Here is a 53,928-nt window from a genome sequence, read left to right as displayed (position 1 = left end):
CGTAGCCCTTGCGGAAGCGGTAGTGGCTCAGCGCGATGCCCAGCCAGGCGATGAAGCCGGTCATGCCCGAGGCGTTGAGCAGCCAGATGTAGACCTTCTGCGGGCTGAACACGAAGCTGAAGAAGCACAGGCCCGCCACCACCGCCGTGGCCCACAGCGCCATGCGCGGCACGCCGTTGGCCGTGACGCGCGCGAAGATGCGCGGCGCCTTGCCTTCGACCGCCAGCGTGTAGAGCATGCGGGTGGAGGCGTACATGCCCGAGTTGCCCGCCGACAGCACCGAGGTCAGCACCACCGCGTTCATCAGCGCCGCGGCCGACAGCAGGCCGGCGCGCTCGAACACCAGCGTGAAGGGGCTCAGGCTGATGTCGCCCACCTCGTTCTTGAGCAGCTTCGGATCGGTGTAGGGGATCAGCAGGCTGATGACGCCAATGGCGAGCACGTAGAACAGCAGGATGCGCCAGAACACCTGCCGCACCGCGCGCGGGATGTTGCGTGCCGGGTCTTCCGATTCGCCGGCCGCGATGCCGATGAGCTCGGTGCCCTGGAAGGAGAAGCCGACGATCATGGCCACGCCGATCAGCGCCGCGAAACCGCCGACGAAGGGCGCGTCGCCGAGGCCCCAGTTGGCGAGGTTGCCCATGAAGCCCTGGGGCGAGCCGCCGCGCAGGATGCCGAAGATCATCAGCGTGCCCAGGCCGATGAAGACGATCACGGTCAGGACCTTGATCGCCGCGAACCAATACTCGGCCTCGGCAAAGCCGCGCACCGAGATCGCGTTGAGCCCGAACATCAGCGCCAGGAACAGCGCGCTCCAGAGCACGCCCGGCACGTCGGGAAACCAGTAGGCCATCACCAGCTGCGCGGCCACCAGGTCGACCGCGATGGTCACGGCCCAGTTGTACCAGTAGTTCCAGCCGATCGCGAAGCCGAAGCCCTCGTCGACATAGCGCGCGCCATAGGTGGCGAAGGAGCCCGACACGGGCATGAACGCGGCCAGCTCGCCGAGGCTGGTCATGAGGAAATAGACCATCAGGCCGACCACCGCATAGGCCAGCAGCGCGCCGCCCGGGCCGGCCTGCGAGATGGTCGCGCCCGAGGCGACGAAGAGGCCGGTGCCGATCGATCCGCCCACGGCGATCATCGACAGGTGCCGGGCCTTGAGCACGCGATGCAGCCCCCGGTTCCCGGGCGGTGTGTCTTGCCCGTCGGCGGTCGTCCCTGCCTGCAGTTCCATGGTTCTCTCTTTGTTGTCTTGACGAAGGGACGCCACTGTAGCCGGGTGGACCGCCCTCCTTTGGCCGGCCGCTAGCGGCGCGCGCGCGAGACCCGGCGCCTGGGCGCCTTGCCCGGCATCGGCAGGCGCTGCGCGAGGCAGGCGATCAGTTCCTGCGCCACCACGTTGCGCGTGGGCCCCGGCTGGTAGACCAGCACCACGCGCCGCTCGATGCGCGGCTTCGCGAGCGACAGCACCACCAGTTCGGGGTCGCGCAGCGAGGAGGTGTAGAGCTGCGGCATCAGGCCCAGCGCGAGCCCGCCGCGCACCAGCGCGTAGAGCGTCTCGGAATAGCTGACGCGGTAGGGCTCGGCGCCCTGCGCGAACTGGGCGCGCGCCGGGTCGCCCAGGGCCGGCATGCTGCCGCTCTCGAACAGCACCAGCCGCTCGCGGCCGATGGCCTCCCAGTTCACCTCGCCCGCCTGCGCGAGCGGATGGTCGTGGCGCACCACCAGCACCAGCGGGTCGCGGAACAGATCGACGCAGGCCAGGCCGCCGGGCGGCTCGGTGATGGCGACCACCGCCATGTCGAGCTGGCCGCCGCGCACCTCGGTCACCAGCGTGGTCGACGGCGCATCGCGCCAGGCGAACTCGACCGCCTGCGGCGCGTCGCGCACGAAATCCGCCACCGCGGCCGCGACCCTGGCACTGGCCGAGGGGATGACGCCCACGCGCACATAGGCCCGGCCGCGCTGCACCGTGCTCTCGATGTCGTGCAGCACCACCTCCAGCGTGTTGACCAGGAAGTCGGTGCGCGCCAGCACCTCGGCGCCGACCGGTGTGAGTTCCAGCCGGTGCGTGGAGCGGGTCAGCAGTTCGGCGCCGAGCAGCTTCTCCATCTGCTTGATGGCATTGCTCAGCGCGGGCTGGGTGATCGACAGCCGGCGCGCGGCGCGCCCGAACTGACCCTCCTGCACCAGCACCGAGAAGAACTGGAGCTGACGCAGGGTCAGCGCGCGCAGGGCCGAAGAAGTCATGGCTGGTTATTCATTGGCTGAATCAAATTATAGATATTTGAAATTTTTCTTATCCCCCCTTCTTCCCTAGACTGCGCCGCATGCGCTCCACCTCCCCTCTTCCGCCTGCGCTCGAATCCTTCCTGCACGCGATCCCGAAGGTCGAGCTGCACTGCCATCTGTTCGGCACGGTGCGGCACGCCACCTTCGCGGCGCTCAACCGCCAGGCCGGCATGCCGCTGGCCGAGGACGAGGTCGAAGCCTTCTACACGCGCGGCGAAAAGCCGGTCGGTGTGCTGCGCGTGCTGCGCGCGCTCGACGCCCAGCTGATCCGCAGCGCCGAGGACCTGTACCGGATCACGCGCGAGTACCTCGAGGACGCGGCCGCCCACAACGTGCGCTACAGCGAGTTCTGCTGGAACCCCACCGGCACCGTGCATGCCTCGGGCATCGGCTACGCCGCGGCCCAGCAGGCGATCGTGCGCGCCATCCACGATGCCCAGCGCCAGTTCGGCATCGTCGGGCGCCTGATCGCGGCGATCGACCGCGAGGCCACGCCCGAGGCCGCGGTCGAGATGGTGGACTGGGTCACGGCGCAGCGCTGCGAGGAGGTGATCGGCATCGGCATCGACTACCGCGAGAACGACCGGCCGCCCGAGCTCTTCGTGCAGGCGTATCGAAACGCGCGCCGCGCCGGCCTGCGGACCACCGCCCACGCGGGCGAGTTCGGCACGCCCTGGACCAACGTGCGCACCGCGCTGGACCTGCTCCAGGTGGACCGCATCGACCACGGCTACACGGTGGTCGACCAGCCGGACTTCGCCCGCGAATGCGCGGAACGCGGCGTGCTGTTCACCGTGGTGCCGACCAACTCCTACTACCTGCGCACGCTGCCGCCCGAGCGCTGGGCGCTCGACCACCCGATCCGGCGCATGCCCGGCCTGGGCCTGCGCATCCACCCGAACACCGACGACCCGACGCTGCACCAGGTCACGCCCACCCAGGCCTGGGCCATGATGGTCCGCGACTTCGGCTTCGGCCTGGACGACCTGCGCGGCTTCATGCACAACGGCCTCGACGGCGCCTGGATCGACGACACGACGCGGCGCGCCTGGCGCACCCAATGGAGCGCCGAGTTCGACGCGCTGCGCGCGCGGCTGCAGCAAGACACCCCCACCCTCTCCGGAACCTGAACATGCCCACGCTCAAGCCCCTGCTCCTCGCATCGATGGCCCTGGCGGCCATCGGCGGCAACGCCTTCGCCCAGTCGCCCGCCTGGCCGGGCGGCCGGCCGATCACGCTGATCGTTCCCTATTCGGCCGGCGGCAGCGTGGACTTCAACACCCGCCTGGTGGCCACCAGGCTGGGCGAACGGCTCAAGCAGTCGGTGGTGATCGAGAACGTGAGCGGTGCCGGCGGCGCCATCGGCGTGGCCAAGGCGGTGAACGCGGCGCCCGACGGCTACACGCTGGTCGTCGGGCCCGACAGCGCGATCGCCATCGGCAGGCTGATCAACCCCGCGGCCTTCAAGTTCGATCCGCTCAAGGACCTCGCGCCGGTGGGCATGCTCAACACCGCGCCCATGGTGCTGGTCGCGCGGCCGGGCCTGCCGGTGCAGAGCTACGCCGACTTCGTCAAGCTGGCCAAGGCCGCGCCGGGCCAGTACAGCTACGCGACCTCGGGCGTGGGCACGGTGCTGCAGCTGGCGATGGAACTGCTCAAGCAGACCGGCGGCATCTTCGTGACCCATGTGCCCTACCGCGGCGGCGCGCAGATCGCCACCGACGTGATCGGCAACCAGGTCGACCTGGCCATGCTGGTCAGCACCAGCGCCATCCCGCACGTCAACGGCCACCGCCTGAAGGCGCTGGGCGTGACCGGCAGCCAGCGGCTCGACGCGCTGCCCAACGTGCCGACCTTCGGCGAGATGCCGGGCCTGAAGGGCTACTCGATGGTCAGCTGGACCGGCATCTTCGCGCCGGCCGCCACGCCGCCGGCGATCGTCGCGCGCATCAACCAGGAACTCAACGCGGTACTCCAGGACCCCGAGGTGCGCGCCAAGCTGCAGGAACAGGGCGCGCTGCCCGGCGGCGGCTCGGCCGCGGAACTCGGCGCCTTCGTCAAGGCCGAGTACGCGCGCAACCAGAAGATCGTGCAGGCCGCCAACATCAAGGAGTGAGCCGCCGCACGGCGCGCACCTTTACCGCGGCCCCCGGGGCATGCTGGAATGCGAAAGCATCCCGCACTGCCCCATGGACCTTCTGCACCACCCCCTCGTCCGCAGCGTGCTCGTGCCCGCGCTGCTGGCATTTCTGCTGTGCGGCCTGCTGCGCCGGGCGGCCGGCGCGCGCTGGGCCGCCGCGGGCACCGCCGTCGCGCTGGTCGTGGCCTGCGCCTGGGTGGTCGGCTGGCCGTCGAACCCCGGCAGCCTGATCGGCAAGCTGCCATGGGCGATGCTGGGCGCGGCGGTGCTGGGCGCCGCGCTGGAAGCCCTGCGCGCGGGCCTGCGCACCCAATGGCTGGTCGCCGCCGCAGCCTGGGCGCTGATGCTCTTCGTGCTGGGCGCAGCCACACCGCTCGCGGGCGTGGGGGCCTGGGCGGTGGGCACTGCGGTATTGGGTGCCGTGCTGCAGCCGCGTGACGACACCGCCGATGCCCCTGCGCTGCTGGCGGTCGCCGGGCTGGGGCTGGCGGGCGTGGCGATGCTGTCCGCGTCGCTGCTGCTGTTCGAACTGGCACTGGGCGCGGGCGTGGCGGTCGCCGCCACGGCGCTGTGGCTCTGGCCCCGCGCGCGCATCGCCTTCGGGCCGGCCGGCCGCATCGCGGCGGCGCTGGGCTGGCTGGCGCTGGCCCATGCCACCCTGCGCCTCACGCAGGCCCCGGCCGCCGCGCTGGGGCTGCTGGCGCTCGGCTTCGCGGCCGGGCCGCTGCTGGACCGCTGGCCGCGCGCCGCGCAGCCGCCCTGGGCGCGGCCCCTGTGGCGCGCCGCCGGCGCGGCCGTCTGCGCGGCGGCGGCGATCGCGGTCGTGCTGCTGGCGGGCACGGCTGCCGCGCCCGGCACCGTGCCGCCGGGCGAAGGGGACGGGTATCCGTACTACACGCCGCGCTGGTAGCGCTGCTAGCATGCCTTCGACCGACCGCATCCGTGGGTGCCGCCGCTGGCGGCCGGGGCGGCAAGACCATCACAGGAGTCCATCTTCTGAGCGCCCTGCCCGTTCCCTCCCTTCCTTCGGCTGCGCCCGGCGACGTCGCCGCGCTGTGGCCGCTGTGCCTGGCCATCGCCGAGCGCCGGCGCCGGGGTGAGGCCGCGCCCGACGGGCCCGCGCCGCTGGCCTGGTCCGACGGCCACGGCTACGCGCTGCAGGGCGACTGGGATGCGCCCGCGCAGGCGCTGTTCGCGCTGCTCAAGCCGCTGCTCGACCGCCGCGGTGCCCATGCCCGATGGGTCATCGGCCAGCTGGGCCAGAGCCTGGACGGCTGCATCGCCACCCACAACGGCGACTCCTGCTTCGTCAACGGCCCCGAGGGCCTGGTGCACGTGCACCGCCTGCGCGCGCTGTGCGATGCGGTGATCGTGGGGGCCGGCACCGCCTGCCTGGACAACCCGCAACTCACGACCCGCCGCGTCGAGGGGCCGCACCCGACGCGGGTGCTGATCGATCCCGGCCTGCGCGTGCTGGCCGATGCGCGCGTGTTCACCGACGCTCAGGCGCCCACGCTGCTGGTGTGCGCGCCCGAGCATCGGGCCCGCGCCGAGGCGCGGCTGGGCACGCAGCAGGTGATCCCCGTGCCGCGCAGCGCCGCGCTGGACGGCCAGCTGCCACTGGCGGACGTGGTGGCCGCCCTGCACGCGCGCGGCCTGAACCTGCTGTTCGTCGAGGGAGGTGGCGTGACCGTGTCGCAGTTCGTGCGCCAGGGCTGCCTCGACCGGCTGCACCTGATCGTCGCGCCCGTGATGATCGGTGCCGGGTACCCGGGCCTGCAGGTGCGCCGATCGAATGCGATGGGCGAGGCGCTGCGCCCCGCAGCCCGCACCTTCGCGCTGGGCGGCGACCTGCTCTGGGACCTGGACCTGCGCGCCGCGGCACGCTGAACGCTAGAGCCAGGCCAGCAGGTCGGTGTGGCCGACCTGCAATCGCGTCGACGCGAGCCGCGCCTGGCGACGCTGCCGCCAGGCCTGCACCGCCGACGCCGCCTCGGGCGCCTGCTCGACCGCGGCGGCGGCCATGCCCTCGACCATCTCGCGCAGCATCGCGAGGTCCGCCCGCGAACGTTCGCCATCGACCTGCCAGTCGCTGGGTGCAGTAACGACCCGATAGCCCGCACGCTGCAGAAACCGGGCGGCTTCCGCGACGGCGCCGCCACCCAGGGCCGGACCGAAGCCCTTGTCGCGCCGCTGGTGGGCGCGGAAATGCGCATGCACGAGCGCGTCCGCACCGTCGGCCAGTTGCCACTGCAGGCGGTCGTCCACGCTGAGCGACCAGCCCACCGCCGCACCGGCCGCGCGGCAACGCGCGACCAGCGCCTCGAGCCATGCGGTCGACACCAGGTCCAGCAGGGCCGAGGCCGTGACGAGTTGTGCACCGTCGATCGCCGCGACACCGGCCAGGTCCGCCAGGTCCGCGCGCTGCCATGCGACCGTGAGTTGCAGGTGCTCGCCGTCGATCGCCATGCCTTCGCCCCCGGTGGCCACACAGCAGCCCTGCGCCACCGCCCACGACGACAGCGCCTGCGGCAGCGCGGCCAGCAGCGCCGGGTCGTGGTCCAGCAGCCGCCAGTGCTGGCGCCCGCCCAGCCGGGGCGCGAGCGCACGCAGGCTGGCGCCGGTACCGCAGCCCAGGTCCAACACATGCAGCGCGGCGCCGGCATCGAGGCCGCTGCGCAGGCGCGCGGCCAGCGCGGGCCAGTCCAGCAGCGGCGCCGATGCCGCGCGCGCCGCGAGGTCGAAGGGCTCGCGCAGCGCCAGCCAGCCGGCGTCGAAGCCGCTCATGGCTGCGCGGGCCCGATCGACTGCAGCGCGGCCGCGAAGCGCTGGCCGGCATCGGACCAGCGTGGCAACCGTGCCGCAGCGGCACGCGCGCCCGCGGCCAGCGTGCGGCGTGCGGCCGGCTCGTCCATCAGGCGCCGCAGCGCTTCACGCAGCGCGCCGACGTCGCCCGGCGGCACCAGGACGCCGGCGTCCGCGGGCACGGTGTCCACGATCGCGCCGGCCGCGCAGCTGACGACCGGCAGGCCGCGCGCCAGCGCCTCGGCCAGCGCCATGCCGTAGCCTTCGTGCCAGGACGGCAGCACGAACAGGTCGGCCTGGGCATAGAGCGCAGCGAGCGGCCCGGCATCGACTTCGCCGTGCCAGCGCACACGCCCGGCCAGCCCGAGCCGCTCGGCCGCCGCCTGCGACCTGCGCCCCTCCTCCGCATCGCGCACCAGGCTGCCGGCGCAATGCAGGTGCCAGCGCCGCTCGCGCAGGCCTGCCAGCGCCTCGAGCAGCACGACGTGACCCTTGCGCGGCGTGATGGTGGCCACGCACAGCAGCGACAGCGCCTGCGGGCCGGCGCCGCCGCCCGCAGCCGGGGGCGCCAAATCGGTGCCGGGCTCCACCACGCTGATGCGATCGGGCGCCACGCCGTAAGCTGCCAGCGCGCGTGCGGTCGACGGGCTGGTCACGATCACGTGCCGCGCATGCGCGAGTGCGCGGCGCTCGCTGTCGAACAGCCGGGCCCGCTGCGCTTCGCTCAACCCGGACTCGAGCGCCAGCGGGTGATGCACCAGCGCCACCCAGCGCAACCGTGCCGCATGCGCCGCGACCAGTTCGGGCAGCACGCCGAAGCCCAGGCCGTCGGCCACCACCAGCGCGCCGTCGGGCAAGGCCGCCACCACCTCCTGCGCGCGCCGGTGCGCCGCGGCGTCGGGCCAGGGGAAGCCCTCGCCCGGCGAGACCACGTCCACCTGCCATCCCGCGGCGCGCATCTGGCCGACGATCCGCCGGTCGTAGAGATAGCCGCCGGTGCGGCTGTCCCAGTCGCCCGGGACGAGGAAGGTGCAGGACGGCTGCATCAGCCGCCGGCCACCGGCCGCGGCAGCGCCGCCTCGTAGGCGGCCCAGGCGACGTGCGACTCGTTGAGGCGCACGCCCAGGTGCTCGATGCCGCCGGCATGGGAGCCCAGCTCGCCGGTCACGATGCGGTCGGCGATGCGCTCGAAGATCACGCGCGCCAGGAACTCGGTGGTGGTGTTCTGGCCGGCGAAGGCGCCGTCGTCGTCGAGGTTGCGCAGGTTGAGCTCGCCCAGCACCTCGCGCAGCACCGTGGTGGCGCGCGCGATGTCGACCACCATGCCGTCGGCGTCGAGCGCGCGGCGGTGGAAGGTCGCATCCACCACGTAGGTGGCGCCGTGCAGCCGCTGCGCGGGGCCGAAGGCCTCGCCGTGGAAGCTGTGGGCAATCATGAAATGGTCGCGGACGTTGACGCTGTACATGGTGGTGTGTCTTCAGGAGGGTTTCAGGGATAGTCGATGCGCTGGCACAGCGTGTCAGGCGCACCGGCCGCGAGTCGCGCCAGCACGGCGGGCAGTTCCTGCAGTGGTGCGTTGTCGGTGATCAGGGCGTCCAGCACGCAAGCCGCCGGCTGCGCCAGCAGCGCCAGCGCCAGCCCCATGCGGCGGCCATGGCTCCAGCGGCCGCGCTGGGCCGTGGCCACCTGGCCGACCTGGGAGCTGCGCAGCGTCAGGCGCTGCGCATGGAAGGCCTCGCCCAGCGGCAGCGGTACGGCGCGCTGGCCGTACCAGCTGAGCTCGAGCACCGTGGCCTCGAAGCCCGCGAGGCCCAGCGCGCTCGCCAGGCCGGCGGGCTGGCCGCTGGCGTGCACCACCAGGTCGGCCGCGCGCGCCGCCGCCTCCGGCAGCGCGAAGTCCAGGCCCAGGTGCGCCGCCACCGCGGCCCGTTCGGCGCGCACGTCGACCAGCTGCACCGCGCAGCCGGGGATGCGCGAGGCGAGCCAGGCCACCAAGAGCCCGACCACGCCGCCGCCTACCACCGCCACGCGATCGCCCAGGCGCGGCGCCGCATCCCACAGGGCGTTGACGGCCGTCTCCATGTTCGCCGCCAGCACCGCGCGCGCGGCCGGCAGGCCCTCGGGCAGGGGGTGGACGGCCGCGGCGGGCACGTCGTAGCGCGACTGATGCGGGTGCAGGCAGAACACCGCGCGGCCCCGGAGCGCGGGCGGGCCGGCCTCGACAAGGCCGACGCTGGCGTAGCCGTACTTCACCGGCCCGGGGAACTCGCCCTGCTGGAAGGGGGCGCGCATGCGCACGAACTCGCTGGGCGGCACCTCGCCACGGAACACCAGCAGTTCGGTGCCGCGGCTCACCGCGCTGTGCAGGGCCCGCACGCGCACCTGGTCCTCGGCCCGCGGGCCGAGCGTCCCCGCGCGCAGCACGGCCCGGCCCGGTGCCTCGGTCCAGAGGGCTTGATACGCATCGCCGACCACAGGCGTCCGAATTGCTGGCATGCTCTTTGGTGTCCCACCGCCGCCGCCCGCCGTGTGGTGGGCCATCCGGCGCAGAAGGATCTTAAGACGATGCTTTCGACCCCAGGCTCCCATCCCCCCATGGCCGCACCGGCCCCGGCCGCCTTGCGTCGCGATGCCGCGCGTGCGGTGGCGCACGTGACGCTGCTGCTGGCGGCCGGCTTGGCCGTGGTGGCGCTCCTCGCGCCGCTGCACGGCATGAGCCTGTGGCTGGTGCCCAAGGCGCTGGCGATCTTCGGCCTCGGCGCTCTGCTCATGTGGGGCGGCCTGGCGGCCCACGCACCCCATGCACGCTTCGGCGCGGCCAACGGCATCACCCTGGGGCGGCTGGCGCTGATCGCGCTGCTGGCCGCGGCCATCGGCGAAGTGCCGGCCGACCCGGCCGCCTTCGGCTGGGCGCTGGTCGCGCTGGCCACGGTGGCGGCGCTGCTCGACGCGGTGGACGGGCCCATCGCCCGGCGGCGCCACGAGGCCAGCCCCTTCGGCGCCCGCTTCGACATGGAGACCGATGCCTTGCTGATCCTCGTGCTCTGCGCACTGGCGCTGCAGCAGGGCAAGGCCGGCGCCTGGATCCTGGCCTCCGGCGCGATGCGCTATGCCTTCGTGGCGGCCGCCTGGCGCTGGCCCTGGCTTGCGCACCCGCTGCCGCCCAGCCTGCGGCGCAAGGCCGTGTGCGTGGCGCAGATCACCACGCTGATCGTGTGCCTGGGCCCGGTCGTCGAGGCCCCCGTGGCCGGCCTCGTCGCCGGCGCCGGCCTGCTCGCGCTGATCGGCTCCTTCGCGGCCGACGTGTACTGGCTCGCGCGCCATCGGCCCCGCGCCCTGGAGGTCGGCCCATGAACCTCGGCATGCCCTCGCCCACCCGCCGCGCCTTCGGCGCCGGCCTGCTCGGCTGGATCGCATGGGGCCCTGGCACGGCCTTCGCCGAGCCCGCGCGCTACGAGATCGACCCCGAGCACATCAGCGTCGGCTTCCTGGTCGAGCACATCGGCTATGCCAGGGTGCTGGGCATGTTCCGCGCCGCGCGCGGCAGCTTCCGCTTCGACGAGGCCACCGGGGAGCTGCAGGACATCCGCATCGAGGTCGACACCCGCAGCGTGTTCAGCAACCACGTCAAGCGCGACCAGCACCTCAAGAGCGCGGACTTCCTCAACGCGGCCGAATTTCCGCGCATGGTGTTCACCGCCGCCCATGCGACGCGCATCGCCGAGCGCCATTTCGCCATCGCCGGCGCGCTCGAACTGCTGGGCCGTTCGCAGCCGCTCGTGCTGCAGGCCACCTGGAACAAGAGCGGCCCCTCGCCGATCGCCAAGTCCTCCTATGTGACGGGGGTGTCGGCGCGCGGCAGCTTCCTGCGCAGCGCCTACGGCATGAACTACGGCGTGGGCAACGGCTGGGTCGGCGACGAGGTGCAGCTGATCATCGAATTCGAGGCGATCCGGCAGTGAGCCGCCTCGCGCCCTGGCTGCGCATCGCGTTGGCGCTGGCGCTGCTCAATGCATTGCTGACCCTGGGCGCGCCCGCCGCCTCCTTCTGGCCCCGGTTCACCGCGCGCGCATCGCTCGAACTGTGCGCCGGCGTGGCCTTGCTGGCGGGCTGGATCGTCTGGCGCGGCAGCACTTCCGGCCGGGCCGCGCGCTGGCTGGCGGCGGCGAGCGCCGCGCTGATCGCGGTGCACCTGCTGGACCTGACGGCCACCGCGCTGTTCGGCCGGCCGCTCAACCTGTACTGGGACGGCCGGCACCTGGGCAGCGTGCTGGCGCAGCACGGGGTGCCGGCCTGGCAGGTCGCCGCAGCCAGCGGCGTGCTGCTGCTGGCGCTGGCCGCCGTGGCCGCGCTGGCCTGGGCCTGCTGGCGGACGCTGGAACGCGGGCTGGCCGGGCGCCCGGCACGCCTCGCCCTGCTCGCGCTGTGCGGCGCGCTGATGCTGGCGCGGGCGGCCGACGGCATCGGCGGCTTCGAGAGCTGGCGCGCCTTCTCCGACCCGGTCTCGCGGGTCGTGCTGCGCCAGGCGCAGTTCATGCTCGCGCAGTCGCGCGCGGACGGCGCGGCATCGCGGCTGTCGCCGAGCCCGGCCTTCGGTGCCGACCTCGAGGCGCTCCACGGCGCCGACGTGCTGGTGCTGTTCTCCGAGTCGTATGGCGTGTGCACCCTCGACGACCCGGCGCAAGCCCAGGCACTCGCCGGCCCGCGCGACGCGCTGGCGCAGGCGATCGCCGCCAGCGGACGCGCGGCGGTGTCGGCGCGCGTGCGCTCACCCACCTTCGGCGGCGGCTCCTGGCTCGCGCACGGCGCGCTGCTGACCGGCGTCGACACGCGCGACCCGCTCGACTACGACCTGCTGCTGACCACCCGGCGGCCCACGCTGGCGCAGCATTTCGTCGCGCACGGCTATGAGACCGTGAGCTGGATGCCGGGCCTGCAGCGGCCCTGGCCCGAAGGCCGCTTCTTCGGCTTCGACCGCTACGTGGATGCGAACACCATGGGCTACACAGGCTTGCCCTTCGGCGCGTGGCGCATCCCCGACCAGGCCGCGATGGCGCTGCTGCACGCGCAGGAACTGGCAGTGCCGGCCGCGGCACGCAAGCCGCGCTTCATCGTCTTTCCCACGCTCAACAGCCACGCGCCTTTCCATCCGCTGCCGCCCTTCGTCGCCGACTGGACGCGGCTCACCGGGCCCGCGGCCTACACCCCGGCGCAGCAGATGCATGCGATGGAGGAGCTGACGTCCTGGCGCGACCCGTTGCCGGCGTACGTGCAATCGATCGCCCTGACCTGGCAGTGGCTGGGCGCCTACCTGCGCGAACAGGCGCCGCCTCATCTGGTCGTGGTGCTGATCGGCGACCACCAGCCCTGGGCCCGCGTGAGCGGCAGCGGCAACGACTGGGACGTGCCGGTGCACGTCATCGGCGCCGATCCCGCGCTGCTGCGCCGCTTCGAGCGCGCGGGCTTTCGCCAGGGCCTGCTGCCGGGCGCCGAGACGCTGGGTGACATGCAGGACCTCGCACCGCTGCTGTCGAAGGTCTTCGCGCGGCCCTGATGCGCGGCCTGGCTTAGACCGCGATCGCCATAACCTAGTGAGCAATGGTTCGTTGCCGCCGCAAGGGCGCCGGGCTTAAGGTGGCCGCCACCCCGCTCTCCACCGCGCACCATGACCTCCCCCCGGCAGCTCAAGCTCGGCGCCTTCATGCGCCCCGTCAGCATCCACACCGGCGCCTGGCGCTACCCGGGCGCCTTCCCCGACGCCAACTTCAACTTCGCGCACCTGAAGCGCTTTGCCCAGACGCTCGAGCGCGCGCGCTTCGACGCCTTCTTCATGGCCGACCACCTGGCCGTGCTCAACATGCCGATCGCGGCGCTGCAGCGCAGCCACACGGTGAGCTCCTTCGAGCCCTTCACGCTGCTGTCGGCGCTGGCGCAGCACACCCGGCACATCGGCCTGGTCGCGACGGCCTCGACCACCTTCGACGAACCCTTCCACATCGCGCGCCGCTTCGCCTCGCTCGACCACCTGAGCGAAGGCCGTGCGGGCTGGAACATCGTGACCACCAGCAACCCGGATGCGGCGAAGAACTTCGGCCGCGACGACCACATGGCACACGACGAGCGCTACGCCCGCGCACGCGAGTTCTACGACGTGGTGACCGGCCTGTGGGACAGCTGGGCCGACGACGCCTTCGTGCGCGACGTCGACAGCGGCCGCTTCTTCGACCCCGAGCGGCTGCACACGCTCGATCACAGGGGAAAGTACCTGTCGGTGCGCGGCCCGCTGCACATCGCGCGGCCGGTGCAGGGCTGGCCGGTGATCGTGCAGGCCGGTGCCTCGGAGCCTGGCCGTCAACTCGCGGCCGAGACCGCCGAAGTGATCTTCGCCGCACCCGGCACGCTGGACGAGGGCCGGCGCTTCTACGCCGACGTCAAGGGTCGGCTGGCCGCGTTGGGCCGCGAGCGCGACCACCTCAAGATCCTGCCCGCCGCCTTCGTGGTGGTGGGCGACACGGTAGCCGAGGCGCGCGCCATCCGCGCGAAGCTCGACAGCCTGGTGCACTACGAAAGCGCGATCGCCTCGCTGTCGATCATGCTGGGCCATGACGCCTCCGCCTTCGACCCCAACAAACCGCTGCCCGAGATTCCACCGACCAACGCCAGCCAGAGCAGCCGCGAACGCGTGATCGCGCTGGCGCAGCGCGAGGGCTTCACCGTGCGCCAGCTCGCGCAGCGCATCGGCGGCTACGGCGGCCTGGCCTTCGTGGGCACGGCCCAGACCATCGCCGACGAGATGCAGGAATGGCTCGAGGCCGAAGGCTCCGACGGCTTCAACATCATGTTCCCGTGGCTGCCCGGCGGCCTCGACGCCTTCGCCGACAAGGTGGTGCCGGAGCTGCAGCGGCGCGGCATCTTCCGGCGCGAGTACGAGGGCAAGACGCTGCGCGAGAACCTCGGGCTGCCGCGGCCGGCGAACCGCTTCTTCCCCGACGCGCCAGGCAGCGCGGACTAGACCGCGACCACCGCCGACCGCGCGCGCGGACAGCGGGACGCTGTCCGGCAGCAACGCCAAGGCCTGGGCACCGCGGGCCGCGGTGCCCACACTGGCCACGAAGGTCAGGCGCGAGTCGCGGCATGCAAAGACCAGGTTGAACGTGCCGTAGGCCTCACGGACATCGACCTCGCAGATGTCGCCATGAGGTCGCTGGTGTCGGCGGAGCACCCGGAAAACCAGTTGCTGCGGCTCGATGCGGAAAACGGGGTTCAGGCTGTTGCTCGCCAGCGCGGCCCATGGCAGCCCGCGCAGCCCGGTGATAGTGGCCATCGCGCGAAGCTCTGCGCTCGTGCCCGTCGCCGGGCCGGCACCCGAGGGGACGCGCGTCCGGGGCCGACGCAGCGTCTGCCAGAGCCAGTAGAGGAGCCCGAACGAGAGCAGCACCGCGACGAGCACCATGGCGATCGAAACGACGACCATTGCATCGCTCTCCACCGTGCACTCCTCTGCGCATGTTGTGTATGGCGACCCGTCTGCATGGAACGCGAGCCGGGCCAGGCACCATGAGAGCAGGGCTGGCGCGAAGGCATGCCCACCGTCAGGCCCTGCAAGGCCATCGCGGCATCGACACACTGCTGCGGCAACCCCGACGGCGCCAGCCACGCCGCGTCGGCCCGGACGCTTCGGCTACAGTGGGCCAGCACCTGCCGCTCGTTCGGCATGGCCCCTCGCCCCCGACGGAGAACGTGCCGATGCTCGAGTTTTTTCATACCAAGGATCGCCTTCGTTTTCTGCTGTTCGTCGGCGCGATCGCCGTGCCGATCCTGCTGGTCTCCGCGTGGTTCGTGGGTTCGATGGAGGACTCGGCCGCGGCCAAGGGCGAGCCGAACGAGAAGGGTGGCCTGCACTACCGCATCCAGGAGAAGAGCGGCGCCAAGGCTTTGCCTCCCGCGCTGGCGTCCCTGATCTCGGTGCCACCGAACACCGCGATGACGGACGTGAACGCGGACACCGACAGCGCCGGGCGCCTGACCAGCGCGTCGATCAAGGCCTTCAGCACCGACGACTTCAAGACGGTCGCGGCATTTCACAGGGCGGCGCTCGCGCCCGTGACCGACGACACGGCGCGCAGCCTCGGGGGCGTGCGCGACGGCTACGACATCAGGATCTCGCAGGAATCGAAGTTCTTCGACAACGATCCCTACAAGGACCGCACGAAGATCGAGTACTACGTCACCCCTGCCAGGAAGTGACGGCGCTGGCCGTCCTTGTCCGAAATCCGGAGCCGCCATGCCCTACCTTCAACTGGACGTCAACGATCACTATCCGAGCGCCGTCAAGCAGCGCCTCGCCGAAAGAATGTGCCGCACCTACGCCGAGATGATGGCCGTGGACGTGCGGCGCATCAGCGTCGCGATCCGTGAACTCGGCGAGGGAGGCCTCTGGCGCATCCCGGACGCGCAAGGCCGGCCCGAACCCGCCGCGCTGATGATGCTCGACATCCGCAAAGGGCGAGCCCCCGAGTTGCGGATGGCGCTCGCCAAGGCCTTGTGCGCGCATTACATCGAGTTGCTGGGTCTGCGCGAGGACCGACTCAATGTCGAGTTCACGCAGCACACGGGCGATGAGATGTATCACCCCACGCTCGGCGGCTACAGCCCGGACTGGACGGCTGGAGAGTCCTGATCCGTCGACGTGCAACGCTGGAAAGCGATGTGTCAGGAGACATTCACCCCTTAGAACACCGGCGCGCCACCTGGCCGGGATGGCGCCCCGGAGCGGGCATCCCGATGTTCTAGAGCTTCTGGCCGAAGCGTTCGAACCGGGGCCTCCAATGGCCCTGGATATCGGCGGAGACCAGCACCCCCAGTGCCCGGCCGATGAGCAGGTGGCGCGGCACGAAGCCGAAGTAACGCGAATCGGCGCTGTCGTCCCGGTTGTCGCCCAGCATCAGGTACTCGCCCTCGGGCACCACGATGGGCGCAAAGCTGTTGCGCGACGCGATGCCCGGCAGCCACTGCACGCGGCGCTCGCTGCCCTGCACCCGCTCGGTCAGGCGCGTGGCGTCGACGGTGCGCCCCGTGGCGACCTTCTCCTGCAGCGCTTCGGCGGCGTCGTACCGGGCCGCCTCGCCGTTGATGAAGAGAATCTCGTGGCGCATCTCCACCACATCGCCCGGCACGGCCACCAGCCGCTTGATGAGGCGCGTGCCGTCGTCCGGCGAAGAGAAGGTCACCACGTCACCACGGTGCGGCTCACCCGTGCGGGCCAGCACCACATCGGTCAGTGGCACCTTGACGTTGTAGGCCAGGCGGTTGACGAACACCACGTCGCCTTCGAGCAGGTTGGGTCGCATCGAGCCGGAGGGGATGGGATTCCAGTCGGCGACTGCCGTGCGAAAGATGCCAAAACACATCAGGAAAACCAGGAATCCCTTGTTGGTACTGAGCCAGCGTCCCATATTTCCTCCAGAGGTGACCGCGTGGATTTGGTGCGCCAGCGGCGCAATTAGTTCCCGCCCCGCCTGCGCCGGCGCCGCGGCCGCTTCTCCGAGAACGGCCATCGCCTGTGAACGCCGCGACGCGCCCCTCCACGGCTGTCCCGGCGCTAAACTGAGGCCGCTCTTTCTGCAGGAGACATCCCCATGACCCGCGTACTGGTGCGCAGCTTCGGCGTTTCACTCGATGGCTTCTCCGCAGGCCCGGACCAGAGCCTGGAACACCCTCTGGGTGTTCGCGGTCCCGAGCTCATGAACTGGTTCTTTCCCACGCGCGTCTGGCAGCAGATGCACAAGACGAGCGAGGCCGACGGCGAGACCGGCATCGACAACGAGATCGCCGAGCAGGGCTTCGCCGAGATGGGGGCCTGGATCCTCGGACGCAACATGTTCGGGCCGGTGCGCGGTCCCTGGCCCGACGCGCAATGGAAAGGCTGGTGGGGCGACGAGCCTCCGTACCACGTGCCGGTCTTCGTGCTGACCCACCATGCCCGCGCGCCACTGACGATGCAGGGCGGGACCACCTTCCACTTCGTCACCGGTGGCATACACGATGCGCTGGCGCAGGCGCGCGCTGCCGCGGGCGGACGCGACGTGCGCGTGGGCGGCGGCGTGGCCACCGTGCGCGAATACTTGAAGGCCGGACTGATCGACGAACTGCACCTGGCCGTGCGCCCGGTGCTGCTGGGCAAAGGCGAGGCGCTGTTCGCGGGCCTGGACCTGCCGGCGCTGGGCTACCGCTGCGAACGGCAGGTGGCAGGCGAGCGCGCCACGCACATGTTCCTGCGCCGCAGCGCGCCTTGACGCGGGAAGCGCGCCGGCCAGTGTGTGCCGCTCTTCAGTGCCTTGTCCTGGCTTTCAATGTGCGGCCCCGACCATCGATCGATCGCAAAAAAAGCCTCAGCGCTTCTTCCAGTTCCGTCCGTCGACCGAGGTGTAGGTGCCGCCGCTGGCACAGCAACCACCGGCGCCGACAGCCTGGCGGCCCAGCGTGACCGTCAGCAGCTTCGGCTGGATCGTCAGGGACTGGCGCTGGCAGACCGTCCAGAAGGGGTAGAACTCGGGTGCCAGCACGCTGGTCCATTGCACGCCGCCGCCCTCCCGGCGGTCGACGCGGTAGACCTCGCAGTCGTGCACCAGCAGGAACATCGATTCGCCGCCGAGCTGGCCCTCGAAAATCAGTTCCTGGGGCGCCGCGCGGGTGGCGATGGCCTCCTTGCTGAGCAGCGGGTCGGAGGGCTTCGACTCGAACAGCAGGTCGCAGCCCGACAGGCTGCCCGTCGCGAGCAGCGCGCACAGGGTCCAGTGATGCGGCAGTTTCATGCCGCAAGCATGCCATTCAAATGCACCGAGGGCGACCGCGCGTCGGCGGCCTCCTCGGCGCACGCTCAGTCGAAGAAGCGGAAGCGCACCGTCGGGTCCTGCGCCACGCGCGCGCTCAGGCCGCGCTCCCACGCCAGGTAGTCGGCCCAGGCGGCGTCGCGCGCGGGGCCGAAGACGCGCATCACCGAACCCCAGTCGTCGTCGAAGGGCGTGAGCAGCCGGTCGGGGCGCGCGCCGCTCTCGACCGCGCCGCCGCCGGCCTGCCAGGCCTGCGTGCCGCCGCGCAGCCAGGCCACGCGGGCCTGCGGCCGGCGCTGCAGCGCATCGCGCGCCGCGAGCCGGGCCGCGGCGCCGTCGGGCGAGGTGAAGACCACGGTGCGGCCAGGCACGGCCAGCAAGGCATCGACCTTTTCCAGCGATGACGGCAGCAGGAAGAAAGCATGGGGCAGGTGCTGGCGTTCGTAGTCGAGGCTCGGCCCCACATCGACCACATCCGTCGATCCCGTCTCGCGCAAGCCGGCCAGCGCCTCGGCATCCACGGCCTCCATGCCGATGGCCTCGGCGTGCCCCTCGCCAATCGAAGGCACCGCAGGCAGCGGCCCTTCGAGCACATGGACCTCGGCCTGGTTGAGCTGCGTGAGCCAGAACGCGGTGATCGCCGCGCGCAGGCCGTGCGGATCGTCGACCAGCACGATGCGTGCGCCGCGCGTGCCGACCAGGTTCTCGAAATGCATGAACACCTGGCCGCCCGCGACGTGGCGCACCTCACCTGCGGGCGCGGCACCGGGCGGCGGGGGGCGCACGTCGAACAGGTACAGCGTGCGGTCGGTGTCGGCACGCAGCCGTGCCAGGCCCTCGGCATCGATGCGCCGCAGCCCATGGCGTGCCACCAGCGCATCGGCCAGGCCACGCAGCACTTCGGGCGACGCGTCGGGCAGCGCTTCGCCGGCATCCTCGGATCTGGCGTTCTGCACCACGGGTGAACCGCGCAGGCCCCAGGCCATCACGCCGTCCTCGGCGAACACCGCACGGTCGGTCAGGCCCAGATGGCGCAGCGTGGTGGTGCCGATGATCCCGCGCGTGCGGCTGAAGCAGTTGATGGCCCACAGGTGATCGGGTTCGCGCGTGTCGTCGAAGCGGCGCAGCGCGAGCTCGGTGCCGGGATGGTTGCGCGCCCCCGCGATCGACAGGAAGGCGTATTCGTTGCGCGGCCGCGCATCGATCAGGGTGGTCGGCCGGCCCTCGCGCCGACGCGCCTCGAGCTCGGCCAGCGGCAGCACCGGCGTGCCGTAGTGCTGCCGCACCCGATCGCCGAAGGCCTTGACCAGCGTGTTGTTGCCGTCGATCAGCGGCAGGCCCTGCGCGGCCCAGGCCTGCAGGCCGCCATCGAGTCGTCGCACGTCGGTGTAGCCGAGCCGCGCCAGCAGCGCCGCGGCGCGGGCAGCCGGGCCGTCGGCGGCATCGTCTTCGTCATGCAGCACGACCGGCACCGCGCGGCGCGGCACGAAGGCGCCGATCTGCAATTCGAGCGTGCTCAGCGGCGCATGGCGCGCGAGGTTCAGGTGCGCGCGGTTGGCCTGGCGCGCCTCGCGCACGTCGAGCAGCGCCAGTTCCTGGTCGCCCAGCAGCAGCTGCTGCAATGCGTCGGGGGACAACAAGCTCATCGCGTGCTCAGTTGGCCTCGATGCCGGCCTGCTTGACGACGGCGGTCCACTTCACCGTCTCCGACTGGATGAAGCGGCCGAACTCCTCGGGCGAGTTGCCCACGGTGAAGGCGCCGATGTCGTCGTAGCGCTTCTTGAAGGCCGGCGCCTGGACGATGTCGTGCAGTTCGCGCGAGAGGCGATCCACCACCGGCCGCGGCGTGCCGCTGCGCACCACCACGCCGTACCACGAGGTGACCTCGAAGCCCGGGAAGCCGGCCTCCGCGGTGGTCGGCACGTTGGGCAGCCAGGGCGCGCGCGTCTTGTAGGCGACCGCGAGCGGCTTGAGCTTGCCGCCCTGGATGTGCGGGATCGCGGTGATCACTTCGTTGAAGATGAACTGGGTCTGGCCGGCCAACAGGTCGTTGATGGCCGGCGCGCTGCCCTGGTAGGGAATGGCGGTGAAGTCGGCACCGGTCTGGCTGCGCAGCAGCTCGCCGGCCAGGTGCGAGTAGGCGCCGATGCTCACGCCGTAGTTGACCTTGCCCGGGTGGCTCTTGGAATAGGCGATCAGGTCCTTGAGGCTGTCGACCGGCAGCGCCGGGTTCACCAGCAGCACCTGCGGCGTCTGCACCAGCAGCGACACCGGCGCGAAGTCGCGCGCCAGGTCGTAGCTCAGCTGCTTGAACAGCGCGGGCTGCACCGTGAGGTTGGAGGCCGGTGCCAGCAGCAGCGTGTAGCCGTCGGCCGGCTGGCGCGCGACATAGTCGAAGCCGATGTTGCCGGCCGCGCCGCTGCGGTTCTCGACCACCACCGGCTGCTTGAGGCGAAGCTGCAGTTGCTCGGCCACTTCGCGCGCGATCTTGTCGGCGATGCCGCCGGCCGGATAGGGCACGACCACGCGCAGCGGCTTGGACGGGAACTCGTCGGCGGCCGCGGCCGTGGTCGCGATGAAGGGAGCGGCGACGGCCAGAGCGAGCACCAGCGCGCGCTTCGTGGCGCGGCGGCGGGAATGGAAGGAAGACATGGAAAAACAACCCTGTGCCGAGGCGGCGCAAAGCGGTGCAATCTAGGGACTTCGCGCACCGACAGGAACGATCGCTTTCGCATATCGACATGCGCAAAGAGCGCATGCAGAGGCGCTGGGCGCACCTAGCATCGGCAGCTTTCCCTGGCCCGTCCGCCATGCCTTCCGATTCCTCTCTCGCCGCCTCGATTTCGCCGGCCGCCCGCGCCACGGCGCGCGCGGCCTGGTGGCGCCGCTGCGAAGCGCCGACCGTGGCGCTGTGCCTGCTGTTCTACCCGGCCTGGGCCGCGCTGGTCTGGTGGCACGCGGTGCTGCCGGGCTGGCTGCTGTTCATCGCCGGCGGCTATCTCGCGCAACTGCATTTCTCGCTGCAGCACGAGAGCATCCATGCGATGCGCGGCCTGCCGCGCTGGCTGCGCACGGCACTGGTGTGGCCGCCCGTCAACCTGTGGCTGCCCTACCCGCTCTACCACCGCAGCCACAGCACGCACCACGTCAATTTCCACCTGACGCATCCGCAGAAGGACACCGAGAGCGCCTACCACTCGGCACCGGCCTGGGCCGCGTACAGCCCGTTCTGGCAGCGCGTCTACAGCGTCAACCAGACGCTGGCCTTCCGCGTGCTGCTGGGCCCGGTGCTGCGGCTCTACAAGCTGGTGCGCAACGAGGGCGGCAAGCTGCTCGCGGGCGATGTGTCGCACCTGCGGATCTGGGCCGTGCATGCACTGAGCATCGCGCCGGTGCTGTACTTCGTGATCGGCGTGTGCGGCATGGGCTTCGGCGAGTACGTGCTGTGCTTCGTCTACCCCGGCATGATGCTCGGCGCGCTGCGCACCTTCACCGAACACCGCTGGAGCGAGGCGCCGCATGCGCGCGTGGCCATCGTCGAATCGAACGCGGTGATGGGCCTGCTCTACCTCTACAACAACCTGCACCATGTGCATCACCGCGCGCCGACCATGCCCTGGTACGAGATCCCGGTGCACTTCCGTCGCCATCGCGCCGCGGTGCTGGAAGCCAACGGCCACTTCTACTACCGCGGCTACGGCGAGATCGCGCGGCGCTATCTGTGGCGGCCGGTGTTCAGGCCCGTACACCCGAAGTGGTGAGGCGGTGACCGGGGCCTCGGCCGGCTGAATCGGCGCCTGCGTGTCCCACCGAGGGTTTTCAGGCATTGATCCTGCATGGGTTTGCCAGGACACTCTCCCGCCCGTCTCACGCGCCGCGCCGATGCACCCCGATGGGGCATTTCCGGCATTCGGCGCGAAATTGGTGCCAACAGGGTCGAAAACGCATCGTTCCCTGCAAGTTGGCGCCTTTCCCCGCATCCAGGGGGTCTGCGCCTGAAGGACAGCATCAACTTTGCTTATGCTGTCGGCGCAAAAAATGCGGCTCATAAGATCATGGAATTTAACCCTGACTTCAAGGTGTTGCACTTCCATGCCAATGAACCGACGCGCCCTCATTCGTAGTACCGCCGCAGCCATCGTGCCGGTCATTGGCGGATTTCCATTGATCGGCCGGGCCGCCAACCGCGCCTACACCTACGGCGGCTCCGCCTGGCTGGGCCACTACTCGGCCTACATCGCCATCAAGACCGGCATCTTCAGCAAGAAGGGCCTCGAGATCAAATGGCAGAGCTTCCCGACCTCGTCCGACCGCATGGGCGCCGTGATGGCGGGCAGCATCGACCTGGCCGGCACCGGCGTGGTCTCGTCGCTGGCCCTCATGGCCGCCGGCGCGAGCCAGTTCAAGGTCATCGCGACGCCGAACAACTTCGGCCGCGCCGAAGGCCTGCTGGTGCGCTCCAGCGTGACGAACATCGCGCAGCTCAAGGGCAAGAAGATCGGCGTGACCTTCGCCTCGAGCACGCATGTGCTGGTGCTGGACCTGCTCAAGCAGGCCGGCATGAACCCCGACACCGACGTCTCGCTGATCAACCTGCCCGCGCCCAACCTGCTGTCGGCCTACCAGGGCAACCAGATCGATGCGGCCGCCGCCTGGACGCCCTCCTTCGACCGCATCAAGGCGCTGCCCAACACGCGCGTGCTGGCCGACGACACCTCCTTCTCGCTCTACAAGGAATACAGCATCACGCCCGGCCCGGACGTGCTGCTGGCCACCACCAAGCTGACCAAGGAAGATCCGGCCGCGATCAAGACCTTCCTGCAGGGCATCTTCGAGGCCAACGCGATGCTGACCAATGCACCGGAAGAAGCCGCCAAGGTGCTGATCGAGATCACCGGCCTCACGCTCGAGGAGCAGGTCAACACCATCAAGCAGACCGGCTGGTACAACGCCGAACAGCAGCGCAGCCTGCTGGTCGCGCCGGGCAGCTTCGTCACCGGCATGCAGAAGCTGGCCGAGATGCTGGTGTCGCTCAAGCAGATCGACAAGGCGCCCGTGGTCCGCAACTGGCTGGACGCGAGCTACCTCTGAGATGGCTGAAGTCGTGAAACCCCGCCGCAGCGCGGGCTCCCTGGCCTGGCTCAGCGTGCTGTCGCTGCTGGGCTTCCTGGCCGCCTGGGAACTGATCTGCCGCTCCGGCGCGGTCGACCCGATCTTCCTGCCGCCGCCCTCGCAGGTCTGGGCCCGCGCCTCGACCATGTGGGGCCAGGGCACGCTGGTGGGCCACGTGTTGGCCTCGACGCGGCGCGTGATGGTGGGCTTCCTCGCGGCCGCCGCGGTCGCGATCCCGCTGGGCATCTGGCTGGGCACCTCGCGCATCGCGCGCGCCATCTTCGACCCGGTGATCTCCTTCCTGCGGCCCCTGCCCTCGATGAGCTGGATCCCGCTGTCGCTGCTGTGGTTCGGCATCAACGAAACGCAGAAGTACAGCATCGTCTTCATGGGTTCGTTCGTGCCGGCGCTGCTCTACGTGATGGAAGCCACGCGCAGCATCGACCCGCTGCTGATCCGCGCCGCGCGCAACCTGGGCGCACAGCGCTGGCAGGTGATGCGCGAGGTGCTGCTGCCGGGCTGCCTGCCGCAGATCATCTCGGGCATGAAGATCATCCTGGGCCTGTCGTGGACCTGCGTGATCTCGGCCGAACTGGTCGCCGCCAAGGAAGGCCTGGGCTTCATGATCATGAACGGCAAGGAGTTCTTCCAGACCGACACGGTGGTGCTGGGCATGGTACTCATCAGCTTCACCGTCCTGGCCACCGACCTGGTGGTGCGCGCCCTCGAGCGCTGGCTTCTGGCTTGGCAAAGATGACAACGAGCATGATTTCAATTCGCGGCGTTTCCAAGAGCTTCGGCGACAACCACGTGCTGTCCAACCTCGACCTCGAGGTGAAGAAGGGCGAGTTCCTGGTGCTGCTGGGCGCCTCGGGCTGCGGCAAGTCGACGCTGCTCAACCTCATGGCCGGCTTCGAGAAGCCGACGCAGGGCAGCGTCTCGGTCAACGGCAAGCTGATCGACGACGTGACCTCGGCCTGCGGCATGGTGTTCCAGCAGTACGCGCTGTTCCCCTGGCAGACGGTGCAGCAGAACGTCGAGTTCGGCCTGAAGATGAAGAAGATGCCCAAGGGCGAACGGGCCGAGATCGCGCGCCGCTTCATCGAGATGGTCGGCCTCAAGGGCAGCGAGGACAAGTACCCGCAGGCGCTGTCGGGCGGCATGAAGCAGCGCGTGTCGATCGCCCGCGTGCTGGCCAACGACCCCGACGTGATGCTCTTCGACGAACCCTTCGCCGCGCTCGACGCGATGACGCGCCAGGTGCTGCAGGACCAGCTGCTGTCGATCTACGAGCAAAGCGGCAAGACCATCGTCTTCATCACCCACTCGATCGACGAGGCGCTGATGCTGTCCACGCGCATGGTCATCATGGGCTCGCGGCCCGGCCGCGTGGTGCAGGACCTGCGCAACGAGCTGCCGCATCCGCGCACCGCGGAGATCCAGCTGTCGGAGGACTTCATCTCGCTCAAGCGCTCGATCTGGGAGACGGTGCAGGAAGAAGTGAGCCGCACGCTGGCGGCCACGCGCGGCTGAACGCAGTCGGCCACGAAAAAGGCGCCGGACCGCAAGGTCACGGCGCCTTTTTCCTTGGGTTCGCGTCAGCTTGTCTTGTCCAGGGCGAGCCCCTCGTGCGAGGCGACGACCTCGATCAGGAAATCCATCACCGCGCGCACCGGCGCCGCACGCCACAGGTCGCGGTGCACCACCAGCCAGATGTCCCGCGAAAAGCGCTCGCCGTCGTGCTTCAGGCGCAGCAGTGTCGGATCGGCATCGGCGAGGAAGCAGGGCAGCCCCGCGACGCCGGCGCCCGCGCGTGCCGCGGCCAGGTGGCCACTGATGTCGCTGAGCTCGCAGCCGACGGCCCGGGGGCCGGCGATGTCCAGCAGCCAGCGCTGCTGCGGCATGTCGGCGAACTGGGCGTCATAGGCGATGAAGCCCCATTCCTGCGGACGACGCAGCGGTTCGTAGTCGCGGCTCGCATACAGCGCAAAGGGCATGTTCCCGAGCTTGCGCGCCACGCTGCTGGCCTCCTTGGGGCGTACCAGCCTCAATGCGACATCGGCTTGCCTGTGGCTCAGCGAGACCTGCTGGGCCTGTGCCGAGATGGAAAGCTGGATACCGGGGTAGGCGGCACGGAAGTCGGCCAGCCTGCCGGCCAGCAAGTGCGTCACCAGGATCGGCGGCGCACTGAGCGTCACCTTGCCATTCAGCGGCTGTCGGCTCGCCTGGGTCCGGCGCTCGATGGCATAGGCGCCCTCCTCCATGGCCTGCGCCTGTTCGAAGACCTGCTGGCCCAGCGGGGTCAACTGGCAGGCGCGCGGCAAGCGCTGGACCAACGAGGCCTGCAATTCTCTTTCGAATGCGGCGAGCCGCCGGCTCACCGTCGCATGGTCGACCTGCAGGGCGCGGGCGGCACCGGACAAGGTGCCGGCGCGGGCCACCGCCAGGAAATATCGAAGATTCTCCCAGTCGAACATCTGTGCATTTCCTCCAGTATGACTTGAGCTTATACAGAATTTACGCAGATAGCTTGCCGACCTAGCATCGATGTGAATCAGCTTTTCTGGACCCTCTTGAAGCCCTCCGCCTCTCCTCACCGCCCCCGTGTCACGCTGGTCGCAGCCGCACTCGGATTCGTCGTCGTCCTGCTGGATGTCAGCGTGGTCAATGTGGCCCTGGAGGCCCTGCGACAGGAGTTCGGCGCCGACGTGTCCGGACTGCAATGGGTGCTCAATGCCTACACGCTGGTCTTCGCAGCGCTGCTTCTGACCAGTGGCGCCTTGGGCGACCGCTTTGGCGCCCGACGGACTTTCACCTGCGGTCTCGTGCTCTTCACCTTGGCATCGGCAGCCTGTGGTCTGGCACCGAACCTTGTCGCCCTGGTGGCCGCGCGAGCGATCCAGGGCCTGGGCGCAGCGCTGCTGGTGCCCAATTCGCTGTCCATGTTGCAGCAGGCCTTTCCCGATCCGGTGCAGCGCAGCCGCGCGGTCGGTTGGTGGGGCGCCATTGGCGGCGCTTCCCTGGCCGCGGGGCCCGTGTTGGGCGGGCTGCTCATCGCGCATGCCGGTTGGCGAAGCATCTTCCTGATCAACCTGCCTGTGGGCCTGATCGGACTTTGCCTTGCCGTGCGTCCTACCGAGTCAGGGAACGCGGTCCATCATCACAGCCTGGATCTTCCCGGCCAGGTGGCGATCGTCTCCGCGCTGGCGGCGCTGACGGTCGCTTTGACCGAAGCCGGGCGCCTGGGCTGGCAGCATTCGTGGGTCCAGGGCGGCCTCATGCTGGCGCTGCTTGCGGCCCTCGCCTTCGTCCGCGTCGAACGGCGCAGCCCGGCCCCGATGCTGCCCCTCGCGCTCTTTCGCATCCCGACGTTCACGGTGGCCTCGCTGGCCTCGCTGGCCGGCGTCATCGTGAACTTCGCCTACTACGGACTCATCTTCGTCTTCAGCCTGTTCTTCCAGATCGAGCAGCAGCTGTCGCCCGAACAGACCGGCTTGGCGTTCCTGCCCATGACGATCGTGCTGATGGTGGTGAACGTCATCGCCGGACGCCTGATCACCCGCATCGGCGCCAGGCGCCTGATGGCACTGGGCCTGGCACTTTCGGCATTCGGCTATCTGTTGCTTCTGCCGGTGCGCATCGACGGCCCTTACGGGATGCTGGTCGTTCCGATGCTGCTGGCGGCCAGCGGTATCGCCCTGACCGTCCCGACGATGACCAACGCCACGCTGTCATCGGTCGAAAGCTCGCGTGCCGGCATCGCCTCGGGCGTCCTCAATTCGGCACGCCAGGTCGGAGACATGCTGGGGGTCGCCGTGTTCGGCTACCTGGTGCGCGACACCGCGCCGGAGGCGTTCATGCGCGGCATGCACCGGTCGCTCGGAATCTCGGTGGCCTTGCTGCTGGCCGCGAGCCTGCTGTGCCTGTTCGGAATGCCGGAGGATCGAACGCGGGCTTCATGAGAAGGCCGTCGGCATGTTCACGGGCCCTGCGGGCCGGGGGCCGTCGCCGACGATGCCGGCTCGATGTCCCGGCAAGGTGCTAAGCCCTTACGCTCATCCGGCCGCCGCCACCACATGCGCCTGCATCTTGCCGCTCACCGGCCCGTTGCCATGCCGCTCGGCAATGGCTTGCGCCACACGGTCCATGGCCAGCGCCAGCAGGCTGGCGTCGCGCACCTCGATCTCGTTGCGCAGCGGCGTGCCCTGGCAATAGGCGGTGGCGACGTGGCGCGCCGAAGGCGCATGGCTCGCCTTCTCGCGCGTCTCGATCGCGATGTCGGTGAAGCCGGCGCGGCGCAATTCCTCGCGGATCAATGCGACGTCGTGATAGCCGTGCGGCGTGCAGGCGATGAATCGCGGCGGGTCGTGCGGGAACAAGGCGGCGACGGCATGGGAGACCTCGTCGGCAAAGGCGTTCTCCTCGATGCGGTCCCAGACGCTCAAGAGGAAGCGCCCGCCCGGCTTCAACACACGCCGCGCCTCGGCGTAGCCGGCGACCCGATCGGGGAAGAACATCGCGCCGAACTGGCAGAGCACCACGTCGAAGGTTGCGTCTTCGAAGGGCAGGTCCAGCGCATCCGCCTGCCGCCATTCGATGCGGCCATCCGGCGGCTGCCGGGTGGCCGCATGGTCGAGCATGGCCTGGCTGAGGTCGGTCACCACGTAGCGCGCGCCGACGCCGAGCCTTGGCGCCAGCGCCCGGGTGACGACACCGCTGCCGGCCGCCGTTTCCAATACCGCTTCGGGCAAGCCCGCCGCGGCCAGCACCGCCATCTCGGCCGCATAGGCCTCGAAGATCATCGGCACCATCAGCGTGTCGTAGAGCTTCGGGATCGAGCCCGCGAACATCCTGTCGCTTTCGGTCATGACGTCTCCTTGGACCCGCACTTGCAGGCCATTGCAGCGCCACCCCGTCCGCGTTCGATCTGCTGCCCGCGGGCCCGACGGCGATCCGCCATGGTGGCCCTGCGCAAGACCATCGTCAACGTCGCGCCGCATCCTCTTTCGAGGGTGGGGTCAAAGCGCTGTCGTCATCTCCGGCAACGCCACGAACAGGTCCGCCACTAGGCCGTAGTCGGCCACCGAGAAGATCGGTGCCTCTTCGTCCTTGTTGATCGCCACGATCACCTTGGAGTCCTTCATGCCTGCCAGATGCTGGATCGCGCCCGAGATGCCCGCTGCGATGTACAGCTGCGGCGCCACGATCTTGCCGGTCTGGCCGACCTGCCAGTCGTTGGGGGCGTAGCCCGCGTCCACGGCTGCGCGACTGGCGCCCAGGCCCGCGTTGAGCTTGTCCGCCAGCGGTGCCATCACCTCCTGGAACTTCTCGGCGCTGCCCAGGGCGCGGCCGCCCGAGACGATGATCTTCGCGGCCGTCAGTTCGGGGCGTTCGCTCTTCGTGACCTCGCGGCTCACGAAGCTCGACTTGCCGCTGTCGGCCACGCCTTCGGCGGTTTCGACCGCAGCCGAGCCACCGGTGGCAGCCGCGGCGTCGAAGCCGGTGGTGCGCACGGTGATGACCTTGGTCGCGTCGGTGCTTTGCACGGTCGCGATCGCGTTGCCCGCGTAGATCGGACGCTCGAAGGTGTCCGCGCTCACCACGGCCGTGATGTCGCTGATCTGCGCCACGTCCAGCTTGGCGGCCACGCGCGGCGCGACGTTCTTGCCGTTGGCCGTCGAGGGGAACAGGATGTGGCTGTAGTTGCCGGCGATCGCGAGGACTTGCGCCGCCACGTTCTCGGCCAGGTTCTCGGCCAGGCTCGGGCTGTCGGCCACGATGACCTTGGTGACGCCGGCGATCTGCGCGGCGGCCTTGCCGGCTTCGGCGGCGTTGGCGCCGGCGACCAGCACGTGGACTTCACCGCCGCAGGCGATGGCCGCGGTCACGGTGTTCAAGGTGGCGGGCTTGACCGTGGCGTGGTCGTGTTCGGCAATGACTAGTGCGCTCATGTTCAGATCACCTTCGCTTCGTTCTTCAGTTTGTCCACCAGGGTCGCGACGTCGGGCACCTTGATGCCGGCACCGCGCTTGGGCGGCTCGCTGACCTTGAGGGTTTTCAGGCGCGGCTTGACGTCCACACCCAGGTCCTCGGGCTTGAAGACGTCCAGCTGCTTCTTCTTGGCCTTCATGATGTTGGGCAAGGTCACGTAGCGCGGCTCGTTCAGGCGCAGGTCGGTCGTGATCACGGCCGGCAGCGTCAGCGTCAGCGTCTCCATGCCGCCGTCGACTTCACGCGAGACGGTGGCCTTGTCGCCGGCCACTTCGACCTTGGAGGCGAAGGTGGCTTGGGGCAGGTCGGCCAGCGCGGCCAGCATCTGGCCGGTCTGGTTGGCATCGTCGTCGATGGCCTGCTTGCCCAGGATGATCAGCTGGGGCTGTTCCTTGTCGACCAGTGCTTTGAGCAGCTTGGCCACGGCCAGCGGCTGCAGTTCTTCGGTGGTCTCGACCAGGATGCCGCGGTCGGCGCCGATGGCCATCGCGGTGCGCAGGGTCTCCTGGCACTTCGCATCGCCGCAGGAGACGGCGATGACCTCGGTCACGATGCCCTTCTCCGTCAGGCGCACAGCCTCTTCGACGGCGATCTCGTCGAAGGGGTTCATGCTCATCTTGACGTTGGCGATGTCGACGCCCGTGCCGTCGCTCTTCACGCGTACCTTGACGTTGTAGTCGACCACCCGCTTGACGGGCACCAGTACTTTCATATCTTCACCAGCTCCGGAATTGCGACCAAGACCACACGCTTGGTTCGGGCCGCATCACGATGCAGCCACATGCAGTGTTGCGAAGGCGCCGGCCCGCGGGCCGAAGATAAGACCTGCCGATGCAATGCTTAAGGCCAGCGCTTCAGTCCCCGCCCTCGGACGCGACCAGCGCCTCTTCGCCCAGCCCCAGCGCGAGCGCGATGTCCTGCGACAGCTGGCGCCGCACCGCGATGCGGATCAGGTCGCGCACCTCGGCCGGCAGCGTGCCCATCTCGCCCTGCCGGTAGGCCAGGTAGAAGGTGCGGCTCACATCGACGTAAGGCCGCCCGTGGCGCGTGAAGGCCGACATCGGCACCACCCGCACATCGGGCAGGAACTGCCGCGACTGCCAGAGGCACAGCGGTGTGGTCAACGCGAAGCCCATGTCGTTGGCGACCAGGCTGATCAGCGGGTCGGTGGTGTCGAATTCGTAGGTGCGCTCGAGCACGTCGCCGCAGCGCTGCAGGTAGTCGTCGACCTGCTGGCCGATCACCGAGCGCGCGCTGTAGCGGATGAACTTGAGCTGCCGCTCGATCTCGGTCAACGAGCCCAGCGGGCCCAGGTCGAACTTGGCGGGCAGCACCGCATAGAACTTCTCCGAGAACAGCGACGCGCGTGCGATGCCGGCCGCGCCGTGCAGGCTGGTGGTCACGGCCAGGTCCAGCTGCCGGCCTTCGATGGAGGCGTCGAGCGTGGGCGTGATGCCGGACCAGAGCCGGATCTGGTGCGAGGAGCCGGCCAGCCCCTTGATGAGCAGCGGCCCGACGGTGGCCGCGAAGGAATCGACGCAGCCGATGCGCACGGTCATGCGCTTGGCGCGGCTCAGGCCGCGGACGCTCTCGACCAGCTGGTCGGCCTGCGTCAGCAGTTCCTTGGCGTGCTCGAACAGGCGCTGCCCCGCGGCGGTGGCTTGCGCGGGGCGCGTGGTGCGGTCCAGCAGCGCGGTGTCGAAGAAGGTCTCGAGCTGCTTGATGCGCTGCGAGACCGCCGCCTGCGAGATGTTGAGCAGCGTGGCGGCATCGGACACGCTGCCCGACTCGATGACCGCGATCCAGCTCACCAGCAGGTCCAGATCGGGCAGACCCTTCTTGCTGTTGGGATTCATGGGGGGTTCCGACAAGGACAAAGGAGATCGACCGGCTGCCGTCCTTCATCGAGGAAGGACGTCGCTTTCAATTACAGCACACGCCCTCCAGCAGTCCTCGCGCCCGCGCCACCTCAGGCCGTGCCGTCGCGCGTGACGAGCTGCAGCATCGCCGAGCCCAGCATTCGCTCCAGCAGCGGCTGCACCCGCGCCGCGCGCTCCGCGCGGTAGTCGAAGGGCGACTCCTCGTTCATGTAGACCGACTGGCACATCTCCAGCTGGATCGCATGCACGCCCGCTGCCGGCTGCCCGTAGGCGCGGGTGATGTAGCCGCCCTTGAAACGGCCATTGACCACGTGTGTGAACGCACCGCCGCTGTCGGTCACCGGGCGCACGGCGGCGGCCAGGATGTCCGCCGCGCAGGCGGCACTGTCGTTGGTGCCCAGGTTCAGGTCGGGCAGCTTGCCGTCGAACAGCCGCGGCAGCACGCTGGCGATCGAATGCGCCTCCCACAGCAGCACCTGGCCGTGCAGTGCGCGCAGCCGGTCCAGTTCCGCCCGCAGGGCATCGTGGTAGGGCTGCCAGTAGGTGGCCCGGCGCCGCTGGACCTCGGCGTCGTCGGGTGCATGGCCCGCGCGATAGAGCGGCTCGCCGCGGAAGCTCTCGGTGGGGCACAGGCCGGTGGTGGTCTGGCCCGGGTAGAGGCTCTCGCCGCCCGGCGGCCGGTTCAGGTCGATGACGTAGCGCGAGACCTTGGCGCCCAGCACCGAGGCGCCCATGGCGCGGGCGAAGCCGTAGAGCGTGTCGAGGTGCCAGTCGGTGTCACGCACGCTGAGCGCCTCGGGCGTCAGGCCGCCGCGGAGCTCGTCGGGCAGCGCGGTGCCCAGGTGCGGGATGGAGATCAGCAGCGGCACGTCGCCCTGCACGAGGTTGAAAACGGTCGAGGTCATGGGAGAAGAAGTGATGCGATCGGCGGTGGCCCATCCTGGCGCGCGCGCGGGGCCGCTGCCATAGCTCAAGCGGCGCTGATGCTGAAAATCAGTTTCCGGAATGTCCAGCGGCAACCCGGGGGCGGCTCTTAGGCTTCGGCCCATCCGTTTTTACCTTGTCAGGACTGTGGAATGAAAAGCTATGACGCGATCGTGATCGGCGCGGGTGTGATCGGCACCTCGGTCGCCTATCACCTCGCCCGCCTCGGCTGCACCAACGTGCTGGTGCTGGACCGCACGCAGATCGGCGCCGGAACGACCTCGCAATCCAGCGGCATCCTGCGCACCCACTACTCGGTGATCGAGAACGTGCGGCTGGCCCAGGCCTCGTGGCGCATCTTCAACGACTTCTCCAACTACCTGCAGGACGAGGACGCGTCGGCCGGCCTGGTGAAGTCGGGCTACCTGATCGCCGCGCCCGAGGGCGCCAAGCTGTCGCCCCTGCGCGCCGCGCTGGAAGCCCAACGCGCCCAGGGCATCCAGGTCGACCTGCTGGACGCGCACCAGGCCGCGAGCCTGCTGCCGATCGCCCGCTTCGACGATGCGGCCCTGATCGGCTACGAGCCCGAGGCCGGCTTCGCGGACGCCTACCTGGTCGCCACCAGCTTCGCCCGCGCGGCGCGCCGCCTGGGCGTGAAGATCAAGGAAGGCGTGGAGGTCCACAAGCTGATCGTCGAGAACGGCCGCGTGGCCGGCGTCGAGACCTCGGAAGGCCGCTTCGACGCACCGACCGTGATCAGCGTGCAGAACATCTGGTCCACCGACATCGAACGCTGGACGGGCATCGCGAGCCCGGTGAAAGCCGAGCGCCATGCCGTGCTGGCCCTCGAGGGCCCCGAGGCCTACACCTTCAAGATGCCGGTCTACAAGGACCTGGGTTCGCCGGGCATGCTGTACTGCCGCAGCTACGGCGGCAACCAGATGCTGGTCAGCGAAGGCATCGTCGGCGAAACGCTGGCGGCGCCCGACAACGAACAGGGCGACATCAGCATGGACTACATGGTCGAGGTCGGCGAGCAGGTGGCCGAGCGCTTCCCGAGCTTCGAGACGGCCGGCGTCGCCTCGTCCTGGACCGGCGTGTACGACGTGACGCCCGACTGGAACCCGGTGCTGGGACGGCTGCCGGAGCTGCCGGGCCTGGTGGTCGGCTACGGCTTCTCGGGCCACGGCTTCAAGCTGTCGCCGGCCGTGGGCCTGGTGCTCGCGCAATCGGCGCTGGGCCTGAAGACCGAGGTCGACATCGAACCCTATGCGCTGGAGCGCTTCCGCACCGGCGGGCTGCTGACCGGCAAATACGGCCTGGGCGCGGTGTCCTGAGGCGTGATGAGCCGCTTCTCGCTCGACCACCTGCCGGTCACGCCCTGGCGCAACGGCGGCGGCGAGACGCGCGAGATCGGCCAGGGCCGCTTCGGCGACAGCTCGGCCGCGGCGGGCCCCGACGGCTGGGACTGGCGGCTCAGCGTCGCGTCCATCGCGGGCAACGGCGCGTTCTCGACCTTTGCCGGCGTCGACCGCAGCGCCGTGCTGGTGGACGGCGCGGTCACGCTCGTGGCCGACACCCGGGTCCTGTCATGGACGGGAACGGGCGACCTGCATGCCTTCGCGGGTGAAACGGCTTTCAGCGCACGGCTGGCGCACAGGCCAGCGCGCTTCTTCAACGTGATGACCCGGCGTGCGAACGCGTACGCCGAGGTGAGCGTGCATCGCGAAGGCTTCTCCGTCATGCCCTCGAATGCCGTGCCGCTGTGTCTGCTGGTGTTGCAAGGGCGTTTTCAGGTCGGCACGCCTTCGGGCATGCAGACGCTCGATGTCGAACAGGGCCTGCTGCAGGCCTGTCCGCAGGAAGCGATGCAGGTCGTGCGGCTCAGCACGGCCGGCTGCATCGTGGCCGTCCAGCTGCATCCAACCTAGGCGAGACAAGAACCGATCCGCAGGCGTATGCTGCGCCGCTGCGGAGAGGTTCCCATGCTGCCCATCGTCAGTTCGCTCATCGCCACCGTCATCCTGCTGGTCTGGATGGGCTTCTTCATGATGGGCTCGCTGCCCCTGCTGATCCTTGCGCACGACACGCCGCTGGATTCGCGCTTCATCCGCGGACTGTTCAACGTCTACTACCTGGCGGTGATGCTGACCGCCAGCGCCGCGGCGCTCTGCTACGGCTGGACCGGCCGGCCCTTCTTCGCGCTGGGCATGGCCGCGATCGCCGTGCTGGCCTTCGCGCTGCGCCGCTGGATCATCATCCCGCGCATGGACCGGCTGCGCGAAACGATCCCGCAGGTGGAGGCGTCGGCACTGCGCTTCCGGCGGCTGCACATCGCCGGGATGATGCTCAACGTGTTGCAACTGGGCGGCGTGGCTTGGTCGCTGACGCGGCTGGGGTTGTAGCTCAGGCCCGGTCGGGCAGGATTTCCACCACGTCGCCGTGGGTGGGCGTCGCGTCCTCGTGGTAGACGTCGTAGAGGTACTGGGCGAGTTCCTCGCGCCTGAGCTCGGACGGCACCGCGAGCTCGAGAGGGCGACGCTTGCCCTCGTTGCCCAGGAGGTAGCAGCGCCAGCGCTCGCCCGCGCGTTCGATGGCCATGCGGCGGCCGAACACGTCGAAGCGGTAGCTGGGCATCGATCTCAGTAGAAGATCCAGAGCGCCAGACCGCCGAAGATCGTCCACTTGACCAGGTAGTAGGCGCGGCGGTCCCAGGCCTTGAGGCGCTTGCCGATCACGCGCACCTGGTAGATGTACTTGAAGGCGCGGTTGATGCCGCCGGTCTTGTCGCCCGCGTCGTTGGGCGAACTGGCGGCGGCCAGCACGTTCTTCGCGAACCAGCGGTTCACCGCCATGGCCCAGCGGTACTTCATCGGGCGCTCGATGTCGCAGAACAGGATCACGCGGTCGTGGTCGGTGGTGTTCTCGGCATAGTGGATGTAGGTCTCGTCGAAGACCACGGCCTCGCCGTCGCGCCAGTGGTAGCGCTGGCCGTCGACGTCGATGTAGCAGCCTTCGACGCCGGGCGTCCACAGGCCCAGGTGGTAGCGCAGCGAACCGGCGAAGGGGTCGCGGTGGCGCACCAGCCGGCTGCCGGGCGGCAGTTCCGCGAACATCGCGGCCTTGACGGTGCCCAGGCCCTTGAGCAGTTCGGTCGTGCGCGGGCACAGCACCGCGGCCGAGGGATGCGCCTCGTCGTACCACTTGAGATAGAAGCGCTTCCAGCCGCTCTTGAAGAAGGAGTTGAAGCCCACGTCGTTGAACTGGCTCGAGGCCTTGATGCTGCCGCCATTGCGCATCGCCAGCGCCTCTTCACGGATGATTTCCCAGTTCTGCTCCAGCACCCGCATCTCCGGGAACTCCGCCGGCGACAGATAGGGCGTGCTCGGCACCTTCGAGAACATGTACATGAACACGTTGAGCGGCGCCAGGAAGCTCGAATGGTCGGACAGCTGGCGCAGGAAGCGATGCCGGACCTGCCCACGGAAATGGACATAGAGTGCGCTGAGCACAAAGATGGCGAGGATGATCCACTTCACGGCAAGACTCCAGAGATACGAGGCGGTATTTTCGTTCAGTCCGGAAACTGCCGCCGCACACCGCCGTGCGGGCAGGAGGCGATCGGCATCGCCCGAGGCCGGGACCACCGCGCAGTATCCGCCAAGCGCCGGGGTCCCGCTTCAGAAAGTCTTCAGGCGCCGCGGGTAAGCGGCCGTGAACCGCCGTGACTTCAGGTGACGTAACCGCCGTCCACATACAGCGTCGACCCGGTCATGAAGGTGTTGCCCATGAGGAACAGCACCGCGTCCACCACCTCCTCCACCGTGCCGATCCGGCCCAGCGGCGCGCCCTGGGCGAAGCTCTCGAAGGCCGCCTCGCGCAGCGCCGCCGGCCGCTCGCGCCAGAGTTCGCTGTCGATGGTGCCCGGCGACACGGTGTTGAAGCGCCGCGGCGCCAGCTCGCGCGCCAGCGCCCGGCCCAGTCCCTCGATCGCGCAGTTGCAGGCCGCGTAGGCCGCGCCGCTCAGACCGACGCGCGCGCCCAGCGCCCCCGCCATCAGCACCACCGAGCCCTGTGCGCGCAGCTTGGGCAAGGCATGCCGCACCACCCGGTACTGGCCCCAGAACTTGTGGTCCATCGGGCTGCGGGCGGTGGCCTCGTCCAGCTCTGTGAAGCGGCCCAGCGCGTAGGAAGCGCCGGGCGTGAACAGGTGGTCGATGGCCGGCGCGGCGGCGAAGAAGGCAGCGACCGAGGCGTCGTCGGCGCTGTCGACCCGGTGGCCGCCGGCGGCCGGCCCCAGCTGCGCGAGCGCGCGTTCGAGCCGCTGTGCGTCGCGCCCGCCGATGAACACCCGGCCGCCCGCGGCCACCACCTGTTTCGCCACGCCCAGGCCGATGCCCGAGCTGCCGCCGACGATGGCCACGGTCTTGTCTTTCATGGATTCGCTCTCTTTACGCTGATGGGGGCCCTGATGCTCGCGCGCGCCCGGCCGCGGGTCGAGCGCAAAATCGGCACGCCATTGGCGACGCGCAGGCACCAATCGCCCCACCGCCCTCCCCTTTCCATGATCTCCATCGACCAACTCACCGGCATCCGGGCCTTCGTCGAGACCGCGCAGGCCGGCAGCTTCACGCTGGCCAGCGAGCGGCTGGCGCTGTCGCGCTCGGCCGTGAGCAAGGCGGTCGCGCGGCTGGAGGCGCAGCTGGGCGTGCGCCTGCTGCACCGGAGCACGCGCCGGCTCGCGCTCACCGAGGACGGCCGCGCCTTCCACCGGCACTGCCTGCGCGCGCTCGCGACGCTGGCGCAGGGCGAGTCCGAACTGCGGCAGAAACAGGGCGCGGTGGCAGGCACGCTGCGCATCGAAGTGCCCGTGCTGTTCGGGCGGCAATGGATCGCGCCCGCGCTGCTCGAACTGGCGCGCGAACATGCGGCGCTGCACCTCGACATCGCCTTCCTCAACCGCTTCGGCGACATGGCCGGCGGCCAGGTCGACCTGGCGGTGCGCATCGGCGCGCTGCCCGACAGCCCGAACCTTGTGGCGCGCCCGCTGGGCGTGCAGCGCACCGTGGTCTGCGCCGCGCCGGCCTACCTCGCGGCGCGGGGCCGGCCGGCCGATCCCGCCGAACTGGCCGCGCACGACTGCCTGGTCGAGGGCCGCGACACCCGCTGGCTGCTGGCCGATGCGCAGGGCGAACTGCAGGCCTTCGCGCTGGGCGTGCGGCTCACGCTGCGCGATGCGATGGCGCTGCGCGACGCAGCCGCAGCCGGCTTCGGCCTGGCCCGGCTGCCACGCTGGCTGGTGGCCGCGCAGCTGGCCGACGGCAGGCTGGAAGAAGTGTTGCCGCAGCAGGCTTCTGCCGCGTCGGCCCTGCCGATCCATGTGATCTGGCCGCACCAGGGGGCGCTGGCGGCGCGGCAGCGCGCGGTGGTCGACCACCTGCTGGCGCGCTTCGTGCCTGTCGCGCCCTGGGAGCGCTGATTCAGCTGGCGCGGACTTCGGCCGAGCGGTCCCAGAGGTTCGGCAGCACGGTGTTCGAGTAGCCCGAGACGAAGGGCTTGCGCCCGCCCTCGGCCGGGTAGGTGTGGCGCCGCACGCGGCCGATGTTGGCGCCGTAGACGTGGATGCTGACCGACACCCGGTCGTCGAACACGTTGCGCACGCGGTGCACGTCTCCGATGCGCGGCGACACCGCCTCGACGTCGCCCGGCACCAGCCGGACCGCCTCGCCCTGCGCCACCCAGCGGCCCTCGCGCTCGGCATAGCCCTGGCTTTCCTCGGCGCCGCGCAGCATGCCGATCAGGCCCCAGACCGTGTGGTCGTGCACCGGCGTGGCCTGGCCCGGGCCCCAGACGAAGCTCACGACCGAGAAGCGCTCGGTCGAGTCGGCATGCAGCAGCAGTTGCTGGTAGTGCACCGGATGCGGCTGCGCGAAGGCCTCCGGCAGCCAGTCGTCGCGCGACACCAGCGTGCGCAGCAGCGCGCCGCCCTCGTGCAGGACGCGCGCCTCGTCGGGGCCGGTGTCGAGCAGGTGGCCGAAGGCGACGACGAAGTCGCGCAGCGGCGCGATGGGGGGGGTTGAAGAGGAGGTGGTCATGGGGATTCTTCTAGAAAGTCGATGTTTCAGCGCGCCCGGGCGCCGTTCGCGGCCGCGGCCAGCAGCACCGCCGCGCAGTCGCGCGCCAGCAAGGCCGCGCCGGCATCGCGCTGGATCAGGATCTGCGCCATCGCGCCGTCGTAGAGCAGGTTGAGCTGCGCGGCCAGCGTCGCGCGCTTCGGCCAGGCGGCGGGCAGCAGGGCCTCGAACATCGCCAGCACCGCGTCCTTGTGGCCGCGTGCGATGGCGCGGACTTCTTCGGAGGTCTCGTTCTCCGCCACCGCCAGCATGAAGGCACAGCCGCGGAAGTCGGGCGAGCCGCCCTTCACGTGCAGCAGCTCGAACACCGACAGCGCCTGTGCGACGCCATCGGCCGGACCCTTCTCGAGTCCGTTGCGCAACGCCTCCATCACCCGGTCGTGGCGGCGCTGCAGGCAGGCCGCCACCAGCGCGTCCTTGCCGGAGAAGTAGCGGTACATCGTGGCCTTGGCGACACCGGCCTCGAGGATGATCCGGTCGACGCCGACCGACTTGGTGCCTTCGCGGTAGAAGAGCGCGCCCGCGGTGTCGATGATGTGGTCCAGCAGCGTGGTCGCAGGGGTCGTGGCAGTCGTGGAGGTCATGGGCTCGGCTTGCAGGAACGGCGCGCGGGCCGCAAAGGTGGGCTGCACAAAATCATAGGGCCGCCGCGAGCAGGCGTCGCGTGTAGTCGTGCGAAGGCCGGTCCAGCACCTGGGCGGCCACGCCGGTCTCGAGCAGTTCGCCACGGTACATCACGGCGATGCGGTCGGCGATGTACGACACCACCGAGAGATCGTGCGTGATGAACAGCAGCGCGAGCCCGCGCGACTGCTGCAGGTCGGCCAGCAGGTTGAGGATCTGCGCCTGCACCGACACATCGAGGGCCGACACCGCCTCGTCGCAGATCAGCAGCTGCGGCGCGCCCGCGAGCGCACGCGCGATGCCCACGCGCTGGCGCTGCCCGCCCGACAGCTCGTGCGGGCGCCGCGGCAGCAGGCTGGCCGGCAGGCCCACGGCATCGAGCAGCTCGACGGGTGGGGCCGAGGCCGCACCGCGTCCCAGCAGGGCGATCGGCTCGCGCAGGATGCGTTCGATGGTGAAGCGCGGGTCGAAGGCGGCCGCGCTGTCCTGGAACACCATGCCGATGCGGCGGCGCTGCGCCAGCGAGCGCGCGGCGGCCGCGAGCGGCACGCCCTCCCCGGCCAGCGCCAGCGTGCCCTGGCGGACGGGCACCATGCCCATCAGCGCGCGCGCCAGCGTCGACTTGCCCGAGCCGGACTCGCCGACCACCGCCAGCACCTCGCCCGCCTGCACCTGCAGCGACACGCCGCGCACCGCATCGACGCGGCCGTTGCGGCCTTCGAAGCGCACGTGCAGATCGTGCGCCGACAGCAGCGGCGCCGTCATGCGGCCACCGCCATCGGCGCCTCGAGCCGCCCCTCGGCCGCGGCATGGCACCACACGGTGCCGCCGGCCAGCCGAAGGGCGTCGGGACTCGCGGCCTCGCAGCGCGCCGTCGCCAGGCCGCAGCGGCCCGCGAAGGCGCAGCCCGGTCCGGTCTGGCCCGGCGGTGGCACGCGGCCCGGGATCTCGGCCAGCCGCAGGCGCGGGCCCTCGGCCGGCCGGCGCCGCGGCCGGGCCGCCATCAGCGCCCGCGTGTAGGGGTGGCGCGAGCCCTCGAGCAGCGCATCGGCGCGCCGGTCCTCGACCGCGCGACCCGCGTACATCACGGTCACGCGGTCGGCCCAGCGCGCCACCAGCTTCAGGTCGTGCGTGATGATCACCAGCGCCATGCCGCTCTCGCGCTGCAGGCTTTGCAGCAGCGCCAGGATCTCGGCCTGCACCGTGGCGTCGAGCGCGGTGGTGGGCTCGTCGGCGATCAGCACCTCGGGCCGGTGGGCCACGGCGATGGCGATCAGCACGCGCTGGCGCATGCCGCCCGAGAGCTGGTGCGGATAGGCGGCGAAGCACTGCGCGGGCTGCGGCAGCTTCACCCGCGCCAGCAGCGCCAGCGCCTCCTCGCGCGCGGCCCGCGCGCCGACGGGCCGGTGTGCCAGGATCGTCTCGACGATCTGCTCGCCCACGGTCAGCACCGGGTTGAGCGCCGCCATCGGGTCCTGGAACACCATCGCGATGCGGCGGCCGCGGCGCATGCGCCAGGCCGCCTCGGACAGCGCCGTGACGTCGTCGCCCAGCAGCTCGATGGCGCCGCCCGCGACGCGCACGCCCTCGGGCAGCAGCCCGGCCAGCGCCAGCGCGGTGAGCGACTTGCCGCAGCCCGACTCGCCGACGATCGCCAAGGTCTCGCCGCGCGCGACCTGCAGGTCGAGGCCGCGCACCGCCTCGACGCGTCCGCCGTCCGATGGCACGGAGATCGCCAGGCCACGGGTCTTCAGCACGATGCTCATGACGCACCTCCGCGCCGCAGGTGCTGCGCCAGACCGTCGCCGATCAGGCTCAGCGCGGCCACGGCCAGCACGATGGCCGCGCCGGGAATCAAGGTCATGTAGGGCGCGTCGAGCAGCGCCTCGCGCGAGGCGCCGATCATGCCGCCCCAGCTGATGCGGTTGCTGTCGCTCATGCCCAGGAAGGCCAGGCCGGCTTCGGTCAGCACCGCCAGCGCGGTCAGTACCGAGGCCGCCACGATCACCGGCGCGACGGCGTTGGGCAGGATGTGCGTGAGGATCACGCGCGCATGGCCGCCGCCCATCACCTGGCAGATCTTCACGTAGTCGCGCTCGCGCAGCGCCAGCGTCTCGGCGCGCACCAGCCGTGCCACCATCGTCCAGCTCGTGACGCCGATGGCCAGCACGATGTACGGCAACTGCGAGCCCATGATCGCCACCAGGATGATGGCGAAGAGGAAATGCGGGATCACCTGGAACAGCTCGGTGAAGCGCATCAGCAGGTGGTCGACCCAGCCGCCGAAGTAGCCGGCCAGCAGGCCGACCGTGGTGCCCAGCACCGTCGCGATCAAGGTGGCCGACAGGCCCACCAGCAGCGAGACGCGCGCGCCGTGCGCCAGGCCGGCGGCGATGTCGCGGCCCATGATGTCGGTGCCCAGCGGGAACTGCGGATCGGCGCCCGGCGGCAGGAAGGACGGCCCCGCAAGGTCGAAGGGATCGCCCGGGTAGAGCCAGCCGGCCAGCAGCGCGACCGCGAGCTGCAGCGCCAGCAGCGCGGTGCCGATCTTCAGCGACAGCGGCCACGCCGTCCATCCGCGCCAGAGCCGCGCGGCAAGCGTGGGCCGAGGCGCTGCCACGGGCGGTGCCAGCGGACGGGGCCGCGCGACGGAGGAGACGGCGATGCCTTCGGTGGTCTTCATTTCAGCCTCACACGCGGGTCCAGCACGGCGTACAGCAGGTCGACCGCGAGGTTGACCAGCACCACCAGCGTGCCGCTGCACAGGATCAGCCCGGCCAGCAGGTTGTAGTCGCGCTGCTGCATGGCCTCGAAGGCCAGCCGGCCCAGGCCGGGCCAGCCGAACACGGTCTCGACCAGGATCGCGCCGCTGAGCAGCGCGCCGGTCTGCATGCCGATCACCGTGACCAGCGGCAGCAGTGCATTGCGCAGCACGTGGCGCACCGTGATGCGGCCGGCCGACAGCCCCTTGGAACGCGCGGTGCGCACATGGTCCTGGCCGTAGACCTCGAGCATCGCGCCGCGCGTGAAGCGCGCATAGATCGCCGCATGCAGCGCGCCCAGCGTGATGGCCGGCAGCACCAGGTGCCGCGCGACGCTGAGCGCATGCGCCCACGGGCCGTCGACGCCGTAGGCATCGACGAAGCCGCCCACCGGCAGCCAGGGCAGCGCCACCGCGAACACCAGCATCAGGCCGATGCCCAGCAGGAAGCCGGGCGTGGCGTAGACCAGCAGCGCGGCGATGCCGATCAGCCGGTCGACCGGCCGGCCGCGGCGCGCGGCGGCTAGCGCGCCCGCGCTCACGCCGATGCCCACCGCCACCGCCATGCCGGCCGCGGCCAGCAGCAGCGTGGGCCCGAGGCGCGCGCCGATCAGCGCCGTCACGCTCGCGTTGTTGCGGAAGGAGAAGCCCAGGTTGCCATCGAGCACATTGCGCATGTAGAGCAGGAACTGCACATGCAGCGGCTGGTCGAGCCCGAAGCTCTGGCGCAGGCGTGCGAGGTACTCGGGCGAGCCGCCGCCGGCCTCGCCCGCCAGCACCTGCACCATGTCGCCGGGCGCGAGCTGCAGCAGCACGAAGGCGGTCAGCAAAATCAGCAGCAGCGTGGGCACCATCTGCAGCACGCGCGTCAGCACATAGGGCCGGCGGCGGGTCCGCGCGACGGGCGCCGCGTCGGCGTCGGTGCTCAGGGCGCGAGCCATGCGTTCTTCAGCGAGTCGTAGGCGCTGTCCGAGCCGGTCGCCAGGCCCTGCAGGCGTTTCGAGGCGATGGTGTACATGCGGTTCTCCAGCAGCGTGAAGCTGGGCAGGTCGGCCTGCGCCTGGCGCTGCACCTTCTTGTAGAGCTCGACGCGGCGCTCCTCGGTCGCGGCCTCGTGGGCGGCCTCGATCAGGCCGTCCATCGCGGGGTTGCTGTAGCCCGAGCCGTTGGACCAGGGCACGTCCTTGAGGATGGTCTTCGACCAGAACACGCGGTCGGTGCCGATCTGCGGGTCGCCCATCGCGGTGCGGTGCGTGACGATGAAGTCGAAGTCGTTCTGGCTGTAGACGCGGCGCATGAACTGCGGCAGGTCCTGGCCGCGGATCGTCACCTCGATGCCCACGCGGCGCAGCGACTGCTTGATGAACTCGCCGTAGCGCAGGTAGCTTTCGCCGAAGGGCAGCCAGTCGAGCGTGACCGCGAAGCGCGTGCCGTCGGCGCGCCGCGGCAGGCCGGCCTCGTCGAGCAGGCGCTCGGCCTGCTTGACGTCGAAGGCATAGGCCGGCAGGTCGTTCGTATAGAAGCGGCCCTGCGTCGACAGCACGGGCGAGGTGCCGGGCTTGGCCACGCCGCGCGTGGTCACCTTCGACAGCGCCTGCAGGTCGATCGCATGCGCCACCGCGCGGCGCACGCGCACGTCGTTGAAGGGCGGCTTGCGCACGTTGAAGTCGACCGCGACGCTCGAGCCCAGCCAGTCGTAGCCGCGGAACTCGACGCGCAGCTTCGGGTTCTTCTGCGCGCGCTCGAGGTCGTTGATCGAGATCGGCATCAGCACGCCGTACTGCACCGCACCGGTGTCGAAGGCCGCATAGCGCGCGGTGGCATCGGGAATGATCCGGTAGACCAGCTGGTCGAGGTAGGGCTTGCCGGCGTCCCAGTAGTCGGGGTTGCGCTCGAGCACGATGCGGTCGCCGCGCACCCACTCCTTGAAGCGGAAGGGGCCGGTGCCCACGGGCTTGGCGTTCCACGGGTTCTGCACGATGTCCGTGCCTTCGTAGAGGTGCTTGGGGATCACCTGCGACTCGCCGCTGTTGAGCGCGCGCAGCACCACGCCCGAGGGATTGCGCAGCTTGAACACCACGGTCAGTGGGTCGGGCGTCTCCACCGACTCGACCGCCGCGAAGGTGGCGCGGCCGCGCGGATGGATCTTGCGCCAGACCTCGTCGAAGGAGAACTTGACGTCGGCCGAGGTGAAGGGCTTGCCGTCGTGCCAGCGCACGTTGGGGCGCAGCGTGAAGCGCACCGTCTTGCCGTCGGGGCTCACGTCCCAGCGGGTCGCGAGCTCGGGCTCGAGCTTGAAATCCTCGCCGAAATGGATCAGGCCGTCGAAGATCTTGGTCGAGATCGCCGACACCGCGCCCTGCTGGTTGAAGGCCGCCGTCAGCACCGCGGGCTCGCCGGGGTTGGACACCACGACCAGCGTGCCGCCGCGGACGGGCGTCTGGGCCTGGGCGCCCAGCCCCGTCGCCAGGAAGGTCGTCAAGAGGAGCGCGCGCAGGGCGCCCGCCGGAGCAAAGGATCGCATCGGTGAAAGACTCGGTGGGAAGAGAAGAGAGGACATCGCGCGAGGCTCAGAAACCCAGCGCGGCCTTGCCGGCGTTGAGCAACACGGTGTCAGCCTGCGGCGCGTGCACGCGGCCACACAGCGCGTCGCGGTAGTGGCGCTCCAGCGGGTTGGCGCGGTCCAGCCCGTGGTTGCCGGTGGCCGACAGCGCGAGTTCGAGGATGCGCACCGCGTTGCCCGTGACCAGGTGCTTGACCTGCTGCGCATGCAGCGGATCGGGCGTGGCGGCGGCATCGGCACGGCGCGCCGCGTCGTCGATCAGCGTGCGGTTGACCAGCAGCAGGGTCTGGATCTCGCCCACGATGCCCTGCAGCCGTGGCACCGTGGCCAGCGGTGCACCCAGGTTCGAGGGCACGCGCTCGTGCAGGAAGCGTCGCAGCCAGTCGCTGCCGGCACGTGCGATGCCGTCGTAGAGCGCGGCGATCAGCACGCCGTTCCAGACTTCGATCACCGCGCGGCGGGCCTTGCCTTCGGGCGCGCCGGGCGGCAGGAAGCCCAGCGCGTGGCCGGCCGGCACGGCCACCTCCTCGAGCCGCACCTCGTGGCTCGCGGTGGCGCGCAGGCCGGCGTGGTTCCAGGTTGGGACCACGCTGAGCCCCGGTGCATCGCCGGGCACCAGCACCGTCCCGACGCGCGGCGCGTCGTCGCCGCCGGTGCGTGCCAGCACCAGCCACCAGCGCACGATCGGGCTGCCGGTGGCGTAGGCCTTGCGTCCGCTCAGGCGCCAGCTGCCGTCGGGCTGCGGCGTCGCGACCGTGCCCGGCAGGCCGCCGCGGATCGCCGAGCCCAGGTCGGGTTCGGCCTGCAGCGCGTTGAGCACGCCGCGGCCTTCGACGGCGGCGCGCGCGATCGCCTCGTAGCCCGCGGGCGGGTTGCGGCCCAGCGTGTGGTGCATCAGATAGTTCATCGCCAACAGCAGGCCGGTCGAGGCCTCGCCGCCGCCGACCGCGCCCACCACGCGGGCCGCATCGGCCAACCCGCCGCCCAGGCCGCCGTGCGCGGCCGGCACGGTCAGCGCCAGCAGGTTGAGCGCGCCCAGGCGCTCGAAGTTGGCATGCGGGAAGCTCGCTTGCTGGTCGTGCTCGGCCGCGGTGGCGGCAAATTCGTCGCGCAGGCTGGCCAGCAGTTCGTCGCTGATGCGCGCGAGCGGCAGGGAATCGGAATGGCCCATGGGTGTTCGCTTTCAGAAGATGGCGGAAGGTCTCAGGCGGTGGCGGCGACCTGCTGCTCGGCCAGCGTCGGGTAGTCGATGTAGCCGCGCGGCCCGCCGCTGTAGTAGGTCGACGGGTCGGCCTGGTTGAGCGGCGCATTGCGCCGGAAGCGCTCGGGCAGGTCGGGGTTGGCGATGTAGAGGCGGCCGAAGGCCACGGCATCGGCCAGCCCCTGCGCGAGCACCTGCTCGGCGGTCTCGCGGGTGTAGCCGCCGTTGAGGATCAGCGGGCCCTTGAACAGCGGACGCAGCAGCGGCGCGAGGAAGGGGTCGCCCGGCACCGGGCCCGGTCCGGTGGCCGAGGCCGAGGGCTTCTTCGCGAGCCGCAGGTACAGCGGCAGGAAGGGGTCCTCGTCGTGCGTGGTGCCCTCGAGCATGTGCAGGTAGGCGATGCCGCGCCGGTCGAGCTCGGTCGCCACGTAGGAGAAGGTGCGCACCGGGTCCGAGTCGCCGATGCGGTCGGAGCGGAAGTGCGGCGAGATGCGCACACCGACCCGGTCGGCCCCGAGCTCGGCGATCGCGGCATCGACCACCTCGAGCAGGAAGCGCGCGCGGTTCTCGAGCGAGCCGCCATAGGCATCGCTACGCTGGTTGGTCTCGTCGCGCAGGAACTGGTCGACCAGGAAGCCGTTGGCGGCCAGGATCTCCACGCCGTCGAAGCCCGCCTCGCCGGCGCGGCGCGCGGCGGCGCGGAAGTCGTCGACGATCGGTCCGATCTCGTGGGTTTCCAGCGCCCGTGGCACCGGGAAGGTCTCCAGGCCCTCGGCCGTCATGATGCCGCCGATGGCTTCGATGGCCGAGGGCGCGACCGGCCGCTCGCCCGGCGGCAGCGTCGACAGCAACGCCTTGCGCCCCACGTGGTAGAGCTGCTGGAACACCGTGCCGCCGGCCGCGTGGATCGCGTCGACCACGCGCCGCCAGGCCGCGTTCTGCAGGTCGGTGTGGTGCGCCGACGCGTTCGCGCGGGTCGTGCTCTGCGGCGAGATGTGGCAGCCCTCGGTGATGATCAGGCCGGCCGAGGCACGCTGGGCGTAGTAGACGTCGACGAGTTCGGTCGGCGCGCGGTCGGCGTCGGAACGCGCGCGCACCAGCGGCGCCATGATCGCGCGGTTGGGCAACACGCGGGCACCGAGAACGAGGGGTTCGAGCAGCTTCATGGGTCTTCGGCGCGGTCGCCGGCGGGATGCAGAAGCGGCAAAGATAAGACAGAACGGTCTGTCTACTTAGAAGGAATGCGCAGGTCGATATGCGGCCGCCAAGGATGGGCCGCGCCGGGTCATGGCAATTCCGCTAAGGTGGAAAGATGGCCGCGCCGCGACCCGTTCCCGTCTCTTCCCCGCTTCTGCCAAGGCCCATCCCATGACCCCCCTGCCCCATGCCCTCGCCGCTTCCGGCGCCCTTCTTCAACGCCGGCAGGTGCTGGCCGCGCTGGCCTCGCTGCCGATGGCGGCCGGCGCCGCGGCCGTGGCGCACGATGCCGATGCGGCCCTGCACGCCGCGGTCGACGGTCCGCAGCGCAGCGCCGCCAACCGCGCACGCGATGCCGCACGCCATCCCTACGAGACGCTGGCCTTCTTCGGCCTGCGCCCCGACTGGCAGGTGGTCGAGATCGCGCCGGGCGGCGGCTGGTACACCGAGATCCTGGCGGCCTACCTGAACCCGAAGGGCCGGCTCTATGCGGCGCACGAACCGGCCGACGGCTCGCCCGGCCAGCAGCGCGCCCGCGCGGCCTTCCGCGCCAAGCTGGCGGCCGACCCGGCCACCTACCGGCGCGTGGTGCTGGGCACCTTGCCGGTGGCGGGTTTCACCGACATCCATCCGCCGGGCGGCGCCGATGCGGTGCTGACGTTCCGCAACATCCACAACTGGATCGCCGACGGCCATTTCGACGAAACGCTGCGCGCCTTCCACGCCGTACTCAAGCCGGGCGGCGTGCTGGGCGTGGAAGAACACCGCGCGGCGCCGGGCACCTCGCTCGCACGCGTCATCGAGAGCGGCTATGTGCCGCAGGATTTGGTGGTGGAGCGCGCGCGTGCGGCGGGCTTCGTGCTGGCGGGCGCCAGCGAGATCAACGCCAACCCGCGCGACAGCCATGACCATGCGCAAGGCGTCTGGGCCTTGCCGCCCACCTTGCGCGGCGGCGCCGTGGACCGGGAGAAATACCTGGCGATCGGCGAATCCGACCGCATGACGCTCAAGTTCGTCAAAGCCGGGGGCTGAGCGCCCTCCTCATCGGCGGCGGCCCGACGTGGCGCCGGGGACCACACCGTCTCAGGGCTTGGGCTCGCCGTCCTCGAGCGCCGCAATGGTCGTCTCGACCTGCTGGGCCATCCTGCGTTCCAGATGGTTCCATCCACGATAGGTGGGCACCAGGGTCAACCATCCGATACCGATCACACAGAACAACGCCACGAACAATTCGAAATCCATCGCCGTACCTTGAGAAGAAAGCAGCGGGCAGGCAGCCATGCCCACACCCCCGCATGCGGCGACGACCCGGGAAGGTCAGCGCTCGTTGAGCCGACGGACCGCGCCCAGGCCCGAGAACCACGCATCCATGGGCTTGTCATGGGCACGTTCGCCGAACTCCTTCGGCTTGAAACACAGCAGTTCACCCGGCATGGTGACTGCCTCCAGCAGGACGTAGTGAAACTCGCCCTCTTCCAGTTCACTCACGCTGAGCGCCAATCGTCCGGACCCGGTCATAACTGCTCCAAATTCCAATGTAAGAGGGCGTTTGTAAGCGCATCGAAGCAAAGGGGCGTGGCAGTTTTCCGCGCATTGGGACAAGGACAGCCTTAAATGTTACATCGAATACACATTTCGTGACGAATTTCCATAAATATCTATCAAGTCTTTTGTTTCGTTTTAGCTGGAAAAGACGCCTGCTCGCAGCGTGATCCCGCAAAGCGACGGTTTGCGGCCTTGGAGAATACGCTCGACTACTGTACATTGATACAGTCATGTCCTTGCCTCCACGGTCCGGTGCACCCGCCACGCCCCTGCTTCGCAGGGTCTCGGTGCGCGCGCTCTGCGCCTTCGGTGCCAAGGCCGGCGACCTGGACTTCCGCTTCACGCCGGCGCCCAGCGCGCAGGAAGGCATGGCCGGCCACCTGCTGGTGCAATCGCGGCGCGACGACGACTACCAGCGCGAACTCACGCTCTCGGCCGTCTTCGAGGGGCTGGAGGTGCGCGGCCGGGCCGACGGCTACGACCCCGCCCTCCCACGCGTCGAGGAGATCAAGACCTTCCGCGGCGATGTCAACGCCATCCGCGAGAACCACCGCGCGCTGCATTGGGCCCAGGCCCGGACCTACGGCTGGATGCTGTGCGAGAAGCACGCGCTGACGGCGATCGAGGTGGCGCTGGTCTACCTCGAGATCGCGAGCGGCGAAGAGACGGTGATCGCCCAGCACTGCACGCGCGAGGCCCTGCGCGAAGGCTTTGAAGACCTCTGCGCCAGGTACATGGCCTGGGCCGTGCAGGAGGCGCAGCGCCATGCCGCGCGCGACGCCGCGCTCGATGCCCTCGATTTCCCGCACGCCGGCTTTCGCGCCGGACAGCGCGAACTGGCCGAGAGCGTCTACCGCGCGGCCTCGGCCCGGCGCTGCCTGATCGCGCAGGCGCCCACGGGCATCGGCAAGACCGTGGCCACCGTGTTCCCGCTGCTGCGCGGCTGGAGCGCGCAGCAGACCGACAAGCTGTTCTTCCTCACGGCCAAGACATCGGGCCGCGCGATCGCGCTCGAGGCGCTGGAGCGCTTCGGCCCGCCCGCCCCCGCGCTGCGCATCCTCGAGCTCACCGCGCGCGAGAAGATCTGCGAGTACCCGGGCCGGGCCTGCCATGGCGACGCCTGCCCGCTGGCGCGCGGCTTCTACGACCGCCTGCCCGCCGCACGCAGCGAGGCCGCCACGGTGCAGTGCCTGACCGGCGACGCGCTGCGGCGCATCGCGCGCACGCATGCCGTGTGTCCCTACTTCCTGTCGCAGGAGATGGTGCGCTGGAGCGACGTGGTGGTGGCCGACTACAACCACTGGTTCGACAGCAGCGCCTTCCTCTACGCGCTCGCGCGGCAGGAGGAATGGCGCGTCGCCGTGCTGGTCGACGAGGCCCACAACCTGCTCGAGCGCGCCCGCGCGATGTATTCGGCCACGCTGGACGCACCCGCGCTCGAAAGCGCCCATGCCGCGGCCCCGGCGGGCCTGCGGCCCTCGCTGGCCCGGGTGCGGCGCGAGTGGCGCACGCTGCAGCAGGCGCAGGCCGCCGCCTACGCGCCGCACGACCAGGTGCCCGAGGGCCTGCAGCAGGCCCTGCAGGACGCGACCGTGGCGCTGGCCGAGCACTTCGCCGCGGCGCCGCAGGAGGCCGGCGGGCCGCTGCTGCGCTTCTTCTTCGATGCGCTGCAGTTCGTGCGGCTGGCGAATGCGCTCGATGTCCATTCGGTGTTCGAGAGCCAGTTGCCCTCGGCCGACGCGGGCTGCACGCTGGCCGTGCGCAACCTGGTGCCGGCCCCCTTCCTGCGGCCGCGCTTCGCCGCCTCGATGAGCACCGCCTGCTTCTCCGGCACCATCGCGCCCTTCGCCTTCTACCGCGACATGCTGGGCCTGCCGGACGACACGGTGGAGCTCGACGTGGGCTCGCCCTTCCAGGCCGCGCAGCTCGAGGTCCGCGTCGCCAGCGCGCTCTCGACCCGCTACCGCGACCGGGGCCGCGCGCTGCGGCCGCTGGTCGACCGCGTGGCCGCGCAGTTCACGCAGCGCCCGGGCAACTACCTGGCCTTCTTCGGCAGCTTCGAATTTCTCGAGGCGGCGCGCACGCTGTTCGCCCGCTGCCACCCCGGCATCCCCAACTGGACCCAGACCGCACAGATGCCCGAAGTCGAACGCAGCGCCTTCGTGGCGCGCTTCCGCGCGGGAGGCCAGGGCGTGGGCTTCGCGGTGCTGGGCGGCGCCTTCGGCGAGGGCATCGACCTGCCCGGCGACCGGCTGATCGGCGCCTTCATCGCCAGCCTGGGCCTGCCGCGCCACGACGAGCGCCACGAGCTCATGCGCGAACGCCTCGACCAGCGTTTCGGCCAGGGCACGGGCTATGCCTACACCTACCTCTACCCGGGCCTGCGCAAGGTGGTGCAGGCGGCCGGCCGGGTGATCCGCACCGAGCAGGACGCGGGCGTGCTGCACCTGCTGGACGACCGCTTCGACCAGACGGAGGTGCGTGCCCTGCTGCCTGCGTGGTGGCATTTTTCCGGAGAAAGTGGATTGAAGGTCGAATAAAACAGCCGTATACCATCCATATGGATGGTGATAGGATGGCGCATGGCCTCCTCCACCCCCACCAAGCCCAAGCCGCCCCCCGACTCCGAGAAGATCACCATCAACCTCGGCTATGTCGATCTGGGCCACATCGACCTGATGGTGGCCGAGGGCTTCTATTCCAACCGCACCGACTTCATCCGCACCGCCATCCGCAACCAGCTGACGGCGCACGGCGAGGTACTGCGCCAGGTGGTCACGCGCAAGACGCTGGTGCTGGGCCTGCAGCACTTCTCGGCCGCCGACCTCGAGGCCGTGCGGGCCGCGGGCCAGACGCTGCAGATCCGCGTGCTCGGCTTGGCCAGCATCGGTGCCGAGGTCTCGCCCGAACTCGCGCTCGCCTCCATCGAATCCCTCACCGTCCTGGGCGCCCTGCATGCCAGTCCGGCCGTCAAATCCGCGCTCGCCGGGCGCATCCACTGAACAGGCCCAGACCATGAACACCGACTTCCAGCACCTGATGAGCGAAGCCACCCGCCTCACCCGCGAGGGCAACCTGCGGGGAGCGACTGCGCTGCTGATGCGGCAGGCCCATGGGAATGCCGCCAGCGACGCCGCGGCCCCGGTGGTCGACGACGTGATCGAGGCCGAAGTGCGCGTGATCGACGAGGCACCCGCCCCCGCCGCCGAACGCGCCCCTTCCGAATCCTGGAGCGCCCACCGCTTCAGCCACCAGGGCCGCCAGATCGCCTACCGGCTCTACGTGCCGGCCCGCGCAGCCGACGCACCGCGGCCGCCGCTGGTCGTGATGCTGCACGGCTGCACCCAGGACGCCCAGGACTTCGCCACCGGCACCCGCATGAACATCCTGGCGCGCGAGGCCGGCGCGATCGTGCTCTACCCCGAGCAGACGCAGCATGCGAACGCGCAGAAATGCTGGAACTGGTTCAAGCCCCAGCACCAGCGGCGCGAGCGCGGCGAACCCGCGCTGCTGGCGGCGCTGACGCGCGAGATCGTGACCACGCAGGGCGCCGACCCGGCACGCGTCTACGTCGCCGGGCTGTCGGCGGGCGGTGCCATGGCCGACATCCTGGGCCGCACCCACCCCGATCTGTTCGCGGCGGTGGGCGTGCACTCGGGCCTGCCCACGGGCGCGGCGCATGACCTGCCGTCGGCGCTGGCCGCGATGCGCGGCGGCCCGGCCGTGGCGATCACGGAGGGCCCGGCCCCACCCACCATCGTCTTCCACGGCGATGCGGATGCGACGGTGCATGCACGCAACGGCACGGCCGTGGCCGACGCCGCGCGCCGCGCGCTGGGCCCAGCGGGCGCGGCCGAGGTCACGCAAGGCCAGCGCTTCACCCGCACGCGCCATGCAGCCGCCGACGGCGCCAGCGCGGTCGAGCACTGGCAGCTGCACGGCACCGGCCATGCCTGGTCGGGCGGCAGTGCCGGCGGCAGCTACACCGCGCCCGACGGGGTCGACGCCAGCGCCGAGATGCTGCGCTTCTTCCTGGGCCATACGCTGCACCTGCCGACGACCTGAGCGGTCTTGGCGACCGTGCGCTGACGCGCCGCGCGCGGGCGCATACGATCACGCCCATGACTTCCGCTCTTTCCTTCGACAACCCCTACGCCCACGGCTTCGCCCGGCTGGCCGTGGCGGTGCCCCGCAACCGCGTGGCCGACCCGGTGTTCAACGGCCGCGAGACGGTGCGCATGTACCGCGAGGCCGCGGCCGAAGGCGCCGCGCTGGTGGCCTTCCCCGAACTGGGAATCTCGGCCTACACCTGCGACGACCTGTTCCACCAGACCGCGCTGCTCGAAGGCTGCGAGGCCGCGCTGGCCGAGGTCATCGAGGCCTCGCGCGGCGTGCCGACCGTGGCCGTCGTCGGCCTGCCGGTGCGCGCCGACCATCGCCTGTTCAACTGCGCGGCCGTGGTGGCCGACGGCGTGCTGCTGGGCGTGCTGCCCAAGACCTACCTGCCCAACTACGGCGAGTTCTACGAGGGCCGCCAGTTCAGCGCCGCCGACAGCGCCATCGCCACCGAGATCACACTGTGCGGCCAGCGCGCGCCCTTCGGCGCCAACCTGCTGTTCAGGGCGCGCAACCTGCCGCTGCTGACGATCCACGTCGAGATCTGCGAGGACGTCTGGGTGCCGATCCCGCCCTCGAGCTATGCGGCGCTGGCCGGTGCCACGGTGCTGGTCAACCTGTCGGCCTCGAACATCACGGTGGGCAAGGCCGACTACCGCCACCAGCTGGTGAGCCTGCAGTCGGCGCGCTGCCTCGCGGCCTACCTGTACTCCTCGGCCGGCATCGGCGAATCGACCACCGACCTCGCCTGGGACGGCCAGGCGCTGATCTACGAAGGCGGCGAGCTGCTGGCCGAGAGCGAGCGCTTCAGCAACCGCTCGCACCTGATCACGGCCGACGCCGACCTCGAGCGCATGGCGCACGAGCGCATGCGGCAGAACTCCTTCGGCGTGTCGGCGCAACGGCACGCGGCCGCGCTGCGCGAATGGCGCACCGTCGAATTCGACCTGCCCGCGATCCCGCAGCAGGCCGGCGCGCTGCGCCGCACGGTCGAGCGCTTCCCCTACGTGCCGGCCGATGCCGCCACGCGCGACGAGCGCTGCCAGGAGGTCTTCAACATCCAGGTGCAGTCGCTGGTGCAGCGGCTCGAGGCCAGCCACATCCAGAAGGTGGTGATCGGCGTCTCGGGCGGCCTCGACTCGACGCATGCGCTGCTGGTCTGCGCCCAGGCCATGGACCGGCTGGGCCGCCCGCGCAGCGACATCCTGGGCTACACCATGCCCGGCTTCGCGACCAGCGACCGCACGCTACAGCAGGCCCACAGGCTGATGGCGGCCATCGGCTGCAGCGCCAGGGAGATCGACATCCGGCCGAGCTGCAAGCAGATGCTGGCCGACCTGGGCCATCCCTTCGCCGACGGCGTGCCGCAGTACGACATCACCTTCGAGAACGTGCAGGCCGGCGAGCGCACCAGCCACCTGTTCCGGCTGGCCAACCACAACGGCGCGATCGTGGTCGGCACCGGCGACCTGAGCGAGCTCGCGCTGGGCTGGTGCACCTACGGCGTGGGCGACCACATGTCGCACTACAACGTGAACGCCAGCGTGCCCAAGACGCTGATCAAGCACCTGGTGCGCTGGGTCGCCGACGCGGGCATCCTGAGCGCCGACGGCAGCGCCGTGCTGCGCGCCATCGTGGCCACCGAGGTCAGCCCGGAGCTCGTGCCCTCGGGCGATGCCTCGGCCCAGCAGCCGGGCCAGCGCACCGAGGACACCATCGGCCCGTACGAGCTGCAGGACTTCCACCTGTACTACATCTCGCGCTACGGCTTCCGGCCGTCGAAGGTGGCCTTCCTGGCCTACAGCGCC

55 protein-coding genes (2 of these 55 only partly in view) are annotated in these 53,928 nt (G+C 70.4%); 25 read left to right on the top strand and 30 right to left on the bottom strand.

Going from position 1 to position 53,928, the window contains the following annotated elements:
• A protein-coding gene (locus K0H49_RS28710) for an amino acid permease (protein ID WP_219220040.1) crosses the window boundary here: on the bottom strand, window positions 1–1,237 show its 5' portion. The gene continues 266 nt to the left of window position 1, outside the view; the window shows 1,237 of its 1,503 coding nt (coding positions 1–1,237); it begins with the start codon at window positions 1,235–1,237; the stop codon falls past the left edge of the window.
• A gap of 71 nt (window positions 1,238–1,308) precedes the next feature.
• Window positions 1,309–2,253, bottom strand: coding sequence for a LysR family transcriptional regulator (locus K0H49_RS28705; protein ID WP_219220038.1), 945 nt, complete (start codon window positions 2,251–2,253; stop codon window positions 1,309–1,311).
• An 80-nt stretch (window positions 2,254–2,333) separates the two neighbouring features.
• Between K0H49_RS28705 and add the strand changes: the two genes are divergently transcribed.
• The 4 genes from add to K0H49_RS30925 all read left to right on the top strand — a co-directional run bounded on the left by add (window position 2,334) and on the right by K0H49_RS30925 (window position 6,325).
• Window positions 2,334–3,425: an adenosine deaminase gene (add, locus tag K0H49_RS28700; RefSeq protein WP_219220036.1), complete on the top strand. Its 1,092-nt coding sequence runs from the start codon at window positions 2,334–2,336 to the stop codon at window positions 3,423–3,425.
• A gap of 2 nt (window positions 3,426–3,427) precedes the next feature.
• Entirely contained in the window at window positions 3,428–4,411 is a 984-nt protein-coding gene (locus K0H49_RS28695; protein WP_219220034.1) for a Bug family tripartite tricarboxylate transporter substrate binding protein, read from the top strand.
• A 73-nt stretch (window positions 4,412–4,484) separates the two neighbouring features.
• On the top strand, window positions 4,485–5,345 hold the full coding sequence (locus K0H49_RS28690; RefSeq protein ID WP_219220032.1) for a hypothetical protein: 861 nt from the start codon (window positions 4,485–4,487) through the stop codon (window positions 5,343–5,345).
• A gap of 32 nt (window positions 5,346–5,377) precedes the next feature.
• Entirely contained in the window at window positions 5,378–6,325 is a 948-nt protein-coding gene (locus tag K0H49_RS30925) for a RibD family protein (protein ID WP_219220029.1), read from the top strand.
• A 3-nt stretch (window positions 6,326–6,328) separates the two neighbouring features.
• On the opposite strand, the gene K0H49_RS28680 is transcribed toward K0H49_RS30925, so the two are convergent.
• The 4 genes from K0H49_RS28680 to K0H49_RS28665 are packed head-to-tail and all read right to left on the bottom strand — an operon-like array spanning window position 6,329 to window position 9,736.
• Window positions 6,329–7,222, bottom strand: coding sequence for a class I SAM-dependent methyltransferase (locus K0H49_RS28680; protein ID WP_219220027.1), 894 nt, complete (start codon window positions 7,220–7,222; stop codon window positions 6,329–6,331).
• The gene (locus K0H49_RS28675; protein WP_219220025.1) at window positions 7,219–8,286 is read right to left on the bottom strand and encodes a glycosyltransferase family 4 protein; all 1,068 of its coding nucleotides are present in this window, start codon (window positions 8,284–8,286) and stop codon (window positions 7,219–7,221) included. Before K0H49_RS28675 ends, K0H49_RS28680 begins: the two co-directional genes overlap by 4 nt.
• A complete protein-coding gene (locus K0H49_RS28670; RefSeq protein ID WP_219220023.1) occupies window positions 8,286–8,705 on the bottom strand; it encodes a 6-pyruvoyl trahydropterin synthase family protein in 420 nt (139 codons plus the stop codon). The genes K0H49_RS28675 and K0H49_RS28670 overlap by 1 nt, the downstream gene beginning before the upstream one ends.
• 23 nt (window positions 8,706–8,728) lie before the next feature.
• The gene (locus K0H49_RS28665) at window positions 8,729–9,736 is read right to left on the bottom strand and encodes a zinc-dependent alcohol dehydrogenase (RefSeq protein ID WP_257625270.1); all 1,008 of its coding nucleotides are present in this window, start codon (window positions 9,734–9,736) and stop codon (window positions 8,729–8,731) included.
• Between the two features lie 99 nt (window positions 9,737–9,835).
• On the opposite strand from K0H49_RS28665, the gene K0H49_RS28660 reads away from it, so the two are divergent.
• The 6 genes from K0H49_RS28660 (at window position 9,836) to K0H49_RS28635 (ending at window position 15,920) form a co-directional block, all read left to right on the top strand.
• Window positions 9,836–10,594, top strand: coding sequence for a CDP-alcohol phosphatidyltransferase family protein (locus K0H49_RS28660; protein ID WP_219220021.1), 759 nt, complete (start codon window positions 9,836–9,838; stop codon window positions 10,592–10,594).
• Entirely contained in the window at window positions 10,591–11,202 is a 612-nt protein-coding gene (locus K0H49_RS28655; RefSeq protein WP_257625269.1) for a YceI family protein, read from the top strand. Before K0H49_RS28660 ends, K0H49_RS28655 begins: the two co-directional genes overlap by 4 nt.
• Window positions 11,199–12,794 (top strand): hypothetical protein, encoded by a 1,596-nt coding sequence (locus tag K0H49_RS28650; protein WP_219220020.1) that lies wholly within the window; start codon window positions 11,199–11,201, stop codon window positions 12,792–12,794. Before K0H49_RS28655 ends, K0H49_RS28650 begins: the two co-directional genes overlap by 4 nt.
• A 111-nt stretch (window positions 12,795–12,905) precedes the next feature.
• A complete protein-coding gene (locus K0H49_RS28645; RefSeq protein WP_219220018.1) occupies window positions 12,906–14,252 on the top strand; it encodes an LLM class flavin-dependent oxidoreductase in 1,347 nt (448 codons plus the stop codon).
• 734 nt (window positions 14,253–14,986) lie between these two features.
• Entirely contained in the window at window positions 14,987–15,487 is a 501-nt protein-coding gene (locus K0H49_RS28640; RefSeq protein ID WP_219220015.1) for a hypothetical protein, read from the top strand.
• 37 nt (window positions 15,488–15,524) lie between these two features.
• Window positions 15,525–15,920: a tautomerase family protein gene (locus tag K0H49_RS28635; protein ID WP_219220013.1), complete on the top strand. Its 396-nt coding sequence runs from the start codon at window positions 15,525–15,527 to the stop codon at window positions 15,918–15,920.
• Window positions 15,921–16,029: 109 nt separating this feature from the next.
• Here the strand turns inward: K0H49_RS28635 and lepB are convergent, their stop codons facing one another.
• Window positions 16,030–16,695, bottom strand: coding sequence for a signal peptidase I (gene lepB / locus K0H49_RS28630; RefSeq protein ID WP_219220397.1), 666 nt, complete (start codon window positions 16,693–16,695; stop codon window positions 16,030–16,032).
• A 183-nt stretch (window positions 16,696–16,878) separates the two neighbouring features.
• Here lepB and K0H49_RS28625 point away from each other — a divergent pair, with 183 nt between their 5' ends.
• Window positions 16,879–17,535, top strand: coding sequence for a dihydrofolate reductase family protein (locus K0H49_RS28625; RefSeq protein WP_219220012.1), 657 nt, complete (start codon window positions 16,879–16,881; stop codon window positions 17,533–17,535).
• Window positions 17,536–17,631: 96 nt separating this feature from the next.
• On the opposite strand, the gene K0H49_RS28620 is transcribed toward K0H49_RS28625, so the two are convergent.
• The 3 genes from K0H49_RS28620 to K0H49_RS28610 form a co-directional block, all read right to left on the bottom strand.
• Entirely contained in the window at window positions 17,632–18,054 is a 423-nt protein-coding gene (locus K0H49_RS28620; RefSeq protein WP_219220010.1) for a hypothetical protein, read from the bottom strand.
• Between the two features lie 65 nt (window positions 18,055–18,119).
• On the bottom strand, window positions 18,120–19,718 hold the full coding sequence (locus K0H49_RS28615) for a rhodanese-like domain-containing protein (protein WP_219220009.1): 1,599 nt from the start codon (window positions 19,716–19,718) through the stop codon (window positions 18,120–18,122).
• A gap of 7 nt (window positions 19,719–19,725) precedes the next feature.
• The gene (locus tag K0H49_RS28610; protein ID WP_219220006.1) at window positions 19,726–20,724 is read right to left on the bottom strand and encodes a Bug family tripartite tricarboxylate transporter substrate binding protein; all 999 of its coding nucleotides are present in this window, start codon (window positions 20,722–20,724) and stop codon (window positions 19,726–19,728) included.
• A 158-nt stretch (window positions 20,725–20,882) separates the two neighbouring features.
• Here K0H49_RS28610 and K0H49_RS28605 point away from each other — a divergent pair, with 158 nt between their 5' ends.
• The 4 genes from K0H49_RS28605 to K0H49_RS28590 all read left to right on the top strand — a co-directional run bounded on the left by K0H49_RS28605 (window position 20,883) and on the right by K0H49_RS28590 (window position 24,717).
• Window positions 20,883–21,833 (top strand): fatty acid desaturase, encoded by a 951-nt coding sequence (locus K0H49_RS28605; protein WP_219220004.1) that lies wholly within the window; start codon window positions 20,883–20,885, stop codon window positions 21,831–21,833.
• 331 nt (window positions 21,834–22,164) lie between these two features.
• A complete protein-coding gene (locus K0H49_RS28600) occupies window positions 22,165–23,163 on the top strand; it encodes an ABC transporter substrate-binding protein (RefSeq protein WP_219220002.1) in 999 nt (332 codons plus the stop codon).
• A 1-nt stretch (window position 23,164) separates the two neighbouring features.
• The gene (locus tag K0H49_RS28595) at window positions 23,165–23,941 is read left to right on the top strand and encodes an ABC transporter permease (protein WP_219220000.1); all 777 of its coding nucleotides are present in this window, start codon (window positions 23,165–23,167) and stop codon (window positions 23,939–23,941) included.
• 8 nt (window positions 23,942–23,949) lie between these two features.
• On the top strand, window positions 23,950–24,717 hold the full coding sequence (locus K0H49_RS28590; protein ID WP_219219998.1) for an ABC transporter ATP-binding protein: 768 nt from the start codon (window positions 23,950–23,952) through the stop codon (window positions 24,715–24,717).
• Between the two features lie 65 nt (window positions 24,718–24,782).
• Here K0H49_RS28590 and K0H49_RS28585 read toward each other — a convergent pair whose 3' ends face one another.
• Entirely contained in the window at window positions 24,783–25,661 is an 879-nt protein-coding gene (locus K0H49_RS28585; protein WP_219219996.1) for a LysR family transcriptional regulator, read from the bottom strand.
• A 96-nt stretch (window positions 25,662–25,757) separates the two neighbouring features.
• On the opposite strand from K0H49_RS28585, the gene K0H49_RS28580 reads away from it, so the two are divergent.
• The gene (locus K0H49_RS28580) at window positions 25,758–27,146 is read left to right on the top strand and encodes an MFS transporter (RefSeq protein WP_219219994.1); all 1,389 of its coding nucleotides are present in this window, start codon (window positions 25,758–25,760) and stop codon (window positions 27,144–27,146) included.
• A 93-nt stretch (window positions 27,147–27,239) separates the two neighbouring features.
• Here the strand turns inward: K0H49_RS28580 and K0H49_RS28575 are convergent, their stop codons facing one another.
• The 5 genes from K0H49_RS28575 to hutG all read right to left on the bottom strand — a co-directional run bounded on the left by K0H49_RS28575 (window position 27,240) and on the right by hutG (window position 31,960).
• Complete coding sequence (locus tag K0H49_RS28575; protein ID WP_219219991.1) at window positions 27,240–28,052, bottom strand: class I SAM-dependent methyltransferase; 813 nt, start codon at window positions 28,050–28,052, stop codon at window positions 27,240–27,242.
• A 150-nt stretch (window positions 28,053–28,202) separates the two neighbouring features.
• Window positions 28,203–29,135, bottom strand: coding sequence for an electron transfer flavoprotein subunit alpha/FixB family protein (locus tag K0H49_RS28570; protein WP_219219990.1), 933 nt, complete (start codon window positions 29,133–29,135; stop codon window positions 28,203–28,205).
• A gap of 2 nt (window positions 29,136–29,137) precedes the next feature.
• Complete coding sequence (locus tag K0H49_RS28565; RefSeq protein WP_219219988.1) at window positions 29,138–29,887, bottom strand: electron transfer flavoprotein subunit beta/FixA family protein; 750 nt, start codon at window positions 29,885–29,887, stop codon at window positions 29,138–29,140.
• A gap of 142 nt (window positions 29,888–30,029) precedes the next feature.
• Window positions 30,030–31,031, bottom strand: a complete 1,002-nt coding sequence (locus K0H49_RS28560) for a LysR family transcriptional regulator (protein WP_219219986.1) — start codon at window positions 31,029–31,031, stop codon at window positions 30,030–30,032.
• A 113-nt stretch (window positions 31,032–31,144) separates the two neighbouring features.
• A complete protein-coding gene (gene hutG, locus K0H49_RS28555; protein WP_219219984.1) occupies window positions 31,145–31,960 on the bottom strand; it encodes an N-formylglutamate deformylase in 816 nt (271 codons plus the stop codon).
• Between the two features lie 171 nt (window positions 31,961–32,131).
• Here hutG and K0H49_RS28550 point away from each other — a divergent pair, with 171 nt between their 5' ends.
• Genes K0H49_RS28550 through K0H49_RS28540 form a run of 3 tightly spaced genes read left to right on the top strand, consistent with a single transcriptional unit; the run spans window position 32,132 to window position 34,384 of the window.
• Window positions 32,132–33,316, top strand: a complete 1,185-nt coding sequence (locus K0H49_RS28550; protein WP_219219982.1) for an NAD(P)/FAD-dependent oxidoreductase — start codon at window positions 32,132–32,134, stop codon at window positions 33,314–33,316.
• A gap of 6 nt (window positions 33,317–33,322) precedes the next feature.
• On the top strand, window positions 33,323–33,910 hold the full coding sequence (locus K0H49_RS28545) for a HutD/Ves family protein (RefSeq protein ID WP_219219979.1): 588 nt from the start codon (window positions 33,323–33,325) through the stop codon (window positions 33,908–33,910).
• A 54-nt stretch (window positions 33,911–33,964) separates the two neighbouring features.
• Window positions 33,965–34,384 carry a DUF4858 domain-containing protein gene (locus tag K0H49_RS28540; protein WP_219219977.1) on the top strand — a complete coding sequence of 140 codons (420 nt, stop codon included), beginning with the start codon at window positions 33,965–33,967 and terminating at the stop codon, window positions 34,382–34,384.
• 1 nt (window position 34,385) lies between these two features.
• On the opposite strand, the gene K0H49_RS28535 is transcribed toward K0H49_RS28540, so the two are convergent.
• The 3 genes from K0H49_RS28535 to K0H49_RS28525 form a co-directional block, all read right to left on the bottom strand.
• Window positions 34,386–34,616, bottom strand: coding sequence for a DUF7661 family protein (locus tag K0H49_RS28535; RefSeq protein WP_219219975.1), 231 nt, complete (start codon window positions 34,614–34,616; stop codon window positions 34,386–34,388).
• Between the two features lie 5 nt (window positions 34,617–34,621).
• Window positions 34,622–35,518: a lipid A hydroxylase LpxO gene (gene lpxO, locus K0H49_RS28530; protein ID WP_219219973.1), complete on the bottom strand. Its 897-nt coding sequence runs from the start codon at window positions 35,516–35,518 to the stop codon at window positions 34,622–34,624.
• Window positions 35,519–35,709: 191 nt separating this feature from the next.
• Window positions 35,710–36,417, bottom strand: a complete 708-nt coding sequence (locus K0H49_RS28525; RefSeq protein WP_219219972.1) for an SDR family oxidoreductase — start codon at window positions 36,415–36,417, stop codon at window positions 35,710–35,712.
• A gap of 126 nt (window positions 36,418–36,543) precedes the next feature.
• Between K0H49_RS28525 and K0H49_RS28520 the strand changes: the two genes are divergently transcribed.
• Window positions 36,544–37,458 (top strand): LysR family transcriptional regulator, encoded by a 915-nt coding sequence (locus tag K0H49_RS28520; RefSeq protein WP_219219970.1) that lies wholly within the window; start codon window positions 36,544–36,546, stop codon window positions 37,456–37,458.
• A gap of 1 nt (window position 37,459) precedes the next feature.
• On the opposite strand, the gene K0H49_RS28515 is transcribed toward K0H49_RS28520, so the two are convergent.
• The 9 genes from K0H49_RS28515 to K0H49_RS28475 are packed head-to-tail and all read right to left on the bottom strand — an operon-like array spanning window position 37,460 to window position 46,428.
• Complete coding sequence (locus K0H49_RS28515; protein ID WP_219219968.1) at window positions 37,460–38,074, bottom strand: cysteine dioxygenase family protein; 615 nt, start codon at window positions 38,072–38,074, stop codon at window positions 37,460–37,462.
• A gap of 26 nt (window positions 38,075–38,100) precedes the next feature.
• On the bottom strand, window positions 38,101–38,697 hold the full coding sequence (locus K0H49_RS28510) for a TetR/AcrR family transcriptional regulator (RefSeq protein WP_219219966.1): 597 nt from the start codon (window positions 38,695–38,697) through the stop codon (window positions 38,101–38,103).
• A gap of 52 nt (window positions 38,698–38,749) precedes the next feature.
• Complete coding sequence (locus K0H49_RS28505) at window positions 38,750–39,502, bottom strand: ABC transporter ATP-binding protein (protein WP_219219964.1); 753 nt, start codon at window positions 39,500–39,502, stop codon at window positions 38,750–38,752.
• Window positions 39,499–40,503, bottom strand: a complete 1,005-nt coding sequence (locus K0H49_RS28500; RefSeq protein WP_219219963.1) for an ABC transporter ATP-binding protein — start codon at window positions 40,501–40,503, stop codon at window positions 39,499–39,501. Before K0H49_RS28500 ends, K0H49_RS28505 begins: the two co-directional genes overlap by 4 nt.
• Window positions 40,500–41,420, bottom strand: coding sequence for an ABC transporter permease (locus K0H49_RS28495; protein WP_219219961.1), 921 nt, complete (start codon window positions 41,418–41,420; stop codon window positions 40,500–40,502). Before K0H49_RS28495 ends, K0H49_RS28500 begins: the two co-directional genes overlap by 4 nt.
• Window positions 41,417–42,439, bottom strand: coding sequence for an ABC transporter permease (locus K0H49_RS28490; protein WP_219219959.1), 1,023 nt, complete (start codon window positions 42,437–42,439; stop codon window positions 41,417–41,419). The genes K0H49_RS28495 and K0H49_RS28490 overlap by 4 nt, the downstream gene beginning before the upstream one ends.
• Entirely contained in the window at window positions 42,424–44,022 is a 1,599-nt protein-coding gene (locus tag K0H49_RS28485; RefSeq protein ID WP_219219957.1) for an ABC transporter substrate-binding protein, read from the bottom strand. The genes K0H49_RS28490 and K0H49_RS28485 overlap by 16 nt, the downstream gene beginning before the upstream one ends.
• 46 nt (window positions 44,023–44,068) lie before the next feature.
• Window positions 44,069–45,232, bottom strand: coding sequence for an acyl-CoA dehydrogenase family protein (locus K0H49_RS28480; RefSeq protein ID WP_219219955.1), 1,164 nt, complete (start codon window positions 45,230–45,232; stop codon window positions 44,069–44,071).
• Between the two features lie 32 nt (window positions 45,233–45,264).
• Window positions 45,265–46,428 carry an alkene reductase gene (locus K0H49_RS28475; protein ID WP_219219953.1) on the bottom strand — a complete coding sequence of 388 codons (1,164 nt, stop codon included), beginning with the start codon at window positions 46,426–46,428 and terminating at the stop codon, window positions 45,265–45,267.
• A gap of 202 nt (window positions 46,429–46,630) precedes the next feature.
• Here K0H49_RS28475 and K0H49_RS28470 point away from each other — a divergent pair, with 202 nt between their 5' ends.
• On the top strand, window positions 46,631–47,491 hold the full coding sequence (locus tag K0H49_RS28470; RefSeq protein ID WP_219219951.1) for a class I SAM-dependent methyltransferase: 861 nt from the start codon (window positions 46,631–46,633) through the stop codon (window positions 47,489–47,491).
• A 51-nt stretch (window positions 47,492–47,542) separates the two neighbouring features.
• Here K0H49_RS28470 and K0H49_RS28465 read toward each other — a convergent pair whose 3' ends face one another.
• Window positions 47,543–47,701 carry a hypothetical protein gene (locus tag K0H49_RS28465; protein ID WP_219219950.1) on the bottom strand — a complete coding sequence of 53 codons (159 nt, stop codon included), beginning with the start codon at window positions 47,699–47,701 and terminating at the stop codon, window positions 47,543–47,545.
• Window positions 47,702–47,776: 75 nt separating this feature from the next.
• Entirely contained in the window at window positions 47,777–47,947 is a 171-nt protein-coding gene (locus tag K0H49_RS28460; protein ID WP_183022981.1) for a hypothetical protein, read from the bottom strand.
• 287 nt (window positions 47,948–48,234) lie between these two features.
• Between K0H49_RS28460 and K0H49_RS28455 the strand changes: the two genes are divergently transcribed.
• The 4 genes in view from K0H49_RS28455 to K0H49_RS28440 are tightly spaced (at most 56 nt apart) and all read left to right on the top strand, a layout consistent with a single transcriptional unit that may run on beyond the window.
• Window positions 48,235–50,544: an ATP-dependent DNA helicase gene (locus K0H49_RS28455; protein WP_374122440.1), complete on the top strand. Its 2,310-nt coding sequence runs from the start codon at window positions 48,235–48,237 to the stop codon at window positions 50,542–50,544.
• A 42-nt stretch (window positions 50,545–50,586) separates the two neighbouring features.
• Entirely contained in the window at window positions 50,587–51,006 is a 420-nt protein-coding gene (locus tag K0H49_RS28450; RefSeq protein WP_219219948.1) for a CopG family transcriptional regulator, read from the top strand.
• Window positions 51,007–51,019: 13 nt separating this feature from the next.
• Window positions 51,020–52,069 carry an extracellular catalytic domain type 1 short-chain-length polyhydroxyalkanoate depolymerase gene (locus K0H49_RS28445; RefSeq protein WP_219219946.1) on the top strand — a complete coding sequence of 350 codons (1,050 nt, stop codon included), beginning with the start codon at window positions 51,020–51,022 and terminating at the stop codon, window positions 52,067–52,069.
• Between the two features lie 56 nt (window positions 52,070–52,125).
• On the top strand, window positions 52,126–53,928 hold the 5' portion of the coding sequence (locus K0H49_RS28440; protein WP_219219945.1) for an NAD(+) synthase. The gene runs 288 nt beyond the window's last position; only the first 1,803 of its 2,091 coding nucleotides appear in the window; its start codon is at window positions 52,126–52,128; its stop codon lies off the right edge, out of view.

This window comes from Variovorax boronicumulans, assembly GCF_019352895.1.
In the GTDB taxonomy this organism is placed as follows: Bacteria; Pseudomonadota; Gammaproteobacteria; order Burkholderiales; family Burkholderiaceae_C; genus Variovorax; species Variovorax boronicumulans_A.
Note: the sequence above shows the minus strand (reverse complement) of the source record. Positions and strands in the feature narration are given on the sequence as shown.

Excerpts from the sequence above, each read along its gene's own strand:
- K0H49_RS28705 (WP_219220038.1), bottom strand. The coding sequence starts at position 2,253 with ATGACTTCTTCGGCCCTGCGCGCGCTGACCCTGCGTCAGCTCCAGTTC.
- add (WP_219220036.1), top strand. The coding sequence starts at position 2,334 with ATGCGCTCCACCTCCCCTCTTCCGCCTGCGCTCGAATCCTTCCTGCAC.
- K0H49_RS28695 (WP_219220034.1), top strand. The coding sequence starts at position 3,428 with ATGCCCACGCTCAAGCCCCTGCTCCTCGCATCGATGGCCCTGGCGGCC.
- K0H49_RS28690 (WP_219220032.1), top strand. The coding sequence starts at position 4,485 with ATGGACCTTCTGCACCACCCCCTCGTCCGCAGCGTGCTCGTGCCCGCG.
- K0H49_RS28680 (WP_219220027.1), bottom strand. The coding sequence starts at position 7,222 with ATGAGCGGCTTCGACGCCGGCTGGCTGGCGCTGCGCGAGCCCTTCGAC.
- K0H49_RS28675 (WP_219220025.1), bottom strand. The coding sequence starts at position 8,286 with ATGCAGCCGTCCTGCACCTTCCTCGTCCCGGGCGACTGGGACAGCCGC.
- K0H49_RS28670 (WP_219220023.1), bottom strand. The coding sequence starts at position 8,705 with ATGTACAGCGTCAACGTCCGCGACCATTTCATGATTGCCCACAGCTTC.
- K0H49_RS28665 (WP_257625270.1), bottom strand. The coding sequence starts at position 9,736 with ATGCCAGCAATTCGGACGCCTGTGGTCGGCGATGCGTATCAAGCCCTC.
- K0H49_RS28660 (WP_219220021.1), top strand. The coding sequence starts at position 9,836 with ATGGCCGCACCGGCCCCGGCCGCCTTGCGTCGCGATGCCGCGCGTGCG.
- K0H49_RS28655 (WP_257625269.1), top strand. The coding sequence starts at position 10,591 with ATGAACCTCGGCATGCCCTCGCCCACCCGCCGCGCCTTCGGCGCCGGC.
- K0H49_RS28645 (WP_219220018.1), top strand. The coding sequence starts at position 12,906 with ATGACCTCCCCCCGGCAGCTCAAGCTCGGCGCCTTCATGCGCCCCGTC.
- K0H49_RS28640 (WP_219220015.1), top strand. The coding sequence starts at position 14,987 with ATGCTCGAGTTTTTTCATACCAAGGATCGCCTTCGTTTTCTGCTGTTC.
- K0H49_RS28635 (WP_219220013.1), top strand. The coding sequence starts at position 15,525 with ATGCCCTACCTTCAACTGGACGTCAACGATCACTATCCGAGCGCCGTC.
- lepB (WP_219220397.1), bottom strand. The coding sequence starts at position 16,695 with ATGGGACGCTGGCTCAGTACCAACAAGGGATTCCTGGTTTTCCTGATG.
- K0H49_RS28625 (WP_219220012.1), top strand. The coding sequence starts at position 16,879 with ATGACCCGCGTACTGGTGCGCAGCTTCGGCGTTTCACTCGATGGCTTC.
- K0H49_RS28620 (WP_219220010.1), bottom strand. The coding sequence starts at position 18,054 with ATGAAACTGCCGCATCACTGGACCCTGTGCGCGCTGCTCGCGACGGGC.
- K0H49_RS28615 (WP_219220009.1), bottom strand. The coding sequence starts at position 19,718 with ATGAGCTTGTTGTCCCCCGACGCATTGCAGCAGCTGCTGCTGGGCGAC.
- K0H49_RS28610 (WP_219220006.1), bottom strand. The coding sequence starts at position 20,724 with ATGTCTTCCTTCCATTCCCGCCGCCGCGCCACGAAGCGCGCGCTGGTG.
- K0H49_RS28605 (WP_219220004.1), top strand. The coding sequence starts at position 20,883 with ATGCCTTCCGATTCCTCTCTCGCCGCCTCGATTTCGCCGGCCGCCCGC.
- K0H49_RS28600 (WP_219220002.1), top strand. The coding sequence starts at position 22,165 with ATGCCAATGAACCGACGCGCCCTCATTCGTAGTACCGCCGCAGCCATC.
- K0H49_RS28595 (WP_219220000.1), top strand. The coding sequence starts at position 23,165 with ATGGCTGAAGTCGTGAAACCCCGCCGCAGCGCGGGCTCCCTGGCCTGG.
- K0H49_RS28590 (WP_219219998.1), top strand. The coding sequence starts at position 23,950 with ATGATTTCAATTCGCGGCGTTTCCAAGAGCTTCGGCGACAACCACGTG.
- K0H49_RS28585 (WP_219219996.1), bottom strand. The coding sequence starts at position 25,661 with ATGTTCGACTGGGAGAATCTTCGATATTTCCTGGCGGTGGCCCGCGCC.
- K0H49_RS28575 (WP_219219991.1), bottom strand. The coding sequence starts at position 28,052 with ATGACCGAAAGCGACAGGATGTTCGCGGGCTCGATCCCGAAGCTCTAC.
- K0H49_RS28570 (WP_219219990.1), bottom strand. The coding sequence starts at position 29,135 with ATGAGCGCACTAGTCATTGCCGAACACGACCACGCCACGGTCAAGCCC.
- K0H49_RS28565 (WP_219219988.1), bottom strand. The coding sequence starts at position 29,887 with ATGAAAGTACTGGTGCCCGTCAAGCGGGTGGTCGACTACAACGTCAAG.
- K0H49_RS28560 (WP_219219986.1), bottom strand. The coding sequence starts at position 31,031 with ATGAATCCCAACAGCAAGAAGGGTCTGCCCGATCTGGACCTGCTGGTG.
- hutG (WP_219219984.1), bottom strand. The coding sequence starts at position 31,960 with ATGACCTCGACCGTTTTCAACCTCGTGCAGGGCGACGTGCCGCTGCTG.
- K0H49_RS28550 (WP_219219982.1), top strand. The coding sequence starts at position 32,132 with ATGAAAAGCTATGACGCGATCGTGATCGGCGCGGGTGTGATCGGCACC.
- K0H49_RS28545 (WP_219219979.1), top strand. The coding sequence starts at position 33,323 with ATGAGCCGCTTCTCGCTCGACCACCTGCCGGTCACGCCCTGGCGCAAC.
- K0H49_RS28540 (WP_219219977.1), top strand. The coding sequence starts at position 33,965 with ATGCTGCCCATCGTCAGTTCGCTCATCGCCACCGTCATCCTGCTGGTC.
- K0H49_RS28535 (WP_219219975.1), bottom strand. The coding sequence starts at position 34,616 with ATGCCCAGCTACCGCTTCGACGTGTTCGGCCGCCGCATGGCCATCGAA.
- K0H49_RS28525 (WP_219219972.1), bottom strand. The coding sequence starts at position 36,417 with ATGAAAGACAAGACCGTGGCCATCGTCGGCGGCAGCTCGGGCATCGGC.
- K0H49_RS28520 (WP_219219970.1), top strand. The coding sequence starts at position 36,544 with ATGATCTCCATCGACCAACTCACCGGCATCCGGGCCTTCGTCGAGACC.
- K0H49_RS28515 (WP_219219968.1), bottom strand. The coding sequence starts at position 38,074 with ATGACCACCTCCTCTTCAACCCCCCCCATCGCGCCGCTGCGCGACTTC.
- K0H49_RS28510 (WP_219219966.1), bottom strand. The coding sequence starts at position 38,697 with ATGACCTCCACGACTGCCACGACCCCTGCGACCACGCTGCTGGACCAC.
- K0H49_RS28505 (WP_219219964.1), bottom strand. The coding sequence starts at position 39,502 with ATGACGGCGCCGCTGCTGTCGGCGCACGATCTGCACGTGCGCTTCGAA.
- K0H49_RS28500 (WP_219219963.1), bottom strand. The coding sequence starts at position 40,503 with ATGAGCATCGTGCTGAAGACCCGTGGCCTGGCGATCTCCGTGCCATCG.
- K0H49_RS28495 (WP_219219961.1), bottom strand. The coding sequence starts at position 41,420 with ATGAAGACCACCGAAGGCATCGCCGTCTCCTCCGTCGCGCGGCCCCGT.
- K0H49_RS28490 (WP_219219959.1), bottom strand. The coding sequence starts at position 42,439 with ATGGCTCGCGCCCTGAGCACCGACGCCGACGCGGCGCCCGTCGCGCGG.
- K0H49_RS28485 (WP_219219957.1), bottom strand. The coding sequence starts at position 44,022 with ATGCGATCCTTTGCTCCGGCGGGCGCCCTGCGCGCGCTCCTCTTGACG.
- K0H49_RS28480 (WP_219219955.1), bottom strand. The coding sequence starts at position 45,232 with ATGGGCCATTCCGATTCCCTGCCGCTCGCGCGCATCAGCGACGAACTG.
- K0H49_RS28475 (WP_219219953.1), bottom strand. The coding sequence starts at position 46,428 with ATGAAGCTGCTCGAACCCCTCGTTCTCGGTGCCCGCGTGTTGCCCAAC.
- K0H49_RS28470 (WP_219219951.1), top strand. The coding sequence starts at position 46,631 with ATGACCCCCCTGCCCCATGCCCTCGCCGCTTCCGGCGCCCTTCTTCAA.
- K0H49_RS28465 (WP_219219950.1), bottom strand. The coding sequence starts at position 47,701 with ATGGATTTCGAATTGTTCGTGGCGTTGTTCTGTGTGATCGGTATCGGA.
- K0H49_RS28455 (WP_374122440.1), top strand. The coding sequence starts at position 48,235 with ATGTCCTTGCCTCCACGGTCCGGTGCACCCGCCACGCCCCTGCTTCGC.
- K0H49_RS28450 (WP_219219948.1), top strand. The coding sequence starts at position 50,587 with ATGGCCTCCTCCACCCCCACCAAGCCCAAGCCGCCCCCCGACTCCGAG.
- K0H49_RS28445 (WP_219219946.1), top strand. The coding sequence starts at position 51,020 with ATGAACACCGACTTCCAGCACCTGATGAGCGAAGCCACCCGCCTCACC.